This window comes from Pseudomonas sp. F9001 (assembly GCF_013385435.1).
Taxonomy (GTDB): domain Bacteria; phylum Pseudomonadota; class Gammaproteobacteria; order Pseudomonadales; family Pseudomonadaceae; genus Aquipseudomonas.
In genome coordinates this window covers 1-57,671 of the sequence record NZ_JACAPX010000020.1, presented here as the reverse complement: position 1 = coordinate 57,671, position 57,671 = coordinate 1, and the positions used below count along the sequence as shown (strand labels likewise).

General features: G+C 57.6%; 46 protein-coding genes, 1 tRNA gene and 4 pseudogenes (1 of these 51 running past the window's edge). 35 read left to right on the top strand and 16 right to left on the bottom strand.

The genetic code is table 11. The annotated features are described in order from the left end of the window. The 9 genes from HX818_RS20080 to HX818_RS20035 form a co-directional block, all read left to right on the top strand. On the top strand, positions 1 to 1,476 hold the 3' portion of the coding sequence (locus HX818_RS20080) for a ShlB/FhaC/HecB family hemolysin secretion/activation protein (protein ID WP_256346313.1). The gene continues 246 nt to the left of window position 1, outside the view; only the last 1,476 of its 1,722 coding nucleotides appear in the window; the start codon falls outside the window, past its left edge; the stop codon is at positions 1,474 to 1,476. A 31-nt stretch (positions 1,477 to 1,507) separates the two neighbouring features. Next, positions 1,508 to 9,892, top strand: coding sequence for a DUF637 domain-containing protein (locus HX818_RS20075; protein WP_177020620.1), 8,385 nt, complete (start codon positions 1,508 to 1,510; stop codon positions 9,890 to 9,892). Positions 9,893 to 9,898: 6 nt separating this feature from the next. Further along, on the top strand, positions 9,899 to 10,357 hold the full coding sequence (locus tag HX818_RS20070) for an SMI1/KNR4 family protein (RefSeq protein WP_008433668.1): 459 nt from the start codon (positions 9,899 to 9,901) through the stop codon (positions 10,355 to 10,357). Positions 10,358 to 10,492: 135 nt separating this feature from the next. Continuing rightward, positions 10,493 to 10,729, top strand: coding sequence for a methyltransferase domain-containing protein (locus tag HX818_RS20065; protein WP_256579544.1), 237 nt, complete (start codon positions 10,493 to 10,495; stop codon positions 10,727 to 10,729). Positions 10,730 to 10,839: 110 nt separating this feature from the next. Then, positions 10,840 to 11,214 (top strand): barstar family protein, encoded by a 375-nt coding sequence (locus HX818_RS20060; RefSeq protein ID WP_087693608.1) that lies wholly within the window; start codon positions 10,840 to 10,842, stop codon positions 11,212 to 11,214. A 374-nt stretch (positions 11,215 to 11,588) separates the two neighbouring features. After that, a complete protein-coding gene (locus tag HX818_RS20050) occupies positions 11,589 to 12,221 on the top strand; it encodes an SMI1/KNR4 family protein (protein WP_256346312.1) in 633 nt (210 codons plus the stop codon). 158 nt (positions 12,222 to 12,379) lie between these two features. Continuing rightward, complete coding sequence (locus tag HX818_RS20045) at positions 12,380 to 12,868, top strand: Imm6 family immunity protein (protein ID WP_003218174.1); 489 nt, start codon at positions 12,380 to 12,382, stop codon at positions 12,866 to 12,868. A gap of 400 nt (positions 12,869 to 13,268) precedes the next feature. Continuing rightward, complete coding sequence (locus HX818_RS20040; protein ID WP_023659327.1) at positions 13,269 to 13,865, top strand: hypothetical protein; 597 nt, start codon at positions 13,269 to 13,271, stop codon at positions 13,863 to 13,865. A gap of 316 nt (positions 13,866 to 14,181) precedes the next feature. Next, positions 14,182 to 14,412, top strand: coding sequence for a hypothetical protein (locus HX818_RS20035; RefSeq protein WP_003218173.1), 231 nt, complete (start codon positions 14,182 to 14,184; stop codon positions 14,410 to 14,412). Positions 14,413 to 14,698: 286 nt separating this feature from the next. Here the strand turns inward: HX818_RS20035 and HX818_RS20030 are convergent, their stop codons facing one another. Beyond that, a complete protein-coding gene (locus HX818_RS20030; protein WP_177020618.1) occupies positions 14,699 to 14,956 on the bottom strand; it encodes a hypothetical protein in 258 nt (85 codons plus the stop codon). Between the two features lie 386 nt (positions 14,957 to 15,342). On the opposite strand from HX818_RS20030, the gene HX818_RS20025 reads away from it, so the two are divergent. The 6 genes from HX818_RS20025 to HX818_RS20000 all read left to right on the top strand — a co-directional run bounded on the left by HX818_RS20025 (position 15,343) and on the right by HX818_RS20000 (position 22,574). Next, a complete protein-coding gene (locus HX818_RS20025) occupies positions 15,343 to 16,035 on the top strand; it encodes a hypothetical protein (RefSeq protein WP_177020617.1) in 693 nt (230 codons plus the stop codon). A gap of 349 nt (positions 16,036 to 16,384) precedes the next feature. Further along, positions 16,385 to 18,973, top strand: a complete 2,589-nt coding sequence (locus HX818_RS20020) for an autotransporter domain-containing protein (protein ID WP_177020616.1) — start codon at positions 16,385 to 16,387, stop codon at positions 18,971 to 18,973. A gap of 88 nt (positions 18,974 to 19,061) precedes the next feature. Then, positions 19,062 to 19,655: a hypothetical protein gene (locus HX818_RS20015; RefSeq protein WP_177020615.1), complete on the top strand. Its 594-nt coding sequence runs from the start codon at positions 19,062 to 19,064 to the stop codon at positions 19,653 to 19,655. A gap of 74 nt (positions 19,656 to 19,729) precedes the next feature. Next, complete coding sequence (locus HX818_RS20010; protein ID WP_177020614.1) at positions 19,730 to 21,391, top strand: VWA domain-containing protein; 1,662 nt, start codon at positions 19,730 to 19,732, stop codon at positions 21,389 to 21,391. A 26-nt stretch (positions 21,392 to 21,417) separates the two neighbouring features. Next, positions 21,418 to 21,978, top strand: coding sequence for an RNA polymerase sigma factor (locus tag HX818_RS20005; protein ID WP_003218160.1), 561 nt, complete (start codon positions 21,418 to 21,420; stop codon positions 21,976 to 21,978). After that, the gene (locus HX818_RS20000; protein ID WP_177020613.1) at positions 21,975 to 22,574 is read left to right on the top strand and encodes a hypothetical protein; all 600 of its coding nucleotides are present in this window, start codon (positions 21,975 to 21,977) and stop codon (positions 22,572 to 22,574) included. Before HX818_RS20005 ends, HX818_RS20000 begins: the two co-directional genes overlap by 4 nt. A 132-nt stretch (positions 22,575 to 22,706) precedes the next feature. On the opposite strand, the pseudogene HX818_RS19995 reads toward HX818_RS20000, so the two are convergent. Then, positions 22,707 to 23,033: pseudogene (locus HX818_RS19995) on the bottom strand (Abi family protein); the annotation flags it as partial. A 393-nt stretch (positions 23,034 to 23,426) separates the two neighbouring features. Here HX818_RS19995 and HX818_RS19990 point away from each other — a divergent pair. From HX818_RS19990 to HX818_RS19975, 4 genes are read left to right on the top strand one after another with little or no spacing between them, the layout of a single operon-like run. Then, complete coding sequence (locus tag HX818_RS19990; RefSeq protein WP_177020612.1) at positions 23,427 to 25,961, top strand: sensor histidine kinase; 2,535 nt, start codon at positions 23,427 to 23,429, stop codon at positions 25,959 to 25,961. Next, complete coding sequence (locus tag HX818_RS19985) at positions 25,958 to 26,590, top strand: hypothetical protein (protein WP_177020611.1); 633 nt, start codon at positions 25,958 to 25,960, stop codon at positions 26,588 to 26,590. The genes HX818_RS19990 and HX818_RS19985 overlap by 4 nt, the downstream gene beginning before the upstream one ends. Beyond that, positions 26,590 to 27,177: an HNH endonuclease gene (locus HX818_RS19980; RefSeq protein WP_177020610.1), complete on the top strand. Its 588-nt coding sequence runs from the start codon at positions 26,590 to 26,592 to the stop codon at positions 27,175 to 27,177. The genes HX818_RS19985 and HX818_RS19980 overlap by 1 nt, the downstream gene beginning before the upstream one ends. Further along, entirely contained in the window at positions 27,167 to 28,606 is a 1,440-nt protein-coding gene (locus HX818_RS19975; protein ID WP_177020609.1) for an N-6 DNA methylase, read from the top strand. The genes HX818_RS19980 and HX818_RS19975 overlap by 11 nt, the downstream gene beginning before the upstream one ends. Positions 28,607 to 28,688: 82 nt before the next feature. Here the strand turns inward: HX818_RS19975 and HX818_RS31265 are convergent. The 4 genes and pseudogenes from HX818_RS31265 to HX818_RS19960 form a co-directional block, all read right to left on the bottom strand. Further along, positions 28,689 to 29,006: pseudogene (locus HX818_RS31265) on the bottom strand (histone-like nucleoid-structuring protein, MvaT/MvaU family). Positions 29,007 to 29,291: 285 nt separating this feature from the next. Continuing rightward, positions 29,292 to 29,851: pseudogene (locus HX818_RS19970) on the bottom strand (chromosome segregation protein SMC); the annotation flags it as partial. Next, positions 29,797 to 30,585, bottom strand: a pseudogene (locus tag HX818_RS19965) (DUF927 domain-containing protein); the annotation flags it as partial. The pseudogenes HX818_RS19965 and HX818_RS19970, both read right to left, overlap by 55 nt. Before the next feature lie 137 nt (positions 30,586 to 30,722). Further along, positions 30,723 to 30,799: transfer RNA gene (locus HX818_RS19960), tRNA-Arg, on the bottom strand. Positions 30,800 to 31,194: 395 nt separating this feature from the next. On the opposite strand from HX818_RS19960, the gene gabD reads away from it, so the two are divergent. From gabD to HX818_RS19945, 3 genes are all read left to right on the top strand, one after another. Further along, entirely contained in the window at positions 31,195 to 32,637 is a 1,443-nt protein-coding gene (gene gabD / locus HX818_RS19955; RefSeq protein ID WP_003218155.1) for an NADP-dependent succinate-semialdehyde dehydrogenase, read from the top strand. A 181-nt stretch (positions 32,638 to 32,818) separates the two neighbouring features. Then, complete coding sequence (gene gabT, locus HX818_RS19950) at positions 32,819 to 34,096, top strand: 4-aminobutyrate--2-oxoglutarate transaminase (protein ID WP_003218153.1); 1,278 nt, start codon at positions 32,819 to 32,821, stop codon at positions 34,094 to 34,096. 137 nt (positions 34,097 to 34,233) lie between these two features. After that, positions 34,234 to 35,442, top strand: coding sequence for an HDOD domain-containing protein (locus tag HX818_RS19945; RefSeq protein ID WP_003218151.1), 1,209 nt, complete (start codon positions 34,234 to 34,236; stop codon positions 35,440 to 35,442). 120 nt (positions 35,443 to 35,562) lie between these two features. On the opposite strand, the gene HX818_RS19940 is transcribed toward HX818_RS19945, so the two are convergent. Both HX818_RS19940 and desA read right to left on the bottom strand, forming a co-directional pair. Then, positions 35,563 to 36,561: a sensor domain-containing diguanylate cyclase gene (locus HX818_RS19940; RefSeq protein ID WP_177020608.1), complete on the bottom strand. Its 999-nt coding sequence runs from the start codon at positions 36,559 to 36,561 to the stop codon at positions 35,563 to 35,565. Positions 36,562 to 36,933: 372 nt separating this feature from the next. Beyond that, positions 36,934 to 38,118 carry a delta-9 fatty acid desaturase DesA gene (gene desA, locus HX818_RS19935; protein ID WP_087693634.1) on the bottom strand — a complete coding sequence of 395 codons (1,185 nt, stop codon included), beginning with the start codon at positions 38,116 to 38,118 and terminating at the stop codon, positions 36,934 to 36,936. 166 nt (positions 38,119 to 38,284) lie between these two features. Between desA and dibA the strand changes: the two genes are divergently transcribed. The 6 genes from dibA to HX818_RS19905 all read left to right on the top strand — a co-directional run bounded on the left by dibA (position 38,285) and on the right by HX818_RS19905 (position 44,639). After that, positions 38,285 to 40,195 (top strand): phosphodiesterase DibA, encoded by a 1,911-nt coding sequence (gene dibA, locus HX818_RS19930; RefSeq protein WP_177020607.1) that lies wholly within the window; start codon positions 38,285 to 38,287, stop codon positions 40,193 to 40,195. 322 nt (positions 40,196 to 40,517) lie between these two features. Further along, on the top strand, positions 40,518 to 40,700 hold the full coding sequence (gene oscA, locus HX818_RS19925) for a sulfur starvation response protein OscA (RefSeq protein ID WP_003170956.1): 183 nt from the start codon (positions 40,518 to 40,520) through the stop codon (positions 40,698 to 40,700). A gap of 76 nt (positions 40,701 to 40,776) precedes the next feature. Continuing rightward, a complete protein-coding gene (locus HX818_RS19920; protein ID WP_003218143.1) occupies positions 40,777 to 41,787 on the top strand; it encodes a sulfate ABC transporter substrate-binding protein in 1,011 nt (336 codons plus the stop codon). Positions 41,788 to 41,950: 163 nt separating this feature from the next. Next, positions 41,951 to 42,769 carry a sulfate ABC transporter permease subunit CysT gene (cysT, locus tag HX818_RS19915; RefSeq protein WP_003218141.1) on the top strand — a complete coding sequence of 273 codons (819 nt, stop codon included), beginning with the start codon at positions 41,951 to 41,953 and terminating at the stop codon, positions 42,767 to 42,769. 13 nt (positions 42,770 to 42,782) lie between these two features. Beyond that, the gene (cysW, locus tag HX818_RS19910) at positions 42,783 to 43,655 is read left to right on the top strand and encodes a sulfate ABC transporter permease subunit CysW (protein ID WP_003218139.1); all 873 of its coding nucleotides are present in this window, start codon (positions 42,783 to 42,785) and stop codon (positions 43,653 to 43,655) included. Positions 43,656 to 43,658: 3 nt separating this feature from the next. Continuing rightward, positions 43,659 to 44,639 carry a sulfate/molybdate ABC transporter ATP-binding protein gene (locus tag HX818_RS19905; RefSeq protein WP_003218138.1) on the top strand — a complete coding sequence of 327 codons (981 nt, stop codon included), beginning with the start codon at positions 43,659 to 43,661 and terminating at the stop codon, positions 44,637 to 44,639. Between the two features lie 156 nt (positions 44,640 to 44,795). Here the strand turns inward: HX818_RS19905 and HX818_RS19900 are convergent, their stop codons facing one another. After that, positions 44,796 to 45,320, bottom strand: a complete 525-nt coding sequence (locus tag HX818_RS19900; protein ID WP_003218136.1) for a DUF962 domain-containing protein — start codon at positions 45,318 to 45,320, stop codon at positions 44,796 to 44,798. A gap of 83 nt (positions 45,321 to 45,403) precedes the next feature. On the opposite strand from HX818_RS19900, the gene HX818_RS19895 reads away from it, so the two are divergent. Beyond that, positions 45,404 to 46,090, top strand: coding sequence for a Crp/Fnr family transcriptional regulator (locus HX818_RS19895; protein WP_003218134.1), 687 nt, complete (start codon positions 45,404 to 45,406; stop codon positions 46,088 to 46,090). Positions 46,091 to 46,128: 38 nt separating this feature from the next. Beyond that, a complete protein-coding gene (locus HX818_RS19890) occupies positions 46,129 to 46,494 on the top strand; it encodes a response regulator (protein WP_003218132.1) in 366 nt (121 codons plus the stop codon). A gap of 145 nt (positions 46,495 to 46,639) precedes the next feature. On the opposite strand, the gene HX818_RS19885 is transcribed toward HX818_RS19890, so the two are convergent. Continuing rightward, a complete protein-coding gene (locus tag HX818_RS19885) occupies positions 46,640 to 47,644 on the bottom strand; it encodes an AraC family transcriptional regulator (protein WP_087693638.1) in 1,005 nt (334 codons plus the stop codon). A gap of 101 nt (positions 47,645 to 47,745) precedes the next feature. Between HX818_RS19885 and HX818_RS19880 the strand changes: the two genes are divergently transcribed. Further along, positions 47,746 to 48,825 (top strand): fatty acid desaturase, encoded by a 1,080-nt coding sequence (locus HX818_RS19880; RefSeq protein ID WP_023659329.1) that lies wholly within the window; start codon positions 47,746 to 47,748, stop codon positions 48,823 to 48,825. 38 nt (positions 48,826 to 48,863) lie between these two features. Here HX818_RS19880 and HX818_RS19875 read toward each other — a convergent pair whose 3' ends face one another. The 6 genes from HX818_RS19875 to HX818_RS19850 all read right to left on the bottom strand — a co-directional run bounded on the left by HX818_RS19875 (position 48,864) and on the right by HX818_RS19850 (position 54,319). Next, positions 48,864 to 49,175, bottom strand: coding sequence for a putative quinol monooxygenase (locus tag HX818_RS19875; RefSeq protein ID WP_003218128.1), 312 nt, complete (start codon positions 49,173 to 49,175; stop codon positions 48,864 to 48,866). Between the two features lie 292 nt (positions 49,176 to 49,467). After that, complete coding sequence (locus tag HX818_RS19870) at positions 49,468 to 50,349, bottom strand: LysR family transcriptional regulator (RefSeq protein ID WP_003218126.1); 882 nt, start codon at positions 50,347 to 50,349, stop codon at positions 49,468 to 49,470. A gap of 12 nt (positions 50,350 to 50,361) precedes the next feature. Beyond that, positions 50,362 to 51,534 carry an L-dopachrome tautomerase-related protein gene (locus HX818_RS19865; protein WP_003218125.1) on the bottom strand — a complete coding sequence of 391 codons (1,173 nt, stop codon included), beginning with the start codon at positions 51,532 to 51,534 and terminating at the stop codon, positions 50,362 to 50,364. 130 nt (positions 51,535 to 51,664) lie between these two features. Beyond that, a complete protein-coding gene (locus HX818_RS19860) occupies positions 51,665 to 52,597 on the bottom strand; it encodes a LysR family transcriptional regulator (RefSeq protein WP_003218124.1) in 933 nt (310 codons plus the stop codon). A 74-nt stretch (positions 52,598 to 52,671) separates the two neighbouring features. Continuing rightward, entirely contained in the window at positions 52,672 to 53,871 is a 1,200-nt protein-coding gene (locus HX818_RS19855) for a CynX/NimT family MFS transporter (protein WP_177020606.1), read from the bottom strand. Beyond that, positions 53,858 to 54,319, bottom strand: coding sequence for a nucleoside deaminase (locus tag HX818_RS19850; protein WP_134325533.1), 462 nt, complete (start codon positions 54,317 to 54,319; stop codon positions 53,858 to 53,860). Before HX818_RS19850 ends, HX818_RS19855 begins: the two co-directional genes overlap by 14 nt. Positions 54,320 to 54,424: 105 nt before the next feature. On the opposite strand from HX818_RS19850, the gene HX818_RS19845 reads away from it, so the two are divergent. The 4 genes from HX818_RS19845 (at position 54,425) to HX818_RS19830 (ending at position 57,508) form a co-directional block, all read left to right on the top strand. Next, a complete protein-coding gene (locus tag HX818_RS19845) occupies positions 54,425 to 55,276 on the top strand; it encodes a LysR family transcriptional regulator (RefSeq protein ID WP_008433713.1) in 852 nt (283 codons plus the stop codon). 240 nt (positions 55,277 to 55,516) lie between these two features. After that, entirely contained in the window at positions 55,517 to 56,329 is an 813-nt protein-coding gene (locus HX818_RS19840; RefSeq protein WP_177020605.1) for an energy transducer TonB, read from the top strand. 50 nt (positions 56,330 to 56,379) lie between these two features. Further along, the gene (locus HX818_RS19835; RefSeq protein ID WP_085984637.1) at positions 56,380 to 57,105 is read left to right on the top strand and encodes a MotA/TolQ/ExbB proton channel family protein; all 726 of its coding nucleotides are present in this window, start codon (positions 56,380 to 56,382) and stop codon (positions 57,103 to 57,105) included. A gap of 1 nt (position 57,106) precedes the next feature. After that, positions 57,107 to 57,508 carry a biopolymer transporter ExbD gene (locus HX818_RS19830; protein ID WP_017478080.1) on the top strand — a complete coding sequence of 134 codons (402 nt, stop codon included), beginning with the start codon at positions 57,107 to 57,109 and terminating at the stop codon, positions 57,506 to 57,508. The last annotated feature ends 163 nt before the right edge of the window (positions 57,509 to 57,671 follow it).

The window sequence follows — 57,671 nt, the reverse complement described above, 5'->3', positions numbered from 1 at the left end:
GAACTCAAGGGTGCCGACAGCCTGCCTGCACCGGACCGCGAGCGCCTGCTCAAGCCGTATATCGGCCAGTGCCTGGGCGTCTCCCAGCTCAACCAAGTGCTCAAGTCGATCACCGACTACTACATCGACAAAGGCATGGTTGCCAGCCGTGCTTACTTGCCGCAGCAGGACCTTTCCACCGGCCACCTCCAGGTGTTGGTGGTGGAAGGCAAGCTCGAAGGCTTGAAGGGCGCCGACGGCAGCAACCTGTCCCCGCGCGAGCTGGCCATGGCCTTCCCCGGCAAGGTCGGCGAGCAGCTCAACCTGCGGGAAATCGAGCAGTTGGTGGACCAGTTGAATCGCTTGCCGTCCAAGCAGGCGCAAATGGAACTGACCCCCGGCAGCCAGGTGGGCGGCAGTGAAGTGCAGGTCAAGAACGTCCCGCAAAAGCCCTGGCGCGCCAGCCTGTCGCGCAATAACGACGGCCAGAAAAGCACCGGCGAACAGCAGTGGGGCGCCGGCCTTGAGTGGGACAGCCCGCTGGGCCTGGCCGACCAGTTGGTGTTGCGCGGCGGCCACGATGGCGTCAGCGACCATCAGAAAACCTCGAAAAACACCATGCTCTACTACAACGTGCCGTGGGGCTGGTGGAACTTCAGCTACACCTACAGCGAGAGTGATTACCGCACCTTTGGCGTAACCAACGACTTTAAATTCAAGCAGAACGGCGACAACGAAAACCACCAACTGCGCGCCGAGCGCGTGATCCATCGTGACGACGTGAGCAAGACCTCGGTGAACGTCGGCCTGTCGCACCTGCGCACCAACAACTACATCCTCGACGTGCGCACCGAGCCCAGCAGCAACCGCCTCAGTGAACTGCAACTGGGCATCAACCACGGTCGCCGCATCGGCAATGCCTTCGTCAACCTCGACCTGGGCATGCAGAACGGTATCGGCGCCTTCGATGCCCAAGCTGAAAACGAGCGCGATCAGTACGGCAATCGCCTACCCAACGCGCGCTACCGCAAATACACCGCCACCGTCAGCTACTTGCAGCCGTTCACGCTATGGGGTGAGTCGTTCAGTTTCTCCAGCCTGGCCACCGGCCAACGCAGTGAAGACATTCTGTTCAGCCCCCAGCGCATGAGCCTCGGCGGCTCGGCCTCGGTGCGCGGTTTCAAAGACCAGCAGCTCACCGGCGACAGCGGCGGCTACTGGCGCAACGACGTGCGCTGGGCGCGCCCGGTGACCTGGGACTGGATGCGCCCGGCCTTTGCCGAATACGGCGCCAGCGTCGGCTACGACCAGGGTGTGATCAGCAACGACCGCTATAACGGTGAAGTGCATGGCCGGGTCTCGAGCAACTCGTTGGAGTTGTTCGCCCGTGGCAAATACGTCAGCACCAGCGTGACCTTTGCCCATTCCCTGGAACGCCCGGCAGTGATGAGCGAGCGCGAAGCGCCGATCTACTTCCGCATGGATTTCTTCCTGTAATTCAACGCCCCGTTACATCGAGAATATGACAATGGATGTTCGCCACTTTGCCTTCCTGGCCCGCCAACCTTCTGCTGCGCTGAAACCGCGAGACTCGTTCTTCGGCCTGCCCAAGCGCGGGTTGGTGCTGATCCTGGCCAACGCGCTGTTCTGGCAGCCGCTGCTGGCCCAGGCCGGAGGCATTGTGGTCAGTGCGCCGGGCACCACCGTCGGCCAGGCCGGCAATGGCGTACCGGTGGTGAACATCGCCACCCCCAATGGCAGTGGCTTGTCCCATAACCAATTCAAGGACTACAACGTCGGCCCCAACGGCGTGATCCTCAACAACGCCAACGGCCCCATGACGAACACCCAGCTGGGTGGCTACATCGTCGGCAACCCCAACCTCAAGGGCGGCGCGGCCAGCGTCATCCTCAACGAAGTCAACGGCGGCAGCCCCAGCCAACTGCGCGGCTACACCGAAGTGGCGGGCCAGTCGGCCAAGGTCATCGTCGCCAACCCGTACGGCGTCACGTGCAGCGGTTGCGGCTTTATCAACACCCCCAACGTGACCCTCACCACCGGCAAACCGGTGCTCGACGCCAGCGGCCAGTTGCAGCGTTATCAGGTTGACGGCGGTGCCGTGACCATCGACGGCCAGGGCCTGAACGCCAGTAACGTCGACCGCTTCGAGATCATCACCCGTTCGGCCAAGATCAATGCGCAGATCAATGCACGAGAATTGACCGTCATTGCCGGGCGTAACGACGTCGATGCCAAAAGCCTGAAAGCCACCGCGCGCGCCGATGACGGCAGCGCAAAGCCCGAGCTGGCCATCGATTCCTCGGCATTGGGCGGCATGTACGCCGGTGCGATCAAACTGGTGGGCACCGAGGCCGGCGTAGGGGTGAAACTCGACGGTACGCTGGCCGCCAGTGGCGGCGACATCCAGCTGGATGCCAACGGGCGCCTGAGCATGGCGCAGACGGCGACCACCGGTAACCTCAAGGTCACCGCGCAGAACGTGAACCTGACCGACAAGGTCTACGCCGCCGGCAATGTGCAGGTGAGCGGTGCTGAAGAACTGGTCAACCAAAAGAGCCTGGCCGCTGGCCAACGCATCGAACTCAACGCCACCACCGTCACCAACCCGGGCATCATCGAAGCAGGCGTGCAGGCCGATAACAGCCGCAATGCCACCGGCGATGTGGTGGTGAATACGCAAACCCTGAACACCAGCGGCAACGTCCTGGCCAGCCGCTCGCTGAGCGCCACGGCCACCCGGGAACTGAACAACCAGGGCGCAGTGATCCAGGGTAAAACCGTCACGCTGAACAGTGCCAGACTGACCAACCAGGGCGCCACCGCGCGGGTGTATGGCGAGCAAGCGCTGGCGATCAACGCGCCGGCCATCGTCAACCTCGGCGGGCTGATTCGCTTCGGTGCCGATCAGGCGGCAACGCTGCAAACCGATTCGCTGGATAACCGCCAGGGCCATATCCAGGTCGCGGGCGGCAGCTTGACGCTCAACAGCGGCACGCTGAATAACACCGGCGGGCAGATTGTCGCGGGCAACCTCGGTGTGACAGCGGACACGATCAACAACCAGAACGGTTTCCTGGTTGCCGACGCCGTGACGGTCAACGCCGCCCGCCTCGACAACAGTGCCAAGGGCTTGATCAGTGCCGAGAAAGGCGCGCTCAACCTCACCGTCACCAACACCTTCAACAACAGCCAGGGTCATGCCCAGGCTGGCACTGACTTGAACCTGCGCGCCGGTGACGTCGCCAACCAGGACGGCAAGCTGGTGGGTGGGCAACTCACCGCTACCCTCGGCAGCCTCAGCAACAACGACGCAGGTGTACTCAGCGCGGATGCCGGCAAGTTGACCTTGACCGTCGCCCAACAGTTGAACAACGCCAAAGGTCACTTGCAGGCCGCCCAGGGCGACATCGAACTGCACGCCGCGAGCCTGGATAACCAGGGCGGCGCCATCATCGGCAAGCAGTTGCTGCTGGATGCGCGAAGCGGGCAGATCGACAACCGCGCCGGGCGTATCGTCGGTGACCAACTGGACGTCCGCGCCGGCAGCCTCGACAACCGCAGTGCCGGGTTGCTGGCCGGTGGTGTGCCGGGTGTGAGCGTGGTGCTGAACGACCAATTGCTCAACACCCAGGGCCGTATTCAAAGTGAGGGTGACCTGCTGCTGACCGGCAAGCGCCTGGGCAACAGCGCCGGGATCCTGCTGGGCAAGGCCCTCACTGTCACCGCGCAAGACCTCGACAACAGCAGCAAGGGCGCGCTGGTCAGCAATGACGGCGACATCACCCTCAACATCAGCAACCTGCTGACCAACACCAACGGCGTGATCGACGCCGCCGAACGCAGTGTGCTGGTCAAGGCCTTGACCACCCTCGACAACCAGGGCGGCACCTTGCGGGGCAAGCGCCTGGATATCGCGGCGCAAACCCTCGACAACGACCAGGGCCAACTCCTGGCCGGCAATCAGGGCGTGAGCTACCGCGGCCAGGACCTGAGCAATCGCCAGGGCATGATCCTCAGCGGTGGTGCGGCGGTCGACCTGACGCTGGGCACCTTGAACAACCAGGGCGGCACCGTGCAAGGCGACAGCTTGACGGTGACAGCCGACAGCGTCGACAACAGCCAAGACGGTACCAAGGCCGGCGCGTTGACCGCCTTGAAGAGCGACCTGCAACTGACGGTCGAGGCCTTGACCAACCGGGGCGGCAAACTGTTCGGCAAGGAGCACGTCACCGTCTCCGGCGCCACCCTGGACAACAGCGCCAACGGCCAGATCAGCGGCAATCAGCTCAGCCTGACCTCGCGTACCCAACTGACCAACCAAGGCGGCCTGATTGAGTCCAACCAGGGCCTGACCTTCAATGGCGGCAACCTCGACAACAGCGCGGGCGGCCAACTGCGGGCGATGGAAGGCGCCAGCAGCACCCTGACGGTCACCGACCAACTGAATAACCAGAACGGCATTCTTGAATTCGGCAGCCAGGCCTTCAGCCTCAGCGCCGGGCATCTAAATAACCAGGCCGGGCAACTGCAGCACGCTGGCACCGGCGTGTTCAGCCTCAATACCAGCAGCCTCAGCGGCAGCCAGGGCAGCATCAATGGCCTGGGCACCGCCGACTGGTCGTTTGGCCGGGTCGATGGCCTCGGCCGTGTGCAACTCAATGAAGCCTTGCACTACACCAGCACCCAGGGCCTGAGCCTCAAGGCCGGCGACCGCTTGGCCAGCGCCAAGGGTCTGACCCTGGATGTCGCCAGCCTGGATAACGCGGGCGAGTTGCTCAGCGACGGTGACCTGAGTGTCAACCTGACCGGCGACATGACCAACAGTGGCCGCCTTTCGGCCCAGCAAAAACTGAGCGTGGTCGCCAACAACCTCAGCCAGAACGGCGGGCGCTTGGCCGGCGGCACCACCACCCGCATCACCCTGGGCGGTACGCTGGATAACCTAGGCTACCTCACCGCACGCCAGCAACTCGACATTGCCGCCGCACACATCAACAACCGCGGCACCCTCGGTTCACAAGGCAACGTCAACCTCAGCGCCAGCAATGGCATCAGCAATAGCGCCGACACGCTGCTGTTCAGCGGCGGCGATCTGACCCTGCGCGGGAACAGCTTCAGCAACCTGTACGGCGACGTCTACAGCAAGGGCAACCTGAGTTTCGCGGCGCTCGATGGCGGCATGGCGGCGGGCTTCAGCAACCTTTCCGGTACGGTTGAAAGCGAAGGCAATATCGGCATCAGTGCGCGGAATGTGGAAAACGCCAAGGCTGAATTCGAGTTGGGCCAGACCATCACCACCGGCAGCCTCTATTGGCAGTGCGGCCAGCACTGCGGCGGGCACGACTCGTTCAAGCGCGGTCAAATCACCATCAACCAGACCTACCTTGAATCCGCGATCAAGGACTCGGCCTCTGCGCGCCTGGTGGCGGGCAAAGACCTGCTGATCCAGGGCGACAACGTCCAGAACCGCTATAGCCTGCTGGCGGCCAATGGCAACCTGAGCATCACCGCCAACGACCTGCTCAACCAGGGCGCCGCGACTCGCACCGGGCAGAACACCATCGTCATCGGCACCCCGCAGCGCATCGACACCGATGAGTGGGACCGGATGGAATACATCGACGTACCCGCCTTCAACGCAGCGGTGGCAGCGGGTAATTTCGATGAAGCACGCTTTGAGGTGCTCAAGGCCCGGTCGAGCGACTGGCGTTTCTCCGAACAAAGCAACGTCACCACCTGGACCGACAACGGCGGCCCGGGCTACACCGCGACGATACAGGCCGGTGGCGCGGTCAACCTCAACGTTGCGCGCACCCTGCAAAATGGCACGTTGCACACCAACACCCTGGAGCAACTGACCGGCACCCTCGGTGACGACCAGACCGGCATCCCCGTCGGCGGCATCAACATCAACCTGAGCAAGCACGTCAACGACGCCACCGCCCAGGCGCCAAGCAGCGTATTGCCGGTGACCAGCATCGCGCCCGACGGCCGCTACGTACCCGTGGACTACACCGGCGAGTCCTTCACCCCGGTCGACCCCACCACCGCGCCCGGCTTCCAGTTGCCCAAGGGCGACTACGGCCTGTTCATCAAAAACGCCGACCCCACCAGCCACTACCTGATCGAGACCAACCCGAACCTCACCACTGTGGCGGGCTTCTTCAGCTCCGACTACATGCTCGGCAAGCTCGGCTACAGCCCCGACAACGCCTGGCGTCGCCTGGGTGACGGGCAATACGAGTCACGGCTGATCCGCGATGCCGTGCTGGCGCAAACCGGGCAACGCTTCCTCGCCGGTGGCCTGACCAGCGACTACGACCAGTTCCGCTACCTGATGGACAACGCCCTGGCCAGCAAGGACGCCTTGCGCCTGAGCGTCGGCGTATCCCTCACTGACCAGCAAGTCGGCGCCCTGACCCACGACATCGTGTGGATGGAAAACCGCGTGGTCGACGGCCAGACCGTGCTCGTGCCGGTGCTCTACCTGGCCCAGGCCGACTCCCGCAACGTGCGCGGCAACAGCCTGATCCAGGGCCGCGACCTCAACCTGATGACCGGCGGCGACCTGATCAACGTCGGCACCCTGCGCGCCAGCAACAACCTCTCAGTGGCCAGCAGCGGCAACATCTACACCGGCGGCCTGATCGAGGCCGGCAACAACCTCAGCCTGCTGGCCCAGGACAGCATCCGCAATTCCATGGCTGGCGAGATACGCGGCACCCAGGTCAGCCTCACCACCCTGAAGGGCGACATCACCAACGACAACACCGCCATCCAGGTGCGCCAGGGTGCCGGCATGCGCACCCTAACCGACAGCAGCGCCGGCACCATCACCGCCCGCGAAAACCTGGCCATCGACGCTGGCCGCGACCTCACCAACCACGGCGCACTCACCGCCGGCGGCGATGCCGACCTGAAAGCCGGGCGCGACCTCAACCTGATCGCCGTCAGCGACACCAGCGAGATCCACGCCTTCAGCGACGGCGGGCACAAATCCACCATCACCACCGACGTGAAAAACCAAGCGGCCACGGTCACGGCCGGCGGCAACCTGAGCATGGTGGCGGGGCAAGACGTCAACATCATCGGCAGCAACGCCACCGCGGGTAAGGACCTGAACATTCAGGCCGGGCGCGATTTCAACGTGGCGTCTGTCAGCGATGTGCACAACGTCGAAGGCAAGGAAAAAGACGGCAAGAAACGCATTAAGACCGCGGATGAGCAGACCACGCAGTTAGCCAGTGTGCTGACGGCGGGCAGGGACTTTACGAGCCAGGCCGGGCGCGACACCACGCTGGTGGCGAGCAAGATCAGTGCGGGGAATGAGGCTTATCTGTATAGCGGGGATAAGTTGAATTTGCTGGCGGCGCAGAACAGTACTCATACGTTGTATGACATGAAGGAGAACGGTGGCTGGGGCGCGAAGAAAGAGCAGCGAGACGAAGTAACCCGCACCACGAACGTTGGGACCGAGATCAAGACTGGCGGCAACCTCACGTTGATCAGCGAAGGTGACCAGCGTTACCAGGTCGCGAAGCTTGATAGTGGTAATGACATCATTCTTAACAGTGGCGGGGCCATCGTCTTTGAAGGCGTCAAAGACCTTCATGACGAGAGCCATACCAAGAGCAAGGGTGACCTCGCTTGGTTCAGCGCCAAAGGTAAAGGCAACACTGACGAAACGCTGCGCCAGAGTGAAATGATCGCTCAAGGGCAGGTCGTTATCAAAGCTGTCGACGGATTGAAGATTGATGTCAGGCAGATCGATCAGCAAACCGTTAGTCAGACCATCGATACCATGGTCAAAGCCGATCCGAATCTGGCTTGGCTCAAGGATGCTGAAAAGCGCGGTGACGTGGACTGGCGCCAAGTCAAAGAGATCCACGATAGCTTCAAATACAGTAACTCCGGTTTAGGTGCGGGCTCGCAGATTGTAATAGCAATTCTGATGGCCGCATTTGTCGGGCCGTTGGCAATGACTGCGGCTGCAGGTGCTGGAGCAGGCGTCGCTGTCGCGGCAGGTGCGGGAGCCGTAGCGGCAGGCGCTGCGACCAATGCGACGGTTAGTGTCGTTAATAATCGTGGCAACTTAGGGGCGGTGTTCAAGGATGTCACCTCTTCGGATGCTTTGAAGGGGTATACGATTTCCGGTGTGACCGCTGGATTGACCGCAGCTTATTTTGATGGCTGGACCGGAACTCATACTGATCAGGCGACTAAGCAAATAACGGGGCCACAGCTCAACACATGGACTGGTGTAGGGCAGTTTGCCGCGAACCAGACATTGCAAGGCGGTACTTCAACGCTGTTGAGTAAAGCATTGGGGCAGGGCGGCAGTGGGAGTGAGGCGCTGAAAACTGCGCTATTCAATACCCTGGCAGCGGCCAGCTTCAATGCCGTCGGCGACTACACGAAAAAGTGGAACATCGAAAACGGTTCAATTCCCAAGATCGCGATTCATGCGATGGTCGGTGGCCTCTTGGCCGAAGCAACGGGTGGAGATTTCCGTACAGGCGCATTGGCAGCCGGCGCCAATGAGGCACTGGTCGTACAGCTTAACGACATCGTGAAGGGCGACAAGACATTGTTGTCCATGAGTTCTCAACTGGTCGGTGTTTTAGCTGCGGCCACACAAAAAGATGCAGATGCTAGCAAATTGGAGAAGGGTGGCTGGGTGGCGAAAAATGCCACGCAGTACAACCACCAGCTTCACAAGTCTCAAGCCGATGCGTTGGATGAACAGCGACGGTTCCATCCGGAAAAGGCTGATCGTTTGAATGCGGCGGCCTGCGCTTTGGTTAGTTGCGCAGAGTCGATCCCGACCAACGATGAAACCTATAAGGACTTCAAGGCACTTCAGGATCGCGGCGCCACTTTTAGTGAGGAGATCGCGTTACTTGAGGCGACCGGCCAGTTTGGTGGCCGTAGTTGGCAGGATTGGAGCGACGATACGCTCAATGCTCACGGCAAGGCGGTGCAGGTCGTTGGAGCAAGCAAAGACACTGCCCTTGGCCTAGTCGGAGGGGCTACTGCATATACCGGGATGGTGATGTCGTCACCCGCATGTGTTGGCGTTGTTACCTGTGCCTTACCCATCGGCTTAGGAGCGCTTGGCACCACCTCGATGGTGGGGGCATGGGATTCTGCTAGCCGGATTACGGCGGATTTTAAATCCAATGAGCCCGACCGAGTGCTAGCTTCTTTCTTTCCGGAAACCTTTCCAGGAGAGTCGAGCGTAACGTCTGACCTGGCATGGAGCACGGCGAAATCCGCAGCTCAGGCGGCTCTGTTTGGCGGCGCGAGTAAATACTTTAATGGTAAGTTAGCTGGAGAGCTTGCCAGTGGTGCAAAAGGGCTAGGTTCTGCTGGTACGGGCACGACGGCGGGTAGTAATGTTGCAAGTACGACGCCTAAAGTTGATGTTTTTTGGAATAAAACAACAGTTCTAGATAGGACTGTTTATCAACGTAACGACCTCTTTGACCCAGAGGCCCTATCGACCTGGAGAGTACGAGGTAAAACTGTTGAAGGCTCAAACCTTGAGAGGATGGCCTCGGGTCGAGCACCAATTGGGTATGATGGGAAATCAGTTGAGTTACATCATCTCTCGCAAACTGAAGTTAATGGATTCGCTGGTACTCGTGGTTCACTTGCAGAAGTTGGTTCTGTTTTCCATAGCCAGAATAGCAGTGTTCTTCATGTCCCATCCAATGCCGCTCAAAGCTTTAGGTATACTCGTTACAAAGACTCTGCAGAATACAGAAACCCTACGACTGACTATGTTTCAGTTCCTACGGATTTGAATGCAAAAACATTGACAAAGCAGGCTAAAGAGTTTAACTCTTATCAGTCGGATTATTGGAAGTTGCGGGCTCGGAGCGGGGAGTAATTAGGCGTGGATTATTCGAGAATAATTAATCTTATTAAAGAGTCGGATTACGTTGAGTTTGCTGATTATGGTGACGGGATTGCTGATGAGTGGATTTATAAAGCTGAAGCTCGTCTTGGGTTGAAGTTGCCTGATAGCTATAAATGGTGGCTGAAGTGTTATTCTGGCGGGGAAATATCTGGGGAGGAGATTTATAGTATCTACGAAATGGATTTTGATAGTGTAAGGGGGGGGGATATCGTTTATATGTCAATCGTTAACGGTCGAAATGGGTTGTGTGGGAAGGAGAGGCTATTTATCTGCGAACCGCCGGGTGCAGGGGAATCATTTTATTTTGCCACGGACGATGGTCTTAATGATGGAGAGTATCCTGTTTATAGGCTTGAACTTTCTGATCAAACTTCTAGTTTGTATGCGAAAAACTTTATCGATTTCTTAGAAAAAAGAATAATGTCTTTCAGTTGAATAACGATTCTGCGTTTAAAAAATGGTTGAGAAAGGCTCGGTGCAAAAGCGACAGGAGAATTAGCTAGTTCTGGTGGGAAACCCACTGTTGAGTTATTTGGTGGGAAGAATGCTCAAACTCCTGGTGCTATAAACGTGGATGTCCGAGCAGATATTCAGTCTGGTATTCGAGCGGACGCAACGAAACTTCCTTTCAAGGATAGTTCGGTGGGAGAGATTGTTGCTAGTAACCCATTCATTCCCAAGAGTGCAGGTGGTACTAACTCAATGATGGATTTTCTTCCGGAAGCTACTCGCGTGGTTGAGCCTGGTGGAAAGATATTTGTCAACGCAAATGCTGCGAACCCTTACGGAAAAATACCAAGTGCGTAAAGGGGACGGATTTATTTAAATATTTAAAAATCCAGATGAGTTGATTAAATAAATCCGTCCCCTTTGACCCCAAAACCTTCATCCCGATAAAAAATTGAGGCCTGTCGAAAATGTTGCCATTCAAGTTTGTGGACATCCCGCCTTCATATGACGCGGCCGAGGTTTTTTATGTGCGGATTGACCCGTCCATTGGGATTGCAGAGGAATTGATAAGATCGCTGTATTACCTGCTTTGGTTGCCGGGGTATTTTGGATTTAACTGGGATGCCTTATATGATTGCTTAAGAGATCTTAGCTGGATTCCATGCCACAAAATCGTCCTTGTACATGTGACTCTTCCAGAATTGCCAAGAGAGGATCTACAGGTATACCTTGAGATTCTACGTGATGCGGTCTTTGATTGGATTGGTGACGAAGGGCACGAGATAGAAGTAGTCTTCAGAGAAATTGATAGGCTTACGGTCGAGGATCTGCTAGACAAATAGCTTAAGCCGCTGGTGCAAAAGCAACTGGGGCCGCTGGCGGTGACGCTGAAAAGATTGTCACAGTCAGCAAAAGCCGCTTTCCTGAATCAGCGCAACACACCGAGGATGCTATTGACGCGGGTAAGCCTGGTACTCTGACCATAGATCGCGCGAATGCAGCATCACGCAGGCGTGACTCTTTGCGCGGTACTGAAACCAAGCCAGGCCTTGATCGTGATGAATATCCACCTGCAATGTTTCAAGAGGGTGGTCAAGGTTCCTCCGTAAGACATATCAACCCTAGCGACAATCGCGGGGCTGGTGCCTGTGTTGGTGCTCAATGTAGAGAGTTACCAAACGGAACGAAGATTCGAATAGATGTGGTGGATTAGAATATGTCCAGCTTGGAAAAATTGTTATCGAATGCAAGCTCATCTTTGAGTGATCATGCGCCGGAAATTTCTGGGCCGTCACATAGATTGGCCGGTGCTTTATCTGATCAACTTTTAAGGATGCTGGTTCAACGCAATGGCTTCTACGCCCTAGAAAGCGCTTTACATGTGTTTCCCACACATTCTAGTCAGGACGAAATTGGTCTTCGTGATTGGAATGAAGATACTCTTTGGCGCGGTGCTTATAAGGGTATTGCCGATGGTTGCTTATTTTTTGCTGAAGACATTTTCGGTGGGCAGTTCTGTATTAAAGATAACAAGATTTATATTTTTGACCCGGAAACCGGGGCACTAGAGTATTTGGCCGACGATATTGAAAGCTGGGCAAAAATAATACTTAGTGATTATGAGGCGCTCACGGGCTACCCGTTAGCGCATCAATGGCAAAAGAAAAATGGTCAGCTTCCCACAGGAAAACGTTTGTTGCCGAAGGTGCCATTCGTGCTGGGAGGAGAGTTTGTGCTGGATAATATGTATATGGCAGATGCTGTGGAGGGGATGAGGTTTAGGGCTGATATTGCCCGCCAAATTAAAGACTTGCCAGACGGAGCTGAGATTAAACTAAAAACGGTGTAAAGGGGACGGATTTATTTAAACAATTTAAAACTCCAGACGAGTTGATTAAATAAATCCGTCCCCTTTGACCCCTGCTCTTCTGCTAAGAGTTACCGCTGAGGGAGGGGCAGCAATGCCAAATCGTCTAACAGTCCTAGTTAAAGATGGGAGAATAGGTAATGGACAATGAAGAAGCGCTTAAAGTCATTGACAGTATGATGTGGGTAAAGAAAGCCTCAATTTTCCTTCTGTTGCTTGATTATGCTCTACGTAACCTTGACTCGGCGAGTGATACGCAAAAAAAATGTCAGGAGGCAGTTGATAAGTGTTGGCGATGGTTGTCTGATCGAGGGCTCAGTGCTGATGAATTAGCATATTATCTAGACTCCGATGATATGCAGAGCGGACCGCTGGCAGAAGGAAATTTTGCATCTGAAAGCGTAGAACAAAATAGTTTAATTTTAATATTGTTGGTGATCGGTTTTTTTGCCAATAAGGCCTATAAGATTGTAGGGCTACAAGAGCAAATGTCTGAGCCGGTATGTGAGGCGGACGAGAGCTCTGCTGTATATATTGTTGATTATATTGAACGGATAGGCTTGTCTGATAAGTTGAGTGTTTATCTATCTGCACACGTTTTGGAAAATAGGGGGCAATCCACGTTTTAATGCTGGCAGAATTGCTCTTTAACGTAAAGGGGAAGGATTTATTTAGGACGTAAAAGTGACGGATTTGTTTAAATATTAGATTTAAAAACTCCAGCTAGGTCGATTAAATAAATCCGTCCCCTTTGCCCACTGAGAGCTTGGATCCTCGCACAGTTAGCTACGTTGAGAGCAAGCTTGGTGTGAAAATAGGTGAATTAACAAGTTTTTGCAGGAATTCTGCTGGTGCATGTGCAGAGGTATCAGCAGTAGATAAGCTTGTCAGGTCAGGAGGGAATCCAGAAAATATCAAATTCACACAGGCTTTACGTCCTAAAACCATCAGGGATGAAGGTGGATACACCCCTAAAGCAGTTATAGAAACATGCCCGAATTGTAAGGTGACTTGGCCGGGGAATAAATGATGGTTATTGATGAACAATGGGTTCCAGGATTTGGAGAAATTGTTACTTGGTTTGCGATGGACAAAGCCGGTGCTATTGCCGTCATGGTGAATAACTGTTTTGGATCGTTACCAAAGGTTTTGTTGGAAGTTACAGCTGTGGAGCAGAAGCTTGATAGCTTAAGTGAGTACTTGTGGGAAGAGTCTGGTGATTACGAAGAATATCCGAAAGCTAAAAACGGTAAAACAATTCTTGATTTATACTCTGCCTGTGCATATCGTCACCTAGACTCTAGGGCTGAAGTGGAACGATGGATAGCGGATCGATCTTCACTCCAAGCCAGGCTGACAGAATATAACCTTCCAGCAATTAAAGGTGTCTATATATACCATGCTATAGAAGGTAGTGTGTCTGGGGAGGACTTCCCTTCCGGTTATGATGGAGAGTCTAAAATGGGGGACTATTTTCGCTACTTAATCCCTAGCGTTAAGGCTGGTATAGAAGATATTCCTTTTGAGCTTAGGGGGATAGTTGTTGTTTCTGATAGTCTGGAATTTTCAGATGTGAGTTTTTGGTCTGGAAGTTCTATTGATGAGCATTTCTCTCGTATGTATTGACGTAAAAGGGGCAGATTTATTTAAATATTAAATTTAAAAAACTCCAGATGGGTCGATTAAATAAATCCGTCCCCTTTGACCCAGTCCCCTTTGACCCATTAACCCAAGAGGTTCCTGCAAGGACAGAAGGACCTACTCGGGGTGCTTCTTTCGCCACGGAGTTTGATCCTAAAACGGGCAGTACGAGGCAATGGATGGAAAGCTATGACCATGCAGGAGAAGTAATCCGTGTCCACCCGAAAAGTATTAATGGGCAGCCGGTTGATGCTCAGCACTACCCTCCGACCGCAGCAGAGCTAAAGAGTTGGGGGCAGCAATGAGCATGGAAGACATAGTGGCTGACAGACTTGGAAGAGCAGTTGCTGATGGATTTGATATTTTTAAAATATCAAAAGAGGCACTTGATATTTACCAAGATCCAAACCTTTCTCTCACAAAAGATTTAGACATTGCGTTGTTGTCACTAATGGCAATGGTCGAAGGGCCAGAGTTTGAGATGACAGAAAAAGAATTTTATGATTTTTTATCTGATATTCGACAAATGTAGTTTTCAATATACCCAACTTGATCAGGCACTATCGACACCGGCCTTGCGCCGGTGTTTTGCACTCTATTTGCACCCTTTTTGCCGCCTTCCTGCACTCATCCTGTGAGCGTAATGCGTAAAGGGGACGGATTTATTTAAATATTTAAAAATCCAGATGAGTTGATTAAATAAATCCGTCCCCTTTGACCCTCTTTGACCCTAAAGATGCTTTAAAAGTTTTGCTTCATGGCAAGTGAGGTTGTTTAACCGAGTAAAAGGGGCGGCACCCAGGCCGCCCGGCTTTTACTCAGGATGGATCGGTATTGAGTCTGCGACTGATGACATCCAGCAAATCACACCCATCTCGCAGCGGAATCGCCAGCAATTGGGCGAAGTCTTGAAGCACCACAGCATCGCTGCTGAGCTGTTCACGGAAGGCCAGGTTTTCCAGCAGTTGGGTGACGGCGCGAATCCGGTACACGGCGGCGTCGTGGAGGACATCGAGGGGCGCATGGGTGTCGATAAGCAGGGCGGGGACGGTGCTGTCGTGGCCCGTGAGGGGCATGTATCGATTCATTGTCAGTACTCTGTTGGTGGATTAAGCCACCACTCACTCGTCGCCAAACGAATGGGTGGCAGCTGTACGCAGGTTGGCGAACCGGCAACAGAGTAAACCGGCAGACCCGGAGGTCTCCCGCGCACAGCCGCCATATCATGCACAGCTTTGCGGGTGCAAAAACACCTGCATAGAAGCGGGATGCTTTTGCGCTCTGTTGTCAGGTCGCCAAACCTGAATCGCCATATGGGCGACGGCCCGGACTATAAGCCCGCACCCAAACCCACGCAAGGCAGCAAAGTACTGGCTCAATCCCAATGCCTCATGTCTTCACCCCCATTGCCGACACACTGGCGTTGATTAAACGCATTCACCACCAACATTAAAGGACTGATGTGAAAAACCTTCTCCTGGTTCTCCTCTCCACCCTCATCCTCGGCGGCTGCGTCAGCCAGCCCCTCACGCCCGAGCATCGTGCGCAGGTCAAGACGGTCAAAGTGCTGCCCGTAAAGTGGGAAAAGAACATGGTATACATGGGCCGTGAACAAGCCTGGGGTGCGGCCCTGGGCGCCGGGCTTGGTGCGGGCGTCGGCATGGCCAGCGGCGCGTCCAAGCTGGGCACGGCAGCCTTGAGCGGCGCGGGGTTTGCCGCCGGCATGAAGGCGGGGCAACTGGCCGAGATGTCGACGCCGGCGGCGATCCTCACGGTGATGGACGCCGAAAATATCGACTTGGGTGTGTTGCTCAAGCAGGCCTTCGTTGATGCCTTGGGTAAGACGTCATCGCTCAAAGTGGTGGGTGACGACGAGCCGGCCGATGCGCAGATTCAACTGACGGTAGGCGAGTGGGGCTTTCGCCTGACCCAGGGTTTCAGCAGCGTGGTCTACCCGACGCTCACCGTGGTGGCGCGCATGGACCGTGGCGACGAGATGCTCTGGCGCACGGTGGAGTCGATCACGCCGTTCAATGGCCAGAATGTCTACGGTTACACGCCGCTCACTTATCGCACTGATCCTGAGGCGTTGCGCCGCGCGTTGACGGGTATCACGCAGATCTCCGGGAGTTATCTGGTGAAGGAGCTCAAGTAGACCAGCGAGAGGTCTCCGCGTGGCTTGCGGTGGCTGATCCTGACGCGAGCAGTTTGATAGAACTCGCCGAGCACCTTGAACATTTTGTATATCCCATTGTCTTTACCCCGCCCACCCGCAACCGGTCGGGCTGCATGGACTGCAGCGTTTTCAAATGACATTAAGGATTAATGTGAACCTCGCCCCCCAAGCCTCTTTTCTGTCACCGCCCGCTGTGGTGCACAGGCGCGCGCCTGCGTTTCAGGAAGGCACCCTGGGGGAATGCATTCGGATCAATTGATCCCTCGCTTAGCACACCTACTGCCGCCGGGCCTATTGGCGGCTTTTAATGTAGTTCATGGAGTTTGAAATGAAGCGTAAGCAGTTCCAGAAAAGCCTGTTGGCACTCATGGTCGGCGCAATCAGTACGCAAGCGCTGGCGGTGGAATTCGACCTGGGGCAGGGCAAGAACATTTGGGTCGGCGAGACCTTTAATGAGTCATTGATTATCAACGGGACGTTCTCCGAAGTAGTGGTGCCGACCACCACCAACCCTGCCGGACTGGGTGTGGCCAACACCACTATCCAGGGTTCGTTGATCAACCGTGCCGACATCACTCTGGATTCCCAGGGCGCCGCCATCCGTGCGATTGCCCTGGACCCGCTGTTCTGGTCGGGCCCGCAGAACCTGAGCCCGGGAACTGTCACCGGGGACGTGGTCCAGGCGGGCAACATTCTTATGAAAAATGGGGGTTACGAGGGGCTTGAGATCGGCGCGACGACCATCGGTGGAAGTGTCATCAACTCCGGCACCATCCGTTCCACGCTGCCCCTGACGCCGCCGGCTTCACCTTCCTACGTGGATGGCGGCGAAGGCATTTACCTGCATGGCACCACCATCGCCGGCGACGTCTCGAACACCGGTGTGATCGACATGAACGGTGATTACGCCATCGGCCTGATCCTCGACCGCCAGAACAATCTGGGGACCACCGTCGGCGGCAAAATCCTCAACGCCGGCACGCTCAAGGCGACGGGCGAGGGCGCCTGGGGCATCGAGGTGGAAACCGACACCAACCCTCTGCGCATCGAAAACAGCGGCCTGCTTTCTGCCAACGGCAATGACGCCAAGACGGTGATGTTTCTAAACGGTACGGTCGACTACATCCTCAACACCGGCACCGTCGAGGCCACGGGCACCAACGCAAATGCCTTCGAGTTTGCCGGGGCAACCTTTGCCCAGAACAGCGCGACCGGCGCGCGCGGCATCGTTAACCGCGGCACGATCAGCGCTGATGGCACAGCGATTCATGTAGATGCCGCGGACCAGACCTCGGCGTTCGAGATCAACCAGCAAGCCGGCGAAATCCGCAGTAACGCCGGCATCGCCATCGACGCCGCCAACCTTGCCACGCTGAATTGGACCGGCGGCAAAATCACCGGCGACCTGCTCAACTTGAGCGCGGTGAATGTCGCAGGCCAGGCCGATTTCACCGGCAGCCGCATCATCGCGCCGGTATCGGTCAACTCGGGCTCGCTGAACCTGTCGGCGCCCGGTACTGCGATCACTGGCAACCTCAACGTTGCTAGCGGCGCAGGTATTGATATGCACCTGGCCGACAGCGTAGTGCCGACCACGCCGTACCTGACTGTCAACGGTGCAGCGAATTTCGCCCAGGCTTCGAAGCTGACCGTGAGCGCCAAGCCGGGCGACTTCGCCAGCACCAACAACGGCACTCAGTACACCCTGTTGCAAGCCACCAGCGTGCAAGACAATGGCCTGTCTGTGGCCAGCTCGTCCTCTCTGCTGAACGTGCTGAGCTACTCGGCCGACGCGCAAACGGTCAAGGCCGTGGTGGCGGTTAAAGACAACCAGCAAGTGCAGCAGGAGCTCGCCGCGGTGGGCGCCGGCGCTGCGTCAGCGACGGCGGTGAACACCTTTAAAAACGACGTACTGAGCGGACTCAATCAGAACGACCCAGTGTTCCAAACCCTGGCTGACGCCGGCACAGCACAGCAGCTTGCTCAGGTCAGCGAACAACTCAAGCCGGACGTCAATCGCGGCGCCCTGGACGTGGCGTTGTCGGGCCAGACCGTGGTCAACGGCGCGATCTTCAACCGCCTCACCGACCAGCGCGAAAGCCACCAGGTCGGCGGCGTGTGGGTGCAGGGCCTGAGCAGCAACATGGACCAGGACGGGCGTGGCGGCAACAACGGCTACTCGGCCAACAGCAGCGGCATGGCCGTGGGTGTGGACGGGCGCTTGAACGACACCACCACGTTGGGCGTGGCTTACAGCTACCTTAACTCCAACATCCATTCCGACCTCGGCAACAAGACCGATGTGGAGGGCCATGCGCTGTCGCTGTACGGCAACTGGTCGCTGCAAAACTGGTTCGTCGACGGCAGCCTCAGCTATGGCCATAACGACAACGACAGCAAACGCCATATCGCCGGCACCACAGCCAAGGGCAGTTACGACAGCAATGTGCTGTCTGCCAGTGTGATCGGCGGCTACAGCTTCAAGCCGTCGCAGGCCGTGGTGATCGAGCCGCGCGTGGCAGCGCGTTACGCCAACGTGCGCATGGACGGTTTCGACGAGAAGGGCTCCTCGGCCGCGCTGAGCACCCAGTCGCAACGCTATGAAGTGGGCGAGCTGGGCGCTGGTGTGCGCTTGGCGGGCAATTTGCCCATGGGTGCCGGTAGCTTGCAGCCGGAAGCAACCTTGATGGCGTATCACGACCTGATGGGTGATCGCGTCGCACAAACCTCCAGCTATGTGCTCGGCGGTTCTGCGTTCACCGTCACCGGCGCTTCGGTGGCGCGTGACAGCTATGAAGCCAGTGTCGGCGTGAACTACCAGGTGTCGGACTTTACCGTGGGTGCCAGCTACACCCGCCAGGCCCGCAGTGGTTTTGATGCCGATGGGGTCATGCTCAAGGCGCGGTACGCGTTTTAAGTATTACGGCCGATAGAAAACGGCGTCGGGCTGCGGTTCTCCCACGTAGCCCGAGCCAGACTTTTAAATGTGCTCAAGGAAGTAACCCATGAAAAAGACCTCACTCTTAATCCTCGCCCTGGTCTTGGCCGGCTGCCACTCCACTGCCAGGAACTCCTCGCCAAGCCTGCTGACGGACGGCGTCCAGTTGCAGCAGAAAAAGGTCGAGGTGGACGCCGAACACGCCAAGGTCATCATGAAGGCAACCGGTTTTACCTATCCGGTGCAGTTCTCCGTACGCCGTAGTTCCGATGCAGACCAGCGACCGGAAATCCTCGGGACGGTGGTGGATTCCGGCCGTGGCAAGGTATTCGGCTGGATCGCCAAGATGAACGAAGTGGGCAACAGCGCCGTCGCCAAACGCTTCCCGCAGTTGGAAGTGCAGGCTGACCCGGGGCAGCCCTTTGAAGTGATCGGCGAGTCACGGGTCTACAACGCCAACTATGTCGGCCTCGTCAAAACCTATGTGTATGAGTGCGGCCCCATGAGTTCGACCTTCAAGCCTGAGAAGCAAAAGGTTTACCTGGTGGAATTCGTGATTGTCGGGAAGGGCTGTGAGCAGCATGTGTATGACGTAACTGCGCCTAACGAGCGTGTCCCGGTGGCGACTGTGGCGGCGACAGGAAATATTCCGTCGCTCTAACTTGCTTTAACCCGAATCGCCAGCCCCTTGCGTCTGACCTTGTGAACGGATCATTCATTCACGAGGTTCAGCCCATGTCCCGTCCTCTTCTGCTGTTGCGCCCTGCCGCCCAAGGCTTCACCGTGACCCTGCTGGTGGCGCTTGCCGGGTGTGGGCTCTCTTCATCCCGTGATGTGGCCAAGCCCGCTGAGTCGGCGCCTGTCGTGGAGGTGCAAAGTGAGCCCGCCAGCGTCCAGGGGGCCATGGTCAAGCGGATGGTTGCGCCTGCACCGATGGCGTCGCGATTGGTCATGAACGACTCGATCGCCATGCAATACCAGACCGAGCCTCGGGAGCAATATCAGAACCTCCCGGACAACCCAATTCGCAGCGTTGCCGAAACACCGGTCTCCACCTTCAGCGTCGATGTCGACACCGGCAGCTATGCCAACGTACGACGTTTCCTTAATCAAGGCAGCCTGCCGCCCGAAGGTGCTGTGCGACTTGAGAAGATGGTCAATTACTTCCCTTATGACTACGCCTTGCCCACCGACGGCTCGCCCTTTGGCGTGACCACTGAAGTAGCACCGTCACCCTGGAACCCCCACACCCGACTGTTGCGCATCGGCATCAAGGCCTCGGACCGCGCCGTGGCGGACCTGGCTCCGGCTAACCTGGTGTTCCTTGTGGATGTGTCAGGCTCGATGAATCGCCGCGAAGGCCTGCCTCTGGTCAAGAGCACCCTGAAATTGCTGGTGGACCAACTGCGCGACCAGGACCGCGTCTCGCTGGTGGTCTACGCCGGCGAATCGCGGGTGGTGCTCAAGCCCACCTCGGGCCGCGACAAAACCACGATCCGCAATGCCATCGACCAACTTACCGCCGGCGGCTCCACCGCAGGCGCGTCGGGGATCGAAATGGCCTACCAAATGGCCCGCGAAGGGTTTATCGACAAAGGCATCAACCGCATCCTGCTGGCCACCGATGGCGACTTCAACGTGGGCGTCAGTGACTTCGACAGCCTCAAGCAAATGGCCGTCGACCAGCGCAAAAGCGGCGTGTCCCTGACCACCCTCGGCTTTGGTGTGGATAACTACAACGAACACCTGATGGAACAATTGGCCGATGCCGGTGATGGCAACTACGCCTACATCGACAACCTGCGCGAAGCCCGCAAAGTGCTGGTGGGCCAACTCAGCTCGACCCTCGCTGTGGTGGCCCGGGATGTGAAGCTGCAAGTGGAATTCAATCCGGCGCAGGTCAGTGAATACCGATTGCTCGGCTATGAAAACCGCGCCTTGAAACGTGAGGATTTCAACAACGACAAGGTCGACGCCGGCGAAATCGGTGCAGGGCATACAGTGACCGCGTTGTATGAGATTGTCCCGAAGGGTGAACAGGGTTGGCTGGAGCCACTGCGCTACGCATCGGCGGCCAAGGCTGACGGTAAAACTGATGAGTTGGCGATGTTGCGGGTACGCTACAAACCAGCGGAAGGCGGCGATAGCCGACTGATCGAACACCCGATCAGCAACCAGCACAGCGGCAAACCCAGCGACGACCTGCGCTTCTCTGCTGCCGTGGCCGCCTTCGCCCAGCAACTCAAGGGTGATGGCCGCTACACTGGCAGCATGAGTTTCAAGGACACGGCCGCACTGGCCCGCTCCGCCCGGGGCGACGACCCCTTCGGCTTGCGCGGCGAGTTTGTGCAACTGGTCGAATTGGCCCAGAGCCTCCAGGCCCCGGCCAAACACTGATCCACCTCAAAGGAGTGCGCCACCTGATGGATTCACCCAGCGACGAAGCCCTGCTGTCCCGCTACCGCAGCGGCGACGGTGCAGCGTTCGAGGCCCTGTACGCGCGGCATCGACAGGGCCTGTACCGTTTTCTGGTGTCCTTGAGCAACAAGGCCGAACTGGCCGAGGAAGTGTTCCAGGACACCTGGCTCAGCCTGATCCGCAGCACCAGCGAGCCACAGGGCCGGGCGAGTTTTCGCACCTGGTTATTCCAGATTGCCCGCAACCGCCTGATCGACCACTGGCGCAAACACGGCATCCACAACCCGCTGCACGACAGCTACGATGAGCAGCTTCACGGCCAGCCCGACGACAGCGCCGGGCCTGAGCAACTGCTGAGCCTGAGTCGCGACCAGGCGCGCCTGGACAGCGCGTTGCAAGACTTGCCCGAAGATCAGCGCGAAGTGTTCCTGCTGCGCCTGCATGGCGAGCTGGAAGTGCCACAAATCGCCGCGCTCACCGGCGCCCCACTGGAAACGGTAAAAAGCCGCTTGCGTTACGCCCAGCAGAAACTGCGCCGACTGCTGGCCGAGGAGGTACCCGCATGACTGACCCCCGACATACCCAGGACTCGAACGACGAGCTGCTGATCGAGCATTTCCGTCAACACACCAGCGGCGAGCCGCCGGCTTCCCTGGACGCCTTCATCCTGGCCACCGCCCACCGTGAAGCACCGGTGCGGCAACCCGGCCTGTGGCAGCGTTGGTTACAGGCCTGCCAACGGCCGCGCTGGCAGATGGCGTTTGCCACCGTCGCGGGTGTGGCCCTGATGATTGGTTTGGTCACGCGCTCGCCGGTGCCGCAGCCGGAGTTATCCACAGGGACTTACGCGGCCGCCCCGCAGGAACTGGCCCGCCCGGCCCCGGCTGCCGCGCCGATGGCTCGATTCTCCGTGGCTCCGCAGGCTGACAGTGCGCCTCAGGTGCAGGCAGAAGTCGCGGGTTCGCTGGCGGATGAGCCGGTGGCGAAGATGAGCAAGCGCGCGGCTGTTGTGCTGCCGTCATTGGAGCAAGGGCTGCAGGAAATCCTGCGGTTGCGGCAGGCGGGAGAGGCGAAGGCGGCGGATGAGAAGCTGTTGGAGTTGCACAAGCGCTTTCCCAAGGAGGATCTGCCGGCGCGGTTGGAGGCGTTGAAAAATCCTTGAGGTGGGGGTCGCCAGCCGGTGGTTGACGAGAGACTTCCGGCCTTTATAATCATTTGCAACACGGCCCCTGTCGGTTGATGCGCTTCGGTGCAGCAATTGCTCAGGGGTTTTTTATTGCCTTGATTTTTTCGATTACCAATCGCGCTCCTGCCAGTGGTGATCCACTCCCATGCCCTCCAAATTCAGATCAAGGTGGGACAAGTCTGGAAAGTCATTCTCCAATAGTGCTTTCAGCCGTCGTCCCCAGCTTGATGACGGATTGATGACCTTCATCAAGTGGTGGGTGATACACAAGAGCATAAAAGGCCGCGCGCGTCGGTGTGCATCATCATGGAATGCGGCCAGTGCAGGAGCTTGTTCCTCAGGTGGCAGTTTTGGCTGATCAACGATGTTCCGATTCCACAGGCGACTGTGATGGGCGCATACGTTTCGCAGGTAGTTCAGGCTGCGCAGCCAACTGGCGAATCCGCCTACTCGCTCGACGAGGCCCTAAATCTCAGGCGGACGCAGCACCAGATGGGGGGGCACGCACTTGGCAGATGTGAAACAAGGTCGCTACGACGTCCCAAAAGGCCAGGCATCGGTTGCGCCTCAAAAAACGGATCATGAATATCTGGGTAGGCGCTATGATTGCACCAAATTGAAGGTAATCAGCGCTTGCCTGCAGTAGGCATAGCGAGCCCATCGGAGGTTGATTCGTGGAAAGGAGTCCAGCTTCATCACGGCAGAATAGGTGTTTAAGTGTGAGACGAGCTGCTGTGCTCTTAGGAGTTCGATGCACCATAGCGTTATCTATTTTAGGGATAGTCAAAGGTATTGCACAGCAAAGTAGGTGCATTTTAGGGGGGGATTATGAAAGATATACCATTTAACGTTTCCGCCAGAACCGCAAGACTAATTGGCAGAGAAAACGTGTCATCTGCTGAAGGTGCACTTATTGAATTAGTGAAAAATAGTTATGACGCCGACGCGTCATTTTGCATTGTGTATTTTGATGATAAGTTTGTTGAACTTCCAGATGCGCTGAACTCTCTTGAGTACGAAGAGTTTAAAAAGATACTTGAAGAGTTAGAGCTGCAAGACGTTCTTTGTTTTTATTCGCTTGATTTGTTTATTGAGTCGTATGTTTTTTCAAGAGAGGCCTACGAAAAAGCTTTCACCACAGAGCAAAAAACAATTATAGAAAAAACGTTATCTGAAATTGGTAAGGTTTACATCCTTGATAACGGCGAGGGGATGACCGAAGATGTTATTGAAAGTGCCTGGATGACAATTGGTACTGATAATAAAAATTATAATTTTGTGTCTGTGAATACTGGTCGAGTGAAGTCCGGAGCTAAAGGGATTGGTCGTTTCGCGTTAGATCGGCTAGGGGAAGAATGTGAATTATTAACAAAAACAAAAGATTCAAAAAAATGCCTTTTGTGGAAGGTTAATTGGAACGATTTCGACCAGCAAGGGTTGACCATCGACGGTGTTAACGCAAAACTTGGCTTCATAGATCGCTCTTTACAACATAACCTCTTAGACGCATTAGGTGATGACTTAGCGCAGTTTCATGATGTTGAAAGTTTAAGGCAGGGTAGTCAGATTAAGATTTCCCGCGCGAGGGATTGTTGGAAAAAGTCTAATATTGAGAAGATATTTTCAGAGTTAGCATCATTAGTACCCCCCGCTGAGGCTGGGGGGTTTGATGTTTATGTTTATAGCAGAAGGTATAAGTCAGAATTTGGACAGGTGTTGCCGAGTATCTGCGATGATTTTGATTATAAGCTCTCTGCTCGAATGGATGATGATGGAGTAATAAACTTCGAAGCGACTCGGCAAGAGTTGGACGTTACTCGTCTCAGTGAAGAACTTCTGAATAGATCGTTCTTCAAAGATCCAGCATATACAAAAAATAAATTGTTTGGTGAGTCGGTAAAATATACTAAAACGCTTTATCAACTTATTCCCGGTCTGAAGGAAAGCAACGAGAAAGCTCATGAGTTAATTGGTAGATTTGATTTTACCTTATATTTTCTGAAGCGAGTAAGCGACAAAAAAGATATTGAGATATTTTTGCATCGTTCTTATAACAGCGATGCTCGTAAGCGGTGGCTTGAACATAATAATGGTGTTCGTATATATCGAGATAATTTCAGAGTACGCCCTTACGGTGAAATCGGTAAGGCTTCATGGGATTGGCTGGGACTAGGTAGGAGGCAAGCTGAGGATCCATCGGCGCTCAGATCGGGGCGCTGGCGAGTGGGTCCTCAGAATATGTCGGGCATCATTAATATTTCCAGACTAAATAATTTGGGCTTGGAAGATAAGTCTAGTCGAGAAGGTATTCAGGAAAATGAGACGTTTAGTCTATTTAAATCCGTAGTTGAGGCTGTTGTTAAAGAGTTTGAACAAGATCGAAGCTCTTTGTATAAAGAGGTTTACGCTTTTTATAACGACAATAAAAACACTCCAACAGATGATGAGCTCAATCCAAAGCAAGAGGAGGATGCAGAGAAGTTAGCTCAAAAGATTTTTGAAAACATTAAAAAAGAACATGCTGAGGTTAAGGACGATTCTGAAAAGCTGGCGTTAGCCCTCCTTAAGGAAAAGGCTCGCACTCGGGAGATTGATGATCGATTAGAGGATATGAAGAAGGAGAATTCTTTATTGAGGGTTTTTGCTTCAAGTGGAATCACGATTGCATCTTTTACTCATGAGTTGGATAGTTTGAACTCAAAGCTTGGTAATCGGTTTGACCAGTTAGGAAATCTCATTCGTAATTACGCGGATTTGGATGTAGATGCTAGAGAACTAATTCCAGATTTTAAAAATCCATTCAAAAGAATAGAAATGCTGCGGAGAGACGATGAGCGAGTTAAGAACTGGATAAAATACTCGTTAAGAACTATTAGAAAGGATAAGCGAAAAAGAGTTAAGATTAATATAAAGACATACTTGGAAAATTTACGTGATGAATGGATGGGTACGCTCTCAGAGCGGCAGGTTTCTGTGCGAGTCGAGGTCGATGATTCTTCACTTTGCTTGAAAGCCTATGAGATAGATCTGGATTGCATATTTAATAATTTAATCATTAATTCAGCAGATGCTTTTAAACGGCCAGGTTTTTCCGGTGGGCGCGTAATTACAATTGGCTCCAGGGGAGTAAGTGGTAAAATACTTTTTGATTATAAAGATACAGGTCCTGGCCTTTCTCAAGATATCCAGAATCCTCTAGATATTTTTCAGCCGACATTTACGACGAAGACCAACAGTCTGGGCGAAGAAATAGGTACTGGACTTGGAATGTGGCTCGTCCAAAAGACAATTGAAGAATATCGTGGTAAAGCGCTACTTGGGCGTGGGAATGGTTTTAATATAACAATGGAGCTGAAAGGATGAATAAGGGGCGGGTGGTTTATATTGATGAAGATCCTGATGATATTGTTTATTTTCAGGAGTTTATGGACGGCCACTTTTCGTTGGAGATTGTTCAAATAGTTAATGATTCAGATTTGAACGATGTGGTCGACGAGATTATGAATTCACCTCCAGATGCCATCGTGACAGACTTTATGTTGAACGAAAAGGCAACTGTAGGTTTTAATGGTCAGGCGTTAATAGAGCTGGTGCAAGAGCGTAATAAGCATCTTCCCTGTTTCTTGCTGACATCGCATGCGCCAGATGCACTGGAGGCCACACATGATGCGCGTTTAGTTCAAGCTAAAGCGGTAATGATGAAGGATGATTTGAAATCCCTATTTAGAGCCCAGATAGCTAAGGTTATTGAAGATCATAGGGTTCGTCTGAGTAGTTCTGGGGAGGAGTTTGAAGCTCTGCTTTCGCTGCCGCGTGAAGGCCTCACAGCTCAACAGAGACAAAGAATCATTGAGTTGGACGGCTATCTTGAAGAGCATGGTCTTTCAGGCGCCATGCTTCCCAATGAGTTAAAAGAGGATCGTAGTTTAGAACTCTTGACTAAGTTGGTTTGCCAAGTCGATATGTTGCTAAAACGCGAGGGTGGGGTGTGATGTATCCTATTCATTCTTCTCGTCCGGAACGACGCGCCTCTGTAGAACAGAAAAATCGCTACTCATTATATAAGCTTGAGTTAAGAGAAGATTTTATTTCGAAATGTGGTTACTGCGATACACCCGATTACTATTCTGGTGGGAGGCGAGGTTTTCATATTGATCACTTTGCTCCAAAGTCAAAATTTGATGCGCTTAAAAATGAATATAGTAATTTAATTTATTGCTGTCCGATATGTAATATTGGGAAAAGTGATGATTGGCCAGGAGAAAGGTCCGATATTTCCTATGTTGGCGAGGTCGGATATGTTGATCCCTGTCATCCGGATTACCATAACCATCTAGCTAGAGGTTCCGATGGGGCAATTGTACCGCTGACTCCTTTGGGGGGATATATATACAAGAAGCTCAAATTTAATTTGCGGAGGCGTCAAATTTGTTGGCTTATGGAACGTATGGAGCAGCAGCTTGTTGAACTAGCCAAGATTGCTGATAAGTCGGAAGGAGAGAGCCAGGAAGTAAAAGCGCTTTGTGAGCTAACACTTAAGTATTTTGAATATGCGGGAATGCTAAAGCGTGAACAATGATTTTTTAGAGAAAATCGAAAGATCTAGAGTCTCGACCATCAATGAGATTGCGGCAGAAAAAAAGAAGTTAGCGGAGCAATATTTTACCCCCGCTAGAGTATCGGCAATTATGGCTGAGATGTTTTCCGCTCGCCCTGGGCAAACTGTATCAGTTTTGGATCCTTGTTGTGGCGTTGGAAACTTGTCGGCTGCTGTTTTGAACCGTGCTCAGCGGGAACATGAACACGCTCTATTTACCTTGATAGAAAAAGACGGCTTTCTAGCAAAGTTAGCAAAGGATAATTTTTTCGATATAGCAGATACCAACGTAATTCATTCGGACTTTTTTGATTGTTTTCCAAAACTTTCTACCTATGATCGGATTATCCTTAACCCCCCATATTCAAAAATTCTTGCGGGCACTGATATAGCTACGTTTTGTATAAATCACCTTGGGTATAAAGAAGCAAATATTTACTCGGCGTTTGTGTCGTGTTGCTTGAAATTGCTTTCGGACGATGGCGAGTTAATAGCGATTATTCCTAGAAGTTTTTGTAACGGCCCATTATTTAAGGGTTTTCGAAACAGTATTCTGAAGAGCTATTATCTGCAGGAGATATATCTTTTCGAGTCAAGAAAAATATTCTGGGATTCAAGCGTTCTGCAAGAAGTTATGATTCTTAAAATTTCGAAAGAGAATGTAGAGTTTGTTCGAATTTCTCATGAGAAAAATAATGGTCAAATTTCAACTAAAGAAATATGCCGTGATAAGGTCTATTTTAAAGGAGACTCGCAAAAATTTATTCATATCCCCCTAGCGGCGGGCGACGATGAACTTTTAAGTAAAATTGCTAAATTCAGCCAGACTCTTCTGACTTTAGGTTTGCGCGCATCTACAGGGAAGGTTGTAGATTTTAGGTGTGGCGATTGGTTGTTAGAGAGGAAAGGTAAACGTTCTTCGTTCCTTTTGTACCAAGATAGTATTGGGCTTGATGCTTCGATTGCTTTTGGGAGAGGGGTTGCAGCGAAACGTAGGTACATTAAAGTATGTGACGAGTCTATGTCCGTTCTAATTCCGAGACAGAATTATATTCTAGTGAGGCGGATTTCTTTTAAGGAGTCATCCACAAGAATTGTAGCCGCTCCCTTCTTAGAGAAATCATATGAGGGTGAATATTTGGGAGTCGAAAATCATTTGAATTATATCTGGGGTGAGAAGGTAAAACTTAGTGGTAATGTTTGTGTTGCACTCTTTGCGTATCTTTCTACTAAAACAATTGATTCATACATACGCAGATTTTCCGGGCACACACAGATTAATGCCGCCGATTTGAATTCGATTCCGATTCCAGGTCTTGCGGAGTTAGAAAGCTTTGGTGAGCATAACGCTGATATATCTATGAGTGAGCTTGTAATTAAAGCCGAAGAAAATTTTTTTCGCGATGCGTAGTGGTGGTGCGGATAAAAGTGGCGTACGGGTTTCGGTTTAAATAAAATGGCTGCAAGTTTTGAGGTTTTATAAGAAGAAGTCCCTAAAGAGCCTTCAGCGCTTTGTGATTTTCGATCTTTGTTTCAATCAATTCATCGGTATTCGGATTTTTGTAATTTTTCAGTTGTCGAGTCTTGCTAATGCCGGGTGTTCCATTCTAAGTCGAGTGCTCTTTGTGCTTTAGAATTTAACAAATTTATGATGTGCTTCAAGCTAAAGTCGTATTGATCCATAAGACCAAATAGCTTGGTTTCGAATTCGATTCCTCTATTCTGGCCGGAATCACCCTTTAGGGCTTTCAGAGCCTGGAACTGCTTAGCTAGGCGTTTTCAAGCTGGCCGTACTCGGCAAGTTTAGATATTAGTGTTTCCTGATATACTTTACAGGTGCTCATATCTTTATAGGATTGCAGCTTAAGGATTCAGTATCATTTTCAAACTTTTATTTTCTTCCGATATGGCTCAATTAAGTACGGATTAAGTTGAAGGTAAGTATTTCGGCCGTCTTAGTTTTGCGTGTTTTGATAGCCCCGATTTTAGTGGTTGTCAGATGGTTTCTGCGCGCCTTTAAGGTTTAGGTCCAACCCGCGCTACTTTGTATTCGAGTGATCATGACCTCTATCCTGACGGGTTTTAAACTGCCCGCGTTACAGCGATAGGATGTCCTGCACGGTGTATTTGCTTGAAAGCTCCGACCATTCACGTCTGCTCCATTTGTCGAAGCCATCACTCTGTTTTGGAAGCACCATTTTCTCAGGCTGAGTTGGTCGCCCCCCAGCATCCCCTCAACAGCCCAGAGCTTGCTCCCCAAATCCATCAGCACTTGGGCTTTTTCGTTCCACTGTTCTTCCAATACCGTCCGTGCCAGGAACATAGCTGTTCTTTCGATGGCATTGTATTTCTTTTGAGCCTCATCGATGTGTTGGTCGACGGTGACCAGTTCCTTTTTCAACGCTGTAATGATTAAGTGTTGGCGACGATTTTGCTCGGTTGCAGTTGTGAGGTTTTTCGCTGCTTTCTGGGCGTTCGTATTAGCGTCCTTTTCGCCCTCGGTATCGCCCCAAGCCACAGCTTGGGCATAGGCGGTTGCTGCGTCGGTTTCGGCTTAACGGGCTTTTGCAATATCCTCGGACGCTTGCTGCTGGATCTGTTCCAAACGTGTACTGAGACTGTCCCGCTTTTCGTTGAGCTCTTGCTCGTCGGCTTGGTGCCGTTGCCGAGCATGTAGACCGTCTCGCCGATAATGCGGGGGTCGCACATGCCGATTTCATCCAGCACCAGGAGGCCGTCTGAGTGGGCGGCGGCGATGGACTCCAGGGCGTTGTCCGTGGAACGCCACGAACGTACCAGACGCGGCCCGCCATAAAAAACCGAGGCAGCGACCTGCAAGTGGGTAGTCTTGCCCCCGGAACTGTCACCGTAGAGATGGAAGCCGCCCGACTCATGCCCGAGTAGGTTGAGCAGAGGTCCCGCAAACGCCACAGAGACGACAAATGCCAAGCGGTGGTTGCCAGCGCACAGTGCGCCGATTTGCTGTTGATTGCTCCAGAGAGCCCGCCTCGCTGATCGGTGGCAACTGCGCACCGGCTTCATAAAAATGCAGGTGTTCGGTATGTGAGCCGATTTGCGGTTCGGGCAAAAGGAAAGCCCTATCGTGCCAACACAAGCGCGTTACCAAACGTGCGCGCTGGGCGCTACCGAAGCCGCCGAGATAACTCTGCAGGTCGTTGCGGGCATTGCGCCCCGATCGACTTCCGGCAAGGCGTAGTCCCATGTCGACCAGTGGCCCAAGTACGTCCTTGCCGAAGTCACCAGTCATGGTTCGGGCCGGAATGTTCCAGCGTTTTTTGGCTCCGTCCGGGCCGTCGAATTCAACCAACAAACCCCAGTTATGGCCCTTGTCCTCGCGGGTGCGGGGAGGATTTCGAGAGGCGAATACACGACGCATACACTTGGGCATACACGGCGGGAAGTTACAGGGGTAGACAGGGACGGATAGCCAGAAACAAGAAAGCCCGCACGGGGCGGGCTTCTTGGGGTGTTTCGTAGACTGTCTGAGACAGCCCGAGACTGCTATATGGTGCACCCGGCGGGATTCGAACCCACGACCCCTGCCTTCGGAGGGCAGTACTCTATCCAGCTGAGCTACGGATGCTTGTGCGGGCGACATCATACCCATGTCGACCTTGGGCGTCCATGCCGCTTTTCGCCCGGCCACCCGTAGGAATACGCGCCGCTGGCGCCCTGTGCCGGGCGTCTCGGCGCAATAGGGCGGAACTCGCCCGAAACACGCTGATCAGAAAAATCGAGCAAATGCGCCGTTTTCGTTCTTTTTTTCGAACAGACTATTGCCCTGCACCCCCATTGATCCTAGGATTCGTTTGAGATTTCAAACGCTCCTGCCTGGGTGCTGAACCGCACATTTGTCCTTTCGTGCGCTATTTACGTGCTTGCGCCCAGTGAATGATTTCCCTGACGGCAGCCCTCAAGGCGCCTTTCAACAACTCTAATTCGCTCCGCGCGTGCGCGGTGCTGTTAAGGAAAGCCGACATGCAGCTCAAAGACACCCAGTTGTTCCGCCAGCAAGCCTTTATTGATGGCGCTTGGGTCGATGCGGACAACGGTCAAACGATCAAGGTCAACAACCCCGCTACCGGCGAAATCCTCGGTACCGTGCCAAAAATGGGCGCCGCCGAAACCCGTCGCGCCATTGAAGCAGCTGACAAGGCCCTGCCGGCCTGGCGTGCACTCACCGCCAAGGACCGCGCCAACAAGCTGCGCCGCTGGTTCGAGCTGATCATCGAGAACCAGGATGACCTGGCTCGCCTGATGACCCTGGAACAAGGCAAGCCGCTGGCCGAAGCCAAGGGCGAAATCGTTTACGCCGCTTCGTTCATCGAGTGGTTCGCCGAAGAAGCCAAGCGCGTCTACGGTGATGTGATTCCCGGCCACCAGCCGGACAAGCGCCTGATCGTGATCAAGCAACCAATCGGCGTTACCGCTGCCATCACGCCGTGGAACTTCCCGGCCGCGATGATCACCCGTAAAGCCGGCCCGGCCCTGGCTGCCGGTTGCACCATGGTGCTCAAGCCTGCATCGCAAACCCCGTTCTCCGCGTTCGCCCTGGCCGAGCTGGCCCAGCGTGCCGGCATTCCGAAAGGCGTGTTCAGCGTGGTCTCCGGCAGCGCCGGCGATATCGGCAGCGAGCTGACCAGCAACCCGATCGTGCGTAAGTTGTCCTTCACCGGCTCCACCGAAATCGGTCGCCAGCTGATGGCCGAATGCGCCAAGGACATCAAGAAGGTTTCCCTGGAACTGGGCGGCAACGCGCCGTTCATCGTGTTCGACGATGCAGACCTGGATAAGGCCGTCGAAGGCGCGATCATTTCCAAGTACCGCAACAACGGCCAGACCTGCGTCTGCGCCAACCGCCTGTACATCCAGGATTCGGTGTACGACGCGTTCGCCGAGAAACTGAAAGTGGCAGTGGCCAAGCTGAAGATCGGCAACGGTCTGGAAGAGGGCACCACCACCGGCCCGCTGATCGACGAGAAGGCCGTGGCCAAGGTTCAGGAGCACATCGCTGATGCCCTGAGCAAAGGCGCGACCCTGTTGGCTGGCGGCAAGGTGATGGAAGGCAACTTCTTCGAGCCGACCATCCTGGTCAACGTGCCGAAAGATGCTGCCGTGGCCAAGGAAGAAACCTTCGGCCCACTGGCGCCGCTGTTCCGCTTCAAAGACGAAGCCGAAGTGATCGCGATGTCCAACGACACCGAGTTCGGCCTGGCTTCCTACTTCTATGCCCGCGACCTGGGCCGTGTGTTCCGTGTGGCTGAAGCCCTGGAATACGGCATGGTCGGCGTCAACACCGGGTTGATCTCCAACGAAGTGGCGCCGTTCGGCGGCATCAAGGCTTCGGGCCTGGGCCGTGAAGGCTCCAAGTACGGGATCGAGGACTACCTGGAAATCAAATACCTCTGCCTGGGCATCTAAGCCCGGCAAGGCATTGTTGCAAACGCAAAGGGCACGAGAGCGCTGTCCCTTTGCGTGTTTCACCCGTTATTCGTAGTGGCCGGGAAAGCTGTGGCAGTCGATCATCGCATGCTGCCGTAGTTGCCTCCCCGCCACGTATTCCTTGGACCACGCCACCCGATGAGTGGCGAATGAGGACTTTATGAGCAAGACCAACGCATCCCTGATGAAACGCCGCGAAGCCGCTGTACCACGCGGTGTTGGCCAGATTCACCCGATCTTCGCCGAGTCGGCGAAGAACGCCACCGTGACCGACGTTGAAGGTCGCGAATTCATCGACTTCGCCGGCGGTATCGCCGTGCTGAACACCGGCCACGTGCACCCGAAAATCATCGCCGCCGTGACCGAACAGCTGAACAAGCTGACTCACACCTGCTTCCAGGTACTGGCCTACGAGCCGTACGTTGAGCTGTGCGAAAAAGTTAACGCCAAGGTCCCGGGTGATTTCGCCAAGAAAACCCTGCTGGTCACCACCGGTTCCGAAGCGGTAGAGAACGCCGTGAAGATCGCCCGTGCCGCCACTGGCCGTGCCGGCGTGATCGCGTTCACCGGCGCCTACCACGGTCGCACCATGATGACCCTGGGCCTCACCGGCAAAGTGGTGCCGTACTCGGCCGGCATGGGCCTGATGCCAGGCGGCGTGTTCCGCGCGCTGTTCCCGAACGAACTGCACGGTGTGAGCGATGACGACTCCATCGCCAGCATCGAACGCATCTTCAAGAACGATGCCGAGCCGCGTGATATCGCTGCCATCATCATCGAGCCGGTGCAGGGCGAAGGCGGTTTCTACGTCGCGCCTAAATCCTTCATGAAGCGCCTGCGCGAACTGTGCGACAAGCACGGCATCCTGCTGATCGCCGACGAAGTGCAAACCGGTGCCGGCCGTACCGGTACTTTCTTCGCCATGGAACAGATGGGCGTTGCCGCCGACCTGACCACCTTCGCCAAATCCATCGCAGGCGGCTTCCCGCTGGCCGGTGTATGCGGCAAGGCTGAATACATGGACGCCATTGCGCCAGGTGGCCTGGGCGGCACTTACGCTGGCAGCCCGATCGCTTGCGCCGCGGCCCTGGCCGTGATGGAAGTGTTCGAAGAAGAGCACCTGCTGGACCGCTGCAAGGCTGTGGGCGAGCGCCTGGTGACCGGTCTGAAAGCTATCCAGGCCAAGTACCCGGTGATCGGCGAAGTGCGTGCCCTGGGCGCAATGATTGCGGTCGAGCTGTTCGAAGATGGCGACAGCCATAAGCCGAACGCCGCTGCTGTCGCTTCCGTGGTGGCCAAGGCGCGTGACAAGGGCTTGATCCTGCTGTCCTGCGGCACCTACGGCAACGTGTTGCGCGTGCTGGTTCCGCTGACTTCGCCGGACGAGCAGTTGGACAAAGGCCTGGCGATCATCGAAGAGTGCTTCTCCGAGCTGTGATCAAAAGTTGACCTGATCGACAAAAAACCCGCTTAGGCGGGTTTTTTTGTGCCCGATGAACGGTATTCAGCCGTTGTTCATTGTACGCAGGCGGCTCCTTTGTCTAAGGTGCTGGTATTGCCGATGGAGCGTGCTGGATGACTGCTGTTGATTTACCGGCTGTACCCCGTGTGTTGATTGCCGAGGCCGACCCTTGGTCCCGAGATCTGCTCAAGCAGGTGTTGCTGAATGTGCGCTGTGACGCACGGCTGGATGTGTGTGCCGATGGCCAGCGGGCCACCGAGTTGCTGCGTGACAAACCCTATGACCTGATCATTGCCGATTGGGAGCTGCCCGGCGTCGATGGCCTGAGCCTGCTGCGCAGCGTGCGCCTGCAACGGCGTACGCCGCTGTTGCCGTTTATCCTGCTGAGTACCCGCAACGACAGCGCCAGTGTGCGCGAAGCCTTGCCGCTGGCACCGACCGCGTACCTGACCAAACCCCTGAACATGGAAAGCCTGACCCAGCGCCTGCAGGACTTGCTGCTGAACGAAGGTGAGACGGTGTATTGCGAAGTCCCGGCCCTGGCGCCGGGCATGACCTTGCCGGTGTTTCTGGAGCGCCGCCGGGAAGCCTCCGACGGCGCGCCGCTGCGGGTCGACGTGCAGGCTGCGGTGCAACATAGCCTGGAGCCGGAGGGCCTGGACCTCAAGCGCCTGGAAGAGCAGGTGCGCATGGACCCGCAGATTACTGCCGTGTTGATCGCCGCCGCCAACAGCGCCGGCCATCACGGTTCGCCGGTACAGACCCTGGGCATGGCCCTGCACAAGCTGGCGGCGGGGCAGAGCATGAACCTGATCCTGGGGCTCGCCCTCAAGCACAACGTGGTACTGAGCGACCCGAGCCTTGTGGATTACGCCGAGCGTCATTGGCAGCTGTCCCAGCGTACCGCCGACTACGCCCGCAGCCTGGCGCGCATGCTCGACCTGGATCACGAGCGCTGCTACAGCGCCGGGATCCTCCATCGCCTTGGCGACCTGGCCTTGCTGCGGTGCCTGCAAGACTGGCTGCTGGGCGGTGGCGAACTGGATGATGAAGCGATTGGCGAGTCCCTCTACACCTTCGGCGCGGCCTATGGTTCGGCACTGCGCACACGCTGGCGCCTGCCGCTGGAGTTGCGCCAGTTGATCGCGGCGATTTATTCGCTGGAGGGCGGGGTGTATTCCCGCGAAGCGCTGGTGATGAACCTGGCGGCGCAACTGGCGCGGCTGACCGAGCATGAAGGCGTCGAGGCATTGGCGAAAGGCAAGACGGCACGCTTGCTCAAGGTGGGTTTGCCGGAATTGACGCGTATGCGCAAAACCTAGCAGGCGATGCGTGCCAGTGTGGGAGCTGGCTTGCCTGCGATAGCATCATCCCGGTACAACCAACACGCCGAGGTGCCTGCATCGCGGGCAAGCCCGGCTCCCACAGGTCATCGTGTGGCGTCAGCCGGGGAGCACGCGGTTTTTGCCCTGGCGCTTGGCCTCGTACATGGCCGCGTCAGCGCGGGCAAACAGGCTGTCCACATTGGCGTCCTCGGCGGTCAGGCTGGCCAGGCCCTGGCTGACGGTGACCGCGAAGCTCTCACCGTCGTGGCTGAAACTCAGCTGCGCAATCTCGTGCCCCAGGCGTTCGGCCACCTGCATTGCCATCTCCGGGGCACAACCGGGCAGTATGGCGGCGAATTCTTCGCCGCCAATGCGCCCGAACAGGTCGCCACGGCGCAGAACTCCCCGACCGCTCTCGGCGATACGCTGCAACACCTGATCGCCTTCCAGGTGGCCGTAGGTGTCGTTCACCACCTTGAAGTCATCGATGTCCAGCAACAGGAACGCCAGGGGCGTGCCTTGCAGGCAGGCGCGTTCAAACTCGTGGTGGGCGCACTCGAAGAAATGCCGGCGGTTGCTGCTGCGGGTCAGCACATCGGTGGTGGCCAGGCGGTGCAGCTCGAGTTCCAGCTGCTTCTTTTCGGTGATGTCTTCGGCTATGCCTACCACGATCACCGGCTGGCCGGGCTCGGCCTGCTGGTTGATGTAACACTTGTCGCTGAGCCAGCGGATCTGCCCGTCGGCGGTGATGATGCGGTACTCGCGGTCTTCCACGGCGCCGCTGTGCAGCACCTGGGCCAGGCTGTGCTCGGCGTAGTCGAGGTCTTCGGGGTGGATGCTGTTGCGCCATTCCCGATAGTCGGTCAACAACATGCCCGCCGTACGTCCGAAAACCCGCTCATAGGCCGGGCTGACGTACAGCACGCGGCGAGTGTCCCACTCGATTGCCCAGAGCACGGCATTCACACTGACCAACAGCGAACTCAGCAGTTGCTCGCGTTCACTCAGCCGTTCCACTTCGCCCTGAGCATGCATCAGGGCCAGTAACGTAGCGGCGGCTGCCGGTCGTGGCTGTTCGAGGACGGGGGTGTCGGTGAAGGTCTGTTCGGGGACCATCGGCACAACTCTCTCTGGGCAGGCCGCGGGGTTGGGCAGCGGTCACAACAAGGGCCGCCGGGATGGCGAAGTGTTGATTGAGAGGGGGAATTTGCTGCGAAGTTCCGTTATCAGCGCCGATTAGAGGCGACCAAGAAATGGCGCCAGAAACATGTAGGAGCGAGTTTGTTGGGGGGAGGGGCTTGCTGTGGGGAAGGAGTTGCGGTGGGGAGGGGCTGCTATGGGGAAGGAGCTTGTTGTGGCGAGGGAGCTTGCTCCCGCTGGGCTGCGTAGCGGCCCCAAAATCTTGGGAGCGCTGCGCACTCCAGCGGGAGCAAGCTCCCTCGCCACAGAAGCTCCCTTGCCACAAAAAATCGGCTCGCTACAGCCGTATCAGGCCGCGGCAGGCCGCAGCGAATAGGTCTTCAGCTGATGGGCAAAGTCCCGCAGGGATTGAATCCCGCTCGCCTCGGCCTCGTGCACCCATTCCTTGATCGCCGCCAGCATGTCGTGGCCGTTGGTGCTGGTTTTCAGCCAGATCTGTTGCAGCGCCAGGCGCTTCTCGTAGATCACTTTCAGGGCCTGGCTGTGCTCCAGCATGCTCTGGATGCGCACGTGATGGCGGTCATCCAGCAGGCTGGTCTCCCGCGACAGCAGGCGCTTGGCGCGATGGAATTGGTGGCGCACCGAGTGATCGACCTTTTCCAGTTCCTGCTTGACCAGCGGGCCAATCACCAACTTGCGGTACTGGGCCATGATCTGGAAGCGGTTGTTGAGGATCGCCATCGCGGTGTCCATGTCCAGGCTGCCCTTGCCTTCGACCCGGTGGGCGATCGGCGCGACCCGTTGCACCTTGGCCAGGCGCAGGAAGCTGAACACTTTGATCCAGGCCCAGCCCAGGTCGAACTCCCACTTCTTCACCGACAGCTTGGCGGAGTTGGGGTAGGTGTGGTGGTTGTTATGCAGCTCTTCGCCACCCACGATGATGCCCCAGGGAATCAGGTTGGTGGCCGCATCGCGGCATTCGAAGTTGCGGTAGCCGATGGCATGACCCAGGCCGTTGATTACGCCGGCAGCCCAGAACGGGATCCACATCATCTGGATGGCCCAGATGGTGATGCCGATGGTGCCGAACAGCAGCAGGTCGATCACGCCCATGATCGCCACGCCCAGCAGCGGGTACGGGGTGTAGAGCTTGCGCTCGATCCAGTCTTCCGGGCAGTTCTTGCCGTAGATACGCAGGGTCTCGGGGTTCTCGGCTTCGGCGCGATACAGCTCGGCGCCTTTGCGCAGCACGGTGGACAGGCCCTTGATCACCGGGCTGTGAGGATCGTCGACGGTTTCGCACTTGGCGTGGTGTTTGCGGTGGATAGCGGTCCACTCGCGGGTGTTCTGCGCCGTGGTGAGCCACAGCCAGAAGCGGAAGAAGTGTTTCAGGCCAGCATTGAGCTCCAGGGAGCGGTGGGCTGAATAGCGGTGCAGATAGACCGTGACCCCGACAATGGTCACGTGGGTCATCAACAGAGTGACTGCCACCAGTTGCCAGGCCGACAAGTCAAGAAAACCGTTGTACCACATAGGCTGTATGGCCCTCAGATAAAGAAAAAACCAGCTTGCGCATTATCACTAAGCCTACAGATAAAACCAGCCGCCCTTTCAGATAGGAGTGACTGGATGTTTCTTATTCTATAATCCGTAGCCTTTGTAGGGCGAATCTGGTTTTTTAGTAAGGATTACTGAACATATGCTGTTTTCATACCGAGGTGCCCTGCGTGCCGGGCTGATGTACCTGCTGGTTTCGATTGTGTGGATTCAGCTCAGCCATCAGGTATTGATCAACTTTATCGATGAACCCGTGGAGCTGGGCCACTGGCTTCAGATACGCGGTTACCTGTGGGTCAGCCTCAGTGCCCTGGCGATCTACCTGCTCTGCGCACACTTTGCCCGGGCCAACCTGATCCAGCAGCCACTGAAGGAAAACCGCGAGCGCCTGCGCCAGGCCGCCGCCGTGTTCGATTGCACCCGCGAAGGGGTGCTGGTCACCGATGCTCTGGGGCTGATTGTTCACGTCAACCGGGCCTTTATCGAAATCACCGGCTACCAGTGCGAAGACGTGCTGGGGCACCAGCCGAGCCTGTTCAAGTCCGGGCGCCACTCGGCCAGTTTCTACCAGGCGATGTTCGAGACGCTGGAACGTGACGGTGAATGGAGCGGTGAAATCTGGAACCGCCGTAAAAGCGGCGAAATCTACCCACAGTGGCAGACCATCCGGGTGATCCGTGATGAGCAGGGCCATATCAGCCACTACGTCGCGGTGTTCTCCGATATCAGCGCCATCAAGCACTCCGAGAGCGAGTTGGCGCACCTGGCCCATCACGACCCGCTGACCGACCTGCCCAACCGCCTGCTGTTCACCGATCGTGCCGAACAGGCCCTGGCCTCCGCGCAGATCCATAAACGTGGCTGCGCCTTGCTGCTGCTCGACCTCGACCATTTCAAGATCATCAACGACAGCCTCGGCCATAACGTCGGCGACCAGTTGCTCAAGGCCGTCGGCGAGCGCCTGCAAGGCCTGTTCGGCCCCGGCGTGACCCTGGCGCGCCTGGGCGGTGACGAGTTCGCGGTGCTGGCGGAAAGTTGTCCACAGGTGGGCCAGGCCGCCGCCCTGGCGCAACGTATTCTCGACGCGATGAAAGAACCGGTCATCTTCGACGGCCATCAACTGTTTATCAGCGTGAGCATCGGGATCAGCCTGTTCCCCAGCGACGCGCTGAGCGCCGAGCAACTGCTGCGCAACGCTGACTCCGCGTTGTTCAAGGCCAAGAGCGCCGGCCGCGAAGGCTACGCCTTGTACACCGAAGAGCTTACTGCCCACGCCCAGCACCGCGTGGAAATGGCCGGTGAACTGCGCCGCGCGCTGGATCAGCAGGAGCTGCGGGTTTACTACCAGCCAGTGCACGACCTGCAAGACAGCCGAATGATCGGCGTCGAAGCCCTGGTGCGCTGGCAGCACCCGGAGCGCGGGCTGGTGCCGCCGGGGGAATTCATCCCGATTGCCGAGCGCACCGGGCTGATTGCCGACATCGACGCCTGGGTCATGGACCAGGCCTGCCGCCAGATGTGCCGGTGGCTGGCAGACGGTGCACCGTTGACGTTTCTCGCGGTGAATGTGTCCAGCCGCCTGTTTGCCCGGCGGGAGCTGTATGAGCAAGTGGCCAAGGTGCTGCACGACACGGGGCTGGATCCGGCGCTTTTAGAGCTGGAAGTCACCGAAAGCGCGGTGATGGAAGACCCGGAAGTCGCCCTTGAGCAAATGCATCGCCTGCGTGAGCTCGGCTTGCGCCTGGCCATCGACGACTTTGGCACCGGTTATTCATCGCTGCTGCGGCTCAAGCGCTTGCCGGTGCAGAAGCTCAAGATCGACCAGGGTTTTGTCGCCGGGTTGCCATGGGATGAAGACGATGCGGCGATCGTGCGGGTAGTGATCGCGTTGGCGCAGAGCATGGGCATGCAGGTGCATGCCGAAGGTATCGAGCAGGTTGAGCAGGCGCGGTTTCTATTGGACCAGCGCTGTGACCTTGGCCAGGGGTACTGGTTTGGTCGGCCGATGCCGGCCGGTGAGCTGGATTGGGCGAGGGCGCCGACCATTCGTTAAACACCGCCTGTCCTGATTTCAAACAGGGCCAAAATGTGGGAGCGGGCTTGCTCGCGAAGGCGGCGTGTCAGTCAGCAAATCTGTCACTGAACCACCGCCTTCGCGAGCAAGCCCGCTCCCACATTTGGATCTCCACACGGCTTTATTTCACGGGTCGTCCCGCAAAACCCCTCGCAACCCCTCGTCCCACCAGAAAATTCTTTCTGGTTATATAAACATTCTTAAATAGTATTTTTAAGAATATCCGCGCTTATCTACTATCGCCCTCACGCCGCAAGCAGTGCCGCCACTGCGAGGCACTTCTCATTTCAGGAGCACGACCATGAGCGCATCTCTACGTAGCGTTGACGGCCAGGACGAAGCAGCCATTTTGCGCGAGATCCAGAGCGCCCTGCGCGATCTGCGGTTTGGCGCGGTGGAAATCACTGTGCACAACGCCCAGGTAGTACAAATCGAACGCAAAGAGAAATTCCGTTTGCAGAACCCGGGCAACAAACCGAGCTGAGCAACACCGGCGATTCGATTGCAAGACCCGCAACTATAAGAAAAAAGCCAACACCCAAGAATTTCAGGAGCCTTCTATGTCGTCGATTCGCCGTTATGCCCTGGCAGCACTGGCCAGTGCCGTGTTTGCCGGTTCCGCTGTTGCCAAGGATTACGAACTGCTCAACGTGTCTTACGACCCCACCCGCGAGCTCTACCAGGACTACAACGCTGAATTCACCAGCTTCTGGAAGCAGTCGCACCCGGGTGACAACGTCAAGATCCAGCAATCCCACGGTGGTTCGGGCAAGCAGGGCCGCGCGGTAATCGACGGCCTGCGCGCCGACGTCGTGACCCTGGCCCTGGCCGGCGACATCGACGAAATCGCAAAACTGGGCAAGACCCTGCCGGAAAACTGGCAAACCCGCCTGCCGGACGCCAGCACCCCGTACACCTCGACCATCGTGTTCCTGGTGCGCAAGGGCAACCCTAAAGGCATCAAGGATTGGGGCGACCTGATCAAGAAAGACGTGTCGGTGATCACCCCGAACCCGAAAACCTCCGGCGGCGCCCGCTGGAACTTCCTAGCCGCCTGGGCCTACGGCCTGAAAGCCGGTGGCAGCGAAGCCAAGGCCCAGGAATACGTGAAAGAGCTGTTCAAGCACGTGCCGATCCTCGACACCGGCGCGCGCGGTTCGACCATCACCTTCGTCAACAACGGTCAGGGTGACGTGTTGCTGGCCTGGGAAAACGAAGCCTTCCTGGCCCTGAAGGAAGACGGCGGCGCCGACAAGTTCGACATCGTTGTACCTTCGCTGTCGATCCTCGCCGAGCCGCCAGTGGCCGTGGTCGACAAGAACGCTGAGAAAAAGGGCAATACCGAGATCGCCACCGAGTACCTCAAGCACCTGTACAGCCCGGCTGGCCAGGAGATTGCGGCGAAGAACTTCTACCGCCCACGCGATGAGAAAGTCGCCGCCAAATACGCCCAGCAGTTCCCGAAACTGGACCTGGTGACTATCGACAAAGACTTCGGCGGCTGGAAAACTGCCCAACCGAAATTCTTCAATGACGGTGGCGTGTTCGACCAGATCTACTCGGCGCAGTAAGCAAAATCAAACTGTAGGAGCCAGCTTTCTGTGGGAGCCGGGCTTGCCCGCGATAGCATCACCTCGGTGTAACTGATACACCGAGGTGCCGGCATCGCAGGCAAGCCAGCTCCCACAGAAGCTCGCTCCTACAGTGGTATCTACCCGCTAACCAAGGACTCTTATGTCGCGTCGTATCTCCCCCGTCATACCCGGCTTCGGGCTGACGCTGGGCTACACCGTGGTGTACCTCAGCCTGATCGTACTCATCCCCCTTGCGGCGATGTTTGTACATGCCGCTCAACTCACCTGGGATCAGTTCTGGAACATCATCTCCGCACCGCGTGTGCTGGCGGCGTTGAAACTGAGCTTCGGCACTGCGTTGTATGCCGCGATCATCAACGGCGTGATCGGTACCCTGCTGGCATGGGTACTGGTGCGCTACACCTTCCCCGGGCGCAAGATCATCGATGCGATGATCGACTTGCCGTTCGCCCTGCCCACCGCCGTCGCCGGTATTGCACTCACCGCGCTGTACACGCCCACTGGCCTGGTAGGCCAGTTCGCCGCCGACCTGGGCTTCAAGATCGCCTACACCCCCCTGGGCATCACTCTCGCGCTGACCTTCGTCACGCTGCCATTCGTGGTGCGTACCGTGCAGCCGGTGTTGGCCGATATCCCCCGGGAAATCGAAGAAGCCGCCGCCTGTCTCGGCGCCAAGCCCCTGCAAGTGTTCCGCTACATCCTGGTACCGGCGCTGCTGCCTGCCTGGTTGACCGGCTTCGCCTTGGCGTTTGCACGAGGTGTCGGTGAGTACGGTTCGGTGATCTTCATCGCCGGCAACATGCCGATGAAAACCGAGATCCTGCCGTTGCTGATCATGGTCAAGCTCGACCAATACGACTACCACGGCGCCACGTCCATCGGTGTGCTGATGCTGGTGGTTTCCTTTGTCCTGCTGCTGCTGATCAACTTGCTGCAGCGGCGCATCGAACACCCATAAGGAGGCGCGGAACATGTCCCAATCGTCTATTTCCGCCGCGTCCTCGGCCAACGCTGCCCGTCGTGGCAGTGCGGTGTCCCGACGCATCCTGATCAGCCTTGGCTGGCTGGTGTTCTTCCTGTTTTTGTTGCTGCCGCTGTTTATCGTGGTGTCCCAGGGCCTGAAGAATGGCCTGGGTGCGTTCTTCACCGCGATCCTTGAGCCGGACGCGCTGTCGGCGCTGAAACTCACGGTGATCGCCGTGGTGATTTCGGTACCGCTCAACGTGGTGTTCGGCGTCAGCGCCGCCTGGTGCGTGAGCAAGTACTCGTTCCGTGGCAAAAGTATCCTGGTGACCCTGATCGACCTGCCGTTCTCGGTATCGCCGGTGATCGCCGGCCTGGTCTACGTGTTGATGTTCGGCGCCCAGGGCTTCTTTGGCCCGTGGCTGCAAGACCATGACATCCAGATCGTGTTCGCCTTGCCGGGCATCGTGCTGGCGACCATCTTTGTCACCGTGCCGTTCGTGGCCCGTGAGCTGATCCCGCTGATGCAGGAGCAGGGCACCCAGGAAGAAGAGGCCGCGCGCCTGCTGGGCGCCAACGGCTGGCAGATGTTCTGGCATGTCACCGTGCCGAACATCAAGTGGGGCCTGATCTACGGCGTGGTGCTGTGTACCGCGCGGGCCATGGGTGAGTTCGGTGCGGTGTCGGTGGTGTCCGGCCACATTCGCGGCGTGACCAACACCTTGCCGCTGCACGTCGAGATCCTCTACAACGAATACAACCACGTCGCCGCGTTTGCCGTCGCGAGCCTGTTGCTGATCCTGGCGCTCTTCATCCTGCTGCTCAAGCAGTGGAGCGAGAACCGTATCAACCGCCTGCGCAAAAGTGCTGGTGAGGAATAAGTCATGTCGATCGAAGTCCGTAATGTCAGCAAGAATTTCAACGCCTTCAAGGCCCTGAACAGCATCAATCTGGACATCCAGAGTGGCGAGCTGGTGGCGTTGCTGGGCCCGTCCGGCTGCGGCAAGACCACCCTGCTGCGGATCATCGCCGGTCTCGAAACCCCGGATGCCGGCAACATCGTGTTCCATGGTGAAGACGTCTCCGGCCACGACGTGCGTGATCGCAACGTCGGCTTTGTGTTCCAGCACTACGCGCTGTTTCGCCACATGACCGTGTTCGACAACGTCGCGTTCGGCCTGCGGATGAAACCGAAAAACCAGCGCCCCACCGAAAGCCAGATCGCCGTGAAAGTCCACGAGCTGCTGAACATGGTGCAGCTCGATTGGCTGTCGGATCGCTACCCGGAACAACTCTCCGGCGGCCAGCGCCAGCGTATCGCCCTGGCGCGCGCCCTGGCGGTAGAGCCGAAAGTGCTGCTGCTGGATGAACCCTTCGGCGCCCTCGATGCCAAGGTCCGTAAAGAACTGCGCCGCTGGCTGGCGCGCCTGCACGAAGACATCAACCTGACCTCGGTGTTCGTGACCCACGACCAGGAAGAAGCCATGGAAGTGGCGGACCGCATCGTGGTGATGAACAAGGGCGTGATCGAGCAGATTGGCTCACCGGGCGAAGTCTACGAAAACCCGGCCAGTGATTTTGTTTATCACTTCCTCGGGGACTCCAACCGCCTGCATTTGGGTGAAGACAAGCACGTGCTGTTCCGCCCGCATGAAGTGTCGCTGTCGCGCCATGAACTGGAAGACCACCACGCGGCTGAAGTGCGTGATATTCGCCCGCTTGGCGCGACCACCCGGGTGACCCTGAAGGTCGAAGGCCAGAGCGAGTTGATCGAGGCTGAAGTGGTGAAAGACCACGACAGCCTGACGGGTTTGGCGCGGGGCGAGACGTTGTTCTTCAAGCCCAAGGTCTGGCAAAAAGCTTAAGACGTTGATCGTTCCCACGCTCCGCGTGGGAACGCCTCTTGTGACGCTCTGCGTCACGCTTCAGGACGCGGAGCGTCCCGGGCTGCATTCCCACGCAGAGCGTGGGAACGATCAAGCGCCGCAAGCCCGCTCCCACATTTGGATCTCCAGTGTTGCTCAGGCCGTGGCGTTCTTGTGCCGCACGGCCACGGGCCCCGAGCGCTCTTCAATCTGCCGCTTCAGGTCATGCCGCAGCCCCACCAGGAACGCCAACTCCGCCACCACAAACAACGGCCCCACGATCAACCCGGACACGTCATCGACAAACGCCGGCTTGCGCCCCTCGTAGTAATGCCCCACAAACTGGATCACCCAGCCCACCACGAACATGCCGATGCCGCTGCTCAGCCACACCAGCGTGCTTTGCGCCGCCAGCACATGCCCGGCCCACACCGACAGGCCCATCAGCACCGTCATCAGCACGCCGAGCGCCAGTTCCAGGCGCAGGTAGAACCATGCCGAAAGCAGCGCCACTACCACCGCGGGCGACAGCCACAGCCCGGCCACCGTCCATTCGGGGCGTGACAGCAGCACGGCCACGGCCACCACAATCAGCGGGATGCCGATAAAGTGGCTGGCGATATTGCGCGGGTCGCGGTGGTAGGCGGCGTATTGACTGAGATGGTCGACGAGGCTTTTCATTGTTGTTCCTCCTGTAGGATGTTTGATCATGCCCTGTAGGCCCACGACACACTGTCAACTGGCCGACAATCTTCGGAGTTCGCATGGATGTAGAGAAATGGCACCCACGGCTGGCCACCGGTCACTGGTACAGCCATCTGCCTGCTGATCTACAGAATAGCTTGCTGGCCAGCGCCCGGTTGCGGCAGCTGACGGCGGGGCAATACCTGTTCAAGCGCGGCGATCCGCCGTGTGGGTTGTATGCGGTGCTGGAAGGTTCCTTGCGTATCAGCGCGGTGAACGAGCAGGGCAAGGAGGCAGTGTTGAGCCTGGCGGAATTACCGTACTGGTTCGGCGAGATCTCCCTGTTCGACGGGTTGCCCCGCACCCACGACGCTTGCGCGGTCGGGCCTTGTACGTTGTTGCAGGTGCCGCAGCCGGCGTTGCTGCACATTCTTGAACAGACTCCGCGTTACTGGCGCGACATGGCCCTGTTGATGAGCCAGAAACTGCGCCTGACCTTTATCAATATCGAGCAATTGAGCCTGATGCCGGCGTCGGTGCGGGTGGCGCACCGCCTGCTGATGATCGCCGAGGGCTATGGCGACATCGAGCAGGCCCGGCAGGTGCTGCAACTGCCCCAGGAAGACTTGGCCGCGATGCTGAGCCTGTCGCGCCAGACCACCAATGCGTTGCTCAAGGACCTGCAAGGCCAGGGCATCGTGCGCCTGGGCTATGGCGAGATCGAAATCCTCGACCCGCAACGTTTGCGCGAGGCGGCGCATGCCTGAGGGTGGTAGCCTGCGTTCACGATTATTCGAGGTGTGTTATGCGCGTCCTGCTAGTGGAACACGAGTCAGAGGCGGCCGAGGCGATGGGCCGCAGTCTTGAAGAGGCCAGCTACACGGTGGAGGTGGCGGCCAATGGCATGGCGGCCCTGCGCTTTGTGGAAAGCACCGAATACGACCTGGTGATCCTGGATGTGATGCTGCCGGGGCTGAATGCCTGGAAGCTGCAGCAGGCGATCCGGTTGAAGGGTGAGACGCCGATGTTGTTTTTGACCACGCCTGACGGGATTGAAGATCGGCTGCGTGGGCTGGAATTGCATGAGGATGACTATTTGCTCAAGCCGTTTGAGGCCCGGGCGTTGGTGGCGCGGGTGAAGAAGGTGTTGCGGCGGGATCGGGGGCGCTGACTGCCACTGGCTTTTGGGGTGTTTGATCGACCGCTTTCGCGAGCAAGCCCGCTCCCACATTTGACCGAGTACATCCTTTGGAATGTGGTCAAATGTGGGAGCGGGCTTGCTCGCGAAGAGGCCCTCACAGCCGCCGCAACTCCAGCTACCTCAACCCATCCCGAAACTGCCCCGGCGTGATCCCTGTCCAGCGCTTGAACGCCCGGTTGAAGCTGCTGGTATCGGCAAACCCCAGCAAATGACTGATCTCCGCCAGCGAACACTCGGGGTCCCGCAGATGCAGCAGCGCGAGGTTCTCCCGGCATTCGTTCAGCAGCGCATCAAACCGGCAGCCCTCATCCGCCAGATGCCGCTGCAAGCTGCGCAAACTCAGATGCAACGCCTGGGCGATGCGCTCGGCGCTCGGCTCACCGTCAGGCAACTGCGCCTCAATGGCCGAACGCACCTTGCGTTCCCAGGTCAGCGGCCGCAGTTGCGCCAGGGTGCGCTTGAGTACGGTTTCATTGTGCTCGGCCAACTCGGGGTTGGCATCGTCCAGGTGGCTGTCAAAGTCCCGGGCCGCAAATTCCAGACGGTCTTCCTCGGCGGCAAAAAACACCGGCGCGCGAAATACCGTGTGCCACGGTTTGGGATCAGCCGGCTCGGGCCGCCGCAGGTACACCGCCAGCGGCGCGTACTCCCGGCCCAGGCGATTGCGGCAGGTGCGCACGTAAATCGCGGCGAACGCATCAATCGCCTCAAACGCGGGTGCGGGTGTACCGGCGGGCTGTTGCAGGCGAAAGCGGTAACGTTCGCCCTCCCGGCTAAGCTCCAGGCTCAGTGCGTCGCTGACCACCTGGTGATAGCGCACGATCCGCTCGAACACTTCCCGCAGGCTGCCGCTGGCCACCAGCGCATATCCCAGCGCGTGAAAGGTGGTGGGGCTGACAAACCGCGACACCCGCAAGCCAATCGCCGGGTCGCCGCTGGCCTGTACCGCCAGTTCCCACAGGCGCGTGGTGGCCGATAGCGGGTAGCGCGCGTTCGGATCTTCCATCAACTGCGGGTCGAGCCCGGCCTGGGCGCACAGCGCGGCGCTGTCGAGGCCCAGGGCGTCGAGCTGCTTGCGCAGGGCGCGGGTCCAGCTGGCGAGAGAGGTCGGTTCGGTCATGTTGATTGGCGCTTGCGGTCAACAGGTTGGCGTGTGGGGCTAGCGTCCCGCCAGATCGCATAGGGCAGGATGTACGCATCAATAAGACAGAGGATGGAAGCATGGACGGTACTTCTGCAAGTCCCCGGCAGATGAACGCACAACAGCGTTCAGCGCATATTCGTGAAGTGGTGCTGGCCGAGGGGCTGTTATTGCGCCAGCGCCACCCCTGGCTGCTGCATCAGGATGCGTTGGGCGCGGGCATCCTGGCCTTTGCCCTGGTGGGCATGCTGGGTTCGGCGGCGCTGTATATCACCGGGCACATGGCGTGGTGGGTGTGCCTGCTGCTCAACGCATTCCTCGCGTCATTGACCCACGAACTGGAACACGACCTGATCCACAGCATGTACTTTCGCAAGCAGCGCCTGCCCCACAACCTGATGATGGGCCTGGTGTGGCTGGCGCGGCCCAGCACCATCAACCCTTGGGTACGGCGCCATATCCACCTCAATCACCACAAGGTTTCCGGCAGCGAAACCGACATCGAAGAGCGCGCGATCACCAACGGTGAACCGTGGGGCCTGGCACGTTTGCTGATGGTCGGCGACAACATCATGTCGGCACTGATCCGGGTGCTGCGCGCACCGTCCTGGAAGCACAAGCTGGGCATTCTCAAGCGCACGGCGCTGGTCTACGCACCGCTGGCGCTGCTGCATTGGGGCGCGTGGTATGTGTTCCTCGGCTTCCATGCCGCGAATGGCATCGCCAGCCTGCTGGGCGCGCCAATCGACTGGTCAGCCAACACCCTGGCAGTGATGCACATCATCGACATCGCCGCCGTGGTGATCATCGGCCCCAACGTGCTGCGCACCTTCTGCCTGCATTTTGTCAGCTCCAACATGCACTACTACGGTGACATCGAGCCGGGCAACGTGATCCAGCAAACCCAGGTGCTCAACCCGTGGTGGCTGTGGCCGTTGCAAGCGTTCTGCTTCAACTTCGGCAGCACCCACGGGATTCATCACTTTGTGGTCAAGGAGCCGTTCTACATCCGCCAGATGACGGTGAAAACGGCGCACAAGGTGATGGCGGAGATGGGCGTGCGCTTCAACGATTTCGGCACGTTTGCCCGGGCCAATCGGTTTGCGCGCCAGGAGGGACGGCTGAGCGAACTCAACCCGGTGGAAAGGACAGCGATCTGAGCAAGCGTCCCGGTCACCCTGGGGTGACCGGGTGCGATTTACTGAATGGCCTGGTAGAAGTTCACCTGTGCTTCATCCAGGTACGCGAGGATTTTCGCCGGCAGGCGCTCGGTGGGTTTCGCCGGGCCGAAGGCTTTGTAGAGCGTTTCGAAATGCGCGTGCAGGTCCGCGACGCTTTCCCACTGTTCGTTGAGAAAGAACCGGTTGGGGTTCTCTTCATCCTTATGCCATTGATAGACCACGGCCTTGTCGTGCTGGTGGGTGAGCTTTTGTGAAACGGCCGCTACATCACGATAGAACTCGGCCTGTTTGCCTTCTTTGATGGTGCCGCTGAAAACCAGGTAGAGCATGTTGGAATCCTCGGTTTGGGGAGATTGCAGAACATCTGCATCGCCAAACTAGCCTCAGTGAGCAGGCCCTTGTAGCCAGCACGCCGCGAATTCAGAATTCGTAAAAGGCCTCGGAATCGAACGGCCGTCTTTGCCCGGTCAGGCCCATGCGTTGCAACACCAGCACTACCACCGCAGCGGTAACCCGATGGAACGACAAGTCTGTCACCCCTAGTCGAACGACGCGTGGGCCGCTCGCGAGATTTGTTCTGCCTGCAGCTTGGTGAGTCACCGTCATGATTTTTTCCCTATGCTAAAAATCGCCCTGGAACTCGGCGATCATGAACTCGACGAAAGCCCGAGCCTTGGATGAGATCAACCGCGCGCTGGGGTAGATCGCCCAGATATCCCGGGTTTGCTCCAGGACACAGGACGGCATGATTTCCACCAATGCGCCGCTTTCCAGTGAGGGCCTGACGTTCCACTGTGAAACAGAGACGATGCCGAGCCCACCTTCCGCTGCAAGCCGTGCGCTTTCGCCGCAATTGACTCTGAGCGAACCACTGATTGCCGTGACTTTGTGTGACCGGGCACCCACGAAACGCCAATGGTCCTCGTCGCCCAGCAGGATGCAGGAATGATTGACCAGCTCCGCAGGTGAAGTCGGTTCGCCATGCGCCTGGAGGTAGGCGGGTGCCGCACACAGGATGCGTCTGTCGCAGCCGAGCTTGCGCGCCACCAGGGATGAGTCCTTCAGGGCGGCGATGCGGATTGCCACATCAATCCCGATCTCGGTCAGGTCCTGCATTTGATCGGACAGTATCAGGTCGATCTTCAGCTTCGGGTTGGCGTGCAGGAACCGGGTGATGGCCGGCATCAGGCACATCCGCGCGAAGGACCCGGGGGCGGATACTCTTAACACCCGCTTGGCCACGTCCTTGCCTTTCACCGCGACCAGATAGGCCTCGTCCACGGCTGCCAGCACCCGGATTGCATGGGGCAGAAACAGCGCACCGTCTTCGGTCAGGCTGACCTGGCGGGTGGTGCGATGCAGCAGGCGCATGCCCAGGTATTCTTCAAGCTTCGCCAGTTTGTGGCTGGCCACCGAGGGCGCGAGTCCCAGCTCCCTGCCGGCTGCGGTGATATTGCCCAGCTCTGTTGATCGCATGAACAGGTTCAACGCATCAATATTCATGCTTCGGCGCCGCTAGTGTGTGGGCGCCGGTGCGGCATCGATCTTCACGCGCAGCAGGCTGTAGGGTTTCTGGCGCAAGTCTTTGCCTGCGTGAAAGATGCTTTGGCGGTGCAGCTGATTGGCGATGAAGTACAGGTAGCCATCAGGACCGATTGACAGTGTGTCGGGCCAGAGCACACGCGGATCATGGACGATGGTCTGCCATTGCCCGTTCGCCAGCCGTTTGCGCACGCTGTTGTTTTCGTAGTCGCCGGCATACACGGCCCCCGAGGCGTCGGCTTCAAGCCCGTCCGAGGCACCTTTTTCCCCGAGGTCTTTGACCGCCATTTCGAGCCGTGCTTCGCTGACTGTCTCGTCACGCAGCAGTGCAGTGGGGATGGCGTACAGGTGCCGACTCGACAGCGGGCAGAAATACAAGGTCTGCCCATCAGCCGACAGGGCGATGCCGTCCGAAGCCACGGCAAAAGGTTGGGTGCCGCCTTTGGCATCCCGCACTTTCAGGACCTGGCCTTCGACCGTGGGTACGAAGTTCGGGTCGACCGAGGTTGAGGGTGCACCACTGAGCCGGCGTATGGCTGTGCCACTGGCGATGTCCATGACGATGATCGCGCCCGGGCCGGTAAGTGAAGAGTCGGTGATATAGATCACGCCTTGGTCACCCACGCGAAAATCAAAGCGCATGTCGTTGACGTAGGTGCCGGGCAGCATGACGTTTTTCGGGAATACGAGGGTCTTGACCACCTTGTTGGTGGCGAGCTCAACTGCGACGAGCTTGGCACCACCTGGCTGTGGAGGCGAGAAGCCAGGCGCCGCGGTGTCCAGTATCCAGAGGCGCCCGCGCCCGTCGGCCACCACGCTTTGTACGCTGATAAACCCTTTGGCCGGGTCTTTGGGGTTGGCCTGATTTATCGCCTGGTCAGGGTAGGGTACGACTTTGCCGTCGCGCAATTCTGCGACGGTAAACGGTACCTCGTCGCCCCAGCGAGGAAAGTTGACAAAGATGCGTCCGGTCTCGGTAACGCTCACGCCGGTGGGCATGGCATCGTGGAAGGCGTGCACCTGCTCGATGGCGCCAACGCTCTGATCGGCGGGCAGGTTCGCCGGCATGGAAGCCTGGGCGGCGGTGCCGGTGAGGGCCGCTGCCAAGGCAAGGGCAGTCCAACTGATTGGGTATTTCAAGTACATGGCAGGGCTCCAGGTTTTTCTGTTCTGGAGCCAATGGTGTCGGTTCCCGGCAGGCGAAAAAACCCGCTGATTGCCGATAACAGTTTCATTGAAATCAAGAGAATGGGCTGTCGCGCGCAAGCCTGGTTTTTTAATTGCGGGCGAGCAAGCTTGCTTCAGCAGAGGGGGTATCCACGGTGATCAGGGTTTCGATCATCGCCTTCGCCGCCGGCGACAAGCGAAACCCGGTACGGCTGATGATCCCGCAGCGGTTGTTCAAACTGTCGAGGCTGTGAGGCACGTTGCGCCAGTGCAGCACCGTCAGTGCGCCACGGGCAAAGTCTTCGGCAAACGCATCCTCGGCACCCAGGCCAATCGCGTTGGACTGGTGCACGATGGCCGCCAGCGCCGCAAACTGCTCCAGTTCGATAGCGGGAGAAAAGTCGACACGCCCGCTCAGGTTGGCCAGTAGCTTGCGTACCCCGGGAGCGATCAGCGGTGTGGCCAGCGGGTAGTCAAACAAGTCGTTGGTCGAGAGGCTGTCCTTGGCCAGTAACGGGTGCCCGGCGCGGCAGAAAAATACATTGCGCCGGGGTGTCAGGGCCTGGGTCTGGAAATTCGGATCGGCCTCGAAGTGGCGCACATCGGCGATGAAGAATTCGATCTCTTCGCGACTCAAACTGCGTCCGAGTTTTTCCCAGTTATCCACATGCAAACCGCTGCGTACTCGTGGATGAGCGCCGACAAACCGTGCGATCGCTCCAGGCACCAGGTTCACCGCCGCCACGGCATCGCAGCCAAAGCGCAATTCGCCGGCGTCGAGCTTGGTCATGCGGGTGACTTCGTGGCTCAGCCGCGCCGCGCCCTGAACGAGCGACAAGGCATGTTGCAACACCACCTGGCCCTCGGGAGTGGGGCGCAGGTCTTTGTGAGCGCGGTCCACCAGCACACAGCCAAACTCCTGTTCCAGGCTTTGGATGCTGCGGCTGAACGCCGGCTGGGTAATGCCCATGGCGTCGGCGGCGCGCACAAAACTGCGGTACTCGTTCAGAGCAATGAAGTAGCGCAGTTGGCGAAGGTCCATGGAGTTTTCCGGCGTCCTGAAGGAAACCGCGATTCTAATCGCCTCGCTTATTCCGCAAAAGAATGTTCATTGTTTTATCTAGATTCAAATTGCATATCTATAGAGCCTGTGCGGTAGGTGGCCGGGCTGAACACCCGGGTGAGTATCAGCATCGCCACCACCGTCAGCGTCAGCACCATCCACGCGCTGACGAAACTGCCAGTCAATTCCCGCAGCCAGCCGGTCAGCCACGGTGATACGGCGTTGATCAAAAAGCCCACGCCCTGGACGAACGCCGCCAGTTGGCCGGCCTCCCGAGGGTCGCGGCGGTGATCCAGGGTCAACAACAGGCTCAGGGCGAAACATGCTCCCAGGCCGAAACCGATCAACGCCACCCACACGTGGGGGAATTCCAGCGGCGCCGTCAGCAGGCCGATGTAGCCCACGGTCTGGGCCAGCAGGCTGATGCTCAGTAACGGTCGACGATCAATGCCACGTTGCGCCAGGGCCGGCATCAACAGCGCGGCGATTACCTGGAAGATCGTCATGAACGCCAGCAGCGAACCACTGGGCAGTACGCCCCAACCCAACTGCTGATAGTAGGCCGGCAGCCACGCGACCATGCTCATGTAGCCGCAATTCACCAGGCCGAAATACAGCGCCAGCAACCACGCCCGACGGTTGCGCAGGCCCTGGAACGGCGCCGTCACCTGCGGGTTTTTCGCCGCACCCAATGGCAGCCACGCCCACAACAATAGTGCGCCCAGGGCCGGTAGCAGCCAGATCCCGAGCCCCGCCTGCCACTGCTGGAAATGCCCCGCCACCAACGGGCTGAGCAGCGCGGCCAAGCCACCGCCGCCCATCAGCGAAGCCGAGTAAACCCCCATCGCCAACGGCACGCGCTGGTGAAACTGGCGCTTGATCATCGCCGGCACCAGCGCCTGGATCAGCGCCACACCCGCACCGCCGAACAATGCCGTGGCCAGCAGCGCCGGCGCCTGGCCAAACAGCCAGCGCGCGAGGCACGCCAGCAGAATCATCATCAAGCCCAGGGCGATTCCGCGACGCTCCCCCAGCTTCGCCTCCAGGCGCACCCCCACCAACGCCACCAGGCCCATGCAGATCACCGGCAGGCTGGTGAGCAGGGCGCTGCTCTGGAAACTCAGGCCGGTGGCCAGACGGATTTCCCCCAGCAACGGGCTGATGGAACTGAGGATCGGTCGCAGGTTCAGGCCCAGTACTACCAACAAACCCCAACCGGCCAGTTTGCCGGCGAACGAATTATTCAGCGTCATGCAGGGCCTGCCACTCGCGGTAAAGGGCTTGCATCGCTGCCTGCGGCAGGTGCTGCACGGGCAATTTTTGCTCCGCCAGCGGCAGCGCCAGTTGCTGGTAGATCGCTGCTGTGGACAAACCAAAGGGCGCCGCCACGTCGTTGCTGGCAGCGAACACCACACGGGATATGCCGCACAGGTGCATCGCACTCAGGCACATCGGGCAGGGCTGGCCGCTGGCGTAGATCACACAACCGTCGAGGCGCGGGCCGAGTTGTTGGCTGGCGGCACGGATGGCGAGCATCTCGGCGTGGGCGGTGGGGTCCTGGCTCAAGTGGATTTCGTTGACCGCCTCGACCAGCACCTCGCCGTCACGCACCAGCACGGCACCAAACGGGCGGCCACCGGCAGCTACGTTGGCCTTGGCCAGTTGCACGGCGTGATGCAGATGCTGTTGATCGTCAGTCATGGAAAACCCCTCGTGCGCAATGAGGCGTGAAGTATGGGCAGCCGCAGGGGTATTCTGAAATTAAATATAACCATGCCAATCAGTGGCAAATGGAATGGTGAGCCCATGTTCGATCCCGTGTTGTTGCGCAGCTTTGTTGCCGTCGTCGATTGCGGCAATTTCACCCGCGCGGCCGAGCGGCTGCACTTGACCCAGTCCACGGTCAGCCAACAGATCCGCCGCCTGGAAGATGCACTGGGCAGCCAGGTGCTCGACCGGGATCAGCGCCGCGTGGTGGCCACGGTGGAGGGTGAACGCTTGCTGGCGTATGCGCGGCGCATCCTGGCGCTGCACGAAGAGGCGGCCGACGTGCTGATCAATCAGCAGAGCGATGGCGTGTTGCGCCTGGCGGTGCCCGAGGACTTTGCGGCCGAGCGCCTGATGCCGTTGCTGTCGGCGTTTGTGCAGGCTTATCCCCGGGTGCGCCTGGAGGTCACCAGCGGCTTGGGGCCGGAGTTGTTGCGGGATTATCGCGGCGGTGAATTCGACGTGCTGCTGGTCAAGCAAATGGGTGACAGCGATGACTGCCTGGTGTCCTGGCCGGAGCCGTTGTGTTGGGTCGACAGCCGCAGTTCGCCGTCCCTGGGACGTGATCCGCTGCCGTTGGTGGCGTTTCCCGCTGGCGGCCTGTACCGCAATGAAATGCTGCATCACCTGGAGGTGGGCGGCTGGCGCTGGCGCATCGGTTATTCCAGCGCCAGCTTGGCCAGCGTGTGTTCGGCGGTGGCGGCGGGGCTGGGGATCAGCCTGTTGCCGGTGCGGGTGGTGCAGCCCGGGCACGTGGTGTTGGGCGCGGACAGCGGTTTGCCTGCGGTGCAGGGCGTGCGGCTGGCGCTGTATGGACGCAACGGCCTTGGTGCGGCCGGGCAGGCGTTGCTACGCCAATTGCAGGATTTATGTGCCGGTAATCCACGCTGAGCCATGCCTTCAGTGAATATTTTGTATGCCTCAAAAGCATTGAGATTTTCCCCCACGGCGCCAGGCCGCGCAGGACGTGGCTTCGGCGTATCCGGATGTTTCGGTTATTCAATTTAGATCTATCTATAACTTTAAAGATTACTTTAAGAGATAAGCGTCTGCCCCCGATGATTCAGCCCTCGACGGCCGCCAAGGCAGGCCCGTCGGTTTTTTTGCTTAAGACCGCAGGGGAGTTAATCAATGGGCAATGTCCAGACCGCCGCCAGTGCACAAGAGGCGCAGTGGCGCCACGCACCGGGTGGTGAGTTGGTCGACCTTGGCCGGCCGCATCGCGCGCCGTTGGGGCAGTTGCGTACGCAGAAAACCCCGAAGGGTGTGTTGAGTCGGCGTGAAGCGATCCTGTTGGGGATTCTCGCGCTGGCCTTGCATGGCGCGGTGATCTATTGGGTCAGCCAGAAGCCAACCCCGGTGCTGCCGATTGTGCCGCCGGAAATCCCGCCGATGACGATCGAATTTTCCCAGCCGGCTCCGCCGGTTGTGGAGCCGCCGCCGCCTGTACCGCCACCGCCGCCGCCACCGGTTGTCGAGCCACCGCCGCCGGTGGTTGATGAATTGGCCGCCAAGCCGGCGCCGAAAAAGATTCCGAAACCCAAGCCGGTGCCAAAGCCTGTGCCCAAGCCCGCACCGAAACCGTTAGCCGAGCAGCCGCCCGCGCCGCCTGTACCCGCGCCACCGGCTCCAGCACCGCCGGCACCGCCTGCGCCCGCGCCGGTCACACCGGCCTCGGCCAACGCCGCGTACCTGAAGAACCCGGCGCCGGAATACCCGTCACTGGCCCAGCGCCGGGGTTGGGAAGGCACGGTGCTGTTGCGGGTGCATGTATTGGCCACCGGCAAGCCGGGTGAGATCCAGATTCAGAAAAGCAGTGGTCGCCAGCAACTCGACGAAGCCGCACTGGCTGCCGTGAAGCGCTGGAGTTTTGTACCGGCCAAGCAGGGTGATGTGGCCCAGGACGGCTGGGTCAGCGTACCGATCGATTTCAAGATTCATTAATTATTGGATGCGGTGTGTTGGACACATCGCGACCTGCACAGAGGGAAAACATCATGGCATTAGCATCTCCAACTGAATCCATCGAAAGCGCGGTGATCTGGCTGCTGGTGGTCTTTTCGGTCGCTACCTGGGGCCTGGCCCTGCTCAAGGGCGTCCAGTTCGGCCGCCTCAAGTCCCAGGATCGCAAGTTCCACAAACAGTTCTGGGCGGCATCCAGCCTGGACTCGGCCGCTGAACTCGCTGAAACCAAACCCGGCGCCGCCGCTCGTGTGGCCCAGGCTGGTTACGCCGCGATCCAGGTGGGTGAGGCGCCACACGCTGCTGACCTGAGCCAGGCGATCAACCATCAGGACCGTCTTGAACGCGCTTTGCGCCAACAGATCGTGCGTGAGCGTCGCTCCCTGGAAACCGGCCTGGCCGTGGTTGCGAGTATCGGCAGCACCTCGCCGTTTATCGGTCTGTTCGGCACTGTGTGGGGGATCATGGAAGCCTTGAAAGGCATCAGCGCCGCCGGTTCCGCCAGCCTCGAAACCGTGGCCGGGCCGATCGGTGCGGCACTGGTTGCCACGGGTGTGGGTATTGCCGTCGCGGTGCCGGCGGTGCTGGTCTACAACTACTTCCTGCGTCGCCTGAAGCTCACGGCTGCTGACCTGGACGACTTCGCCCACGACTTCTACAGCCTGGCGCAGAAGAACTCGTTCCGCGTGCTGCTGCACCCGACGCTGAGCAAGGCCGGTGCCCAGGGTGGCGCGCAAAAAGTGAAGGAGGCGTCCTGAGATGGCCTTCTCCACGCAAGACAGTGATGAGGTGCTGAGCGAGATCAACGTTACGCCGCTGGTGGACGTGATGCTGGTGCTGCTGGTGGTGTTTATCGTCACGGCGCCGTTGTTGACCAATGCGATTCCGATCAACTTGCCCAAGACCGAGGCCGTGGCCCCGGTGGAGCAGAAGGACCCGCTGGTGGTGAGCATTGATGCGGCCGGGAAACTGTTTATCAACAAGGATGAAATCCAGCCGGATTTGCTGGAGTTCAACTTGCAGTCGGCCAAGGCCAAGGACCCGGAGGTGCGGGTGCAACTGCAGGCTGATGATGGAGTGAACTACGGCGAAGTGGCGCGAGCCATGGCGTCGATCGAGCGGGCGGGGATTACCAAGCTTTCGGTGATTACTGCACGTTAGTTTCAAATGCCTCGACAATTTTTTTGGCCGTCTCCTTGGCAGGGTGCGGCCTTTTTTTTGGGCTGTGGTTTTGGGGGGCTGGGTACATATCCATTATTTAGGTAACGGCGGCTTATGGTTCCGCTCTTACAGCGGGTCACTTTTGGCAAACGCCCCAAAAGTA

Coding starts and splice junctions, on each gene's coding strand:
- HX818_RS20075 (WP_177020620.1), top strand. CDS start 1,508: ATGGATGTTCGCCACTTTGCCTTCCTGGCCCGCCAACCTTCTGCTGCG.
- HX818_RS20060 (WP_087693608.1), top strand. CDS start 10,840: ATGTTGCCATTCAAGTTTGTGGACATCCCGCCTTCATATGACGCGGCC.
- HX818_RS20050 (WP_256346312.1), top strand. CDS start 11,589: ATGTCCAGCTTGGAAAAATTGTTATCGAATGCAAGCTCATCTTTGAGT.
- HX818_RS20045 (WP_003218174.1), top strand. CDS start 12,380: ATGGACAATGAAGAAGCGCTTAAAGTCATTGACAGTATGATGTGGGTA.
- HX818_RS20040 (WP_023659327.1), top strand. CDS start 13,269: ATGGTTATTGATGAACAATGGGTTCCAGGATTTGGAGAAATTGTTACT.
- HX818_RS20035 (WP_003218173.1), top strand. CDS start 14,182: ATGAGCATGGAAGACATAGTGGCTGACAGACTTGGAAGAGCAGTTGCT.
- HX818_RS20030 (WP_177020618.1), bottom strand. CDS start 14,956: ATGCCCCTCACGGGCCACGACAGCACCGTCCCCGCCCTGCTTATCGAC.
- HX818_RS20020 (WP_177020616.1), top strand. CDS start 16,385: ATGAAGCGTAAGCAGTTCCAGAAAAGCCTGTTGGCACTCATGGTCGGC.
- HX818_RS20015 (WP_177020615.1), top strand. CDS start 19,062: ATGAAAAAGACCTCACTCTTAATCCTCGCCCTGGTCTTGGCCGGCTGC.
- HX818_RS20010 (WP_177020614.1), top strand. CDS start 19,730: ATGTCCCGTCCTCTTCTGCTGTTGCGCCCTGCCGCCCAAGGCTTCACC.
- HX818_RS20005 (WP_003218160.1), top strand. CDS start 21,418: ATGGATTCACCCAGCGACGAAGCCCTGCTGTCCCGCTACCGCAGCGGC.
- HX818_RS20000 (WP_177020613.1), top strand. CDS start 21,975: ATGACTGACCCCCGACATACCCAGGACTCGAACGACGAGCTGCTGATC.
- HX818_RS19990 (WP_177020612.1), top strand. CDS start 23,427: ATGAAAGATATACCATTTAACGTTTCCGCCAGAACCGCAAGACTAATT.
- HX818_RS19985 (WP_177020611.1), top strand. CDS start 25,958: ATGAATAAGGGGCGGGTGGTTTATATTGATGAAGATCCTGATGATATT.
- HX818_RS19980 (WP_177020610.1), top strand. CDS start 26,590: ATGTATCCTATTCATTCTTCTCGTCCGGAACGACGCGCCTCTGTAGAA.
- gabD (WP_003218155.1), top strand. CDS start 31,195: ATGCAGCTCAAAGACACCCAGTTGTTCCGCCAGCAAGCCTTTATTGAT.
- gabT (WP_003218153.1), top strand. CDS start 32,819: ATGAGCAAGACCAACGCATCCCTGATGAAACGCCGCGAAGCCGCTGTA.
- HX818_RS19945 (WP_003218151.1), top strand. CDS start 34,234: ATGACTGCTGTTGATTTACCGGCTGTACCCCGTGTGTTGATTGCCGAG.
- HX818_RS19940 (WP_177020608.1), bottom strand. CDS start 36,561: ATGGTCCCCGAACAGACCTTCACCGACACCCCCGTCCTCGAACAGCCA.
- desA (WP_087693634.1), bottom strand. CDS start 38,118: ATGTGGTACAACGGTTTTCTTGACTTGTCGGCCTGGCAACTGGTGGCA.
- dibA (WP_177020607.1), top strand. CDS start 38,285: ATGCTGTTTTCATACCGAGGTGCCCTGCGTGCCGGGCTGATGTACCTG.
- oscA (WP_003170956.1), top strand. CDS start 40,518: ATGAGCGCATCTCTACGTAGCGTTGACGGCCAGGACGAAGCAGCCATT.
- HX818_RS19920 (WP_003218143.1), top strand. CDS start 40,777: ATGTCGTCGATTCGCCGTTATGCCCTGGCAGCACTGGCCAGTGCCGTG.
- cysT (WP_003218141.1), top strand. CDS start 41,951: ATGTCGCGTCGTATCTCCCCCGTCATACCCGGCTTCGGGCTGACGCTG.
- cysW (WP_003218139.1), top strand. CDS start 42,783: ATGTCCCAATCGTCTATTTCCGCCGCGTCCTCGGCCAACGCTGCCCGT.
- HX818_RS19905 (WP_003218138.1), top strand. CDS start 43,659: ATGTCGATCGAAGTCCGTAATGTCAGCAAGAATTTCAACGCCTTCAAG.
- HX818_RS19900 (WP_003218136.1), bottom strand. CDS start 45,320: ATGAAAAGCCTCGTCGACCATCTCAGTCAATACGCCGCCTACCACCGC.
- HX818_RS19895 (WP_003218134.1), top strand. CDS start 45,404: ATGGATGTAGAGAAATGGCACCCACGGCTGGCCACCGGTCACTGGTAC.
- HX818_RS19890 (WP_003218132.1), top strand. CDS start 46,129: ATGCGCGTCCTGCTAGTGGAACACGAGTCAGAGGCGGCCGAGGCGATG.
- HX818_RS19885 (WP_087693638.1), bottom strand. CDS start 47,644: ATGACCGAACCGACCTCTCTCGCCAGCTGGACCCGCGCCCTGCGCAAG.
- HX818_RS19880 (WP_023659329.1), top strand. CDS start 47,746: ATGGACGGTACTTCTGCAAGTCCCCGGCAGATGAACGCACAACAGCGT.
- HX818_RS19875 (WP_003218128.1), bottom strand. CDS start 49,175: ATGCTCTACCTGGTTTTCAGCGGCACCATCAAAGAAGGCAAACAGGCC.
- HX818_RS19870 (WP_003218126.1), bottom strand. CDS start 50,349: ATGAATATTGATGCGTTGAACCTGTTCATGCGATCAACAGAGCTGGGC.
- HX818_RS19865 (WP_003218125.1), bottom strand. CDS start 51,534: ATGTACTTGAAATACCCAATCAGTTGGACTGCCCTTGCCTTGGCAGCG.
- HX818_RS19860 (WP_003218124.1), bottom strand. CDS start 52,597: ATGGACCTTCGCCAACTGCGCTACTTCATTGCTCTGAACGAGTACCGC.
- HX818_RS19855 (WP_177020606.1), bottom strand. CDS start 53,871: ATGACGCTGAATAATTCGTTCGCCGGCAAACTGGCCGGTTGGGGTTTG.
- HX818_RS19850 (WP_134325533.1), bottom strand. CDS start 54,319: ATGACTGACGATCAACAGCATCTGCATCACGCCGTGCAACTGGCCAAG.
- HX818_RS19845 (WP_008433713.1), top strand. CDS start 54,425: ATGTTCGATCCCGTGTTGTTGCGCAGCTTTGTTGCCGTCGTCGATTGC.
- HX818_RS19840 (WP_177020605.1), top strand. CDS start 55,517: ATGGGCAATGTCCAGACCGCCGCCAGTGCACAAGAGGCGCAGTGGCGC.
- HX818_RS19830 (WP_017478080.1), top strand. CDS start 57,107: ATGGCCTTCTCCACGCAAGACAGTGATGAGGTGCTGAGCGAGATCAAC.